This window comes from Ruegeria sp. CDSB117, from assembly GCF_059611005.1.
Window position 1 is genome coordinate 56,170 of record NZ_JBXWOS010000008.1, and the last position, 53,875, is coordinate 110,044.

The following is a 53,875-nucleotide window of genomic DNA, read 5'->3' on the forward strand; positions in this document are numbered from 1 at the left end:
GCAACCGCCCACGCCAAGTTGGGGTCGGATGCTGGCAGATTCGCAGACAATGGTCAGTTTTGCCCCGCATTTGGCTCTGATTCCGGGTCTGGCGATCATTGTCACGGTGCTTGGGTTGAACCTGCTGGGAGATGGGTTGCGCGATTGGCTGGACCCCCGGATCAGGGTGGCGCGCACATGAGTTTACTTGAGATCGAAAACCTGTCGCTGTCCATTCACGGCACGGACATCCTGAAACAGGTCAATCTGTCCATCGCGCCCGGTCAGATCGTGGCCGTGACCGGGGAAAGCGGATCGGGCAAATCGATGACCGCGCTCGCCGTGATGCAGCTTTTGCCGGCTGGGGCCCGATCGGACGGGGCCATTCGCCTGAACGGATCAGATCTGCTGAATTGTAGCGAAGACGAGATGTGCGCCCTGCGCGGTGCTTCAGTCGGTATAGTGTTCCAAGAACCGATGACCGCACTGAACCCGGTCAAGACCATCGGCGATCAGGTGATGGAGACCATTCTGGTTCACAAGGCCATGCCCCGCGCGCAAGCCCGCGACCGTGCTGAAGAGGTTTTGAGCCGCGTGGGCCTGCCGCCAGACCGTTTTCCCTTGTCCCGGTTTCCGCATGAATTGTCCGGAGGTCAACGCCAGCGTGTCGTGATCGCCATGGCCATCGCCCTGCGACCCAAATTGTTGATTGCGGATGAGCCGACAACCGCTTTGGACGTGACGACGCAGGCGCAAATCCTCGAACTTTTGAAGGGGCTGGTGACCGAATACGGCATGGGACTGCTGATGATCACCCACGACCTTGCCGTGGTGGCGGACCTGGCCGATCAAATCGTTGTCTTGCGTTACGGCGAAGTCGTCGAATCCGGAGCCACCAACCACCTGCTGCGACAAATGCAGCACCCATACACCCGCATGCTGTTCGAGGCGTCGGGCCATCAGGTGTCTTTGCCCGAGACCGCCCAATCCCAGCCATTGCTCGAGGTGACAAATGTGGTGCGTGAATATCGTCTGCCCCGCAAACGCCTTTTCGATGCACCGGGGCTTCTCAGAGCTGTGGACCAAGTCAGCTTTACCCTAAATCGCGGAGAGCGTCTGGGTTTAGTCGGTGAGTCTGGCTGCGGAAAATCGACCCTAACCAAGGCTATTTTGGGACTCGAAGAGACCCAAGGCGGCGAAATCAACCTGGACGGCCAACCCGTGTTCTCGGGTCACAAACCGAACCTTGCAGTGCGGCGCAAAATGCAGGTGGTCTTTCAGGACCCCTATGGCAGTTTCAATCCGCGCCACCGTGTCGCCCGTTTGATTACCGAACCGTTCCATCTGCTTGATGTTCCACCTACAGGATCCGAGAGGGAGGGCAGGATCGCTGAAATACTGACGGCTGTGGACCTGGCACCTGATGACATGGGAAAATACATCCATGAGTTCTCAGGTGGCCAGAGGCAGCGCATCGCCATCGCCCGTGCGTTGATCATTCGCCCAGAGTTGATCCTGTTTGATGAGGCGGTTTCCGCCCTTGACGTCTCGGTCCGGGCCCAGATCCTCGATCTGCTGGTGGAATTGTGTGAGGCCTACGATCTGACCTATCTGTTCATCAGCCATGATTTGAGCGTCGTGCGCACCATCACCGACCGCGTTATGGTGATGCGTGCCGGTAAGATCGTGGAGCAGGGTGAGACGGAAAGCGTCTTTTCTGATCCGCAGCACCAATACACGAAAGACCTGATCAATGCCGCGCCCACACTGCCTGATATAAGTAGTAATGTAGCATGAAACCTCTAATAGAGCCGAAATAGGAGTGCCCATGACCAGCCCCCTTTGGTTTGACCCCGCCTTGTGTTTGATCGGCGGCAACTGGGTGGCACCAGCCGCACAAACGACATTGTCTCTGATCAACCCTTCGAACGGGTCCGAGGTCTGTCGGATCGCCAGGGGCGATACGCAAGATGTGGATGCTGCGGTCAGGGCTGCTCAGGCCGCGCTTGACGGAGATTGGGGTCGCATGACGGCCTTGGAGCGCGGGCGTATCCTGACCCGATTAGGACAGTTGGTGACAGATCATGTTGAGGAACTGGCCGTACTTGAAGCTATGGACGTGGGCAAACCGCTTACGCAGGCGCGGGCGGATGCCGTTGCGCTGGCGCGGTATTGTGAATTCTACGGCGGGGCTGCGGACAAGGTGATGGGTGAGACCATTCCGTATCTCGACGGCTATACGGTCTATACCCTGCGGGAGCCGCATGGCGTGACGGGGCATATCGTGCCTTGGAACTATCCTATGCAAATCATCGGACGCTCGGTTGGGGCCGCTCTGGCAATGGGTAATGCCGGCGTCCTGAAACCCGCGGAAGAAGCGTGCCTGACTGCGCTGGCCTTTGCACATCTGGCACAAGAGGCTGGCCTGCCCGCCGGGGCACTTAACGTCGTACCCGGATTAGGGGCCGAAGCGGGGGCTGCCCTGTCAGGTCATCCCGGCGTGCACCATGTCTCGTTCACCGGATCGGTTTCCACAGGGGCGCTGGTGCAGCAGGCAGCGGGACGAAACGTGGTGCCCGTGACGTTGGAGCTTGGGGGGAAATCACCGCAACTGGTGTTTGACGATGCCGACCTGGATGCGGCCCTGCCGTTTTTGGTCAACGCGGGTATTCAGAACGCCGGGCAAACCTGCTCGGCCTCATCCCGCATTCTGGTGCAGCGTGGCGTCTATGATCAGATCAAACAGCGCATGGCTGCGGCCTATGGGGATCTGACGGTTGGCCCAGCGCTGGATGATCTGTGTGTTGGCCCACTGATCTCGGCCCGCCAAAAGGACATCGTGTCCGGCTTTCTGGCCAAGGGTAACGGTGCGGACTTGCCCATCGCAGGTCAAGGGCGGATCGCTGACGGCGCCCCGGCAACGGGCGCTTACGTTTTGCCGACGCTCTTTGCGGACGTTCCGCCTGATCACTGCCTGGCCAAAGACGAAATATTTGGTCCAGTTCAGGTTCTGATCCCGTTCGATACCGAGGAAGACGCGGTGAAGATTGCGAATGGCACCGATTACGGCTTAGTCGCCAGCATCTGGACCTGCGACGGGGCGCGGCAGATGCGTTTGGCGAAAAAACTGCGCTCGGGCCAAGTGTTTATCAACAACTACGGAGCGGGCGGTGGTGTGGAGCTGCCCTTTGGCGGAGTCGGAAAATCCGGTCATGGCCGAGAGAAAGGGTTCGAGGCGCTGTATGGGTTTTCACAACTGAAAACAGTCGCGGCTTACCATGGTTAGAGCCTAAACAATCACTTCTATCGCCTCTTGCGCGCCTACGCCGAACACCCGTTTGTAACGTTCGATCTGATCCCTGGGGCCCATCGCCTTTTCTGGATTGTCCGACAGTTTGACAGTCGGTTGGCCATTGGCGGAAACCGCTTTGCACACCAGCGAAAACGGCGCCAGCGCATCGTTTGGTACAAGCCCGCGAAAATCGTTGGTCAGCAAAGTGCCCCAACCAAAGGACACTTTGGTTCTGTGGGAAAACTGAGTGTGCAAGTCCCGAATTTTGTCGACATCCAGGCCGTCCGAGAAAATAACACGCTTCTCCATCGGGTCTTCTCCACGAGACTGCCACCACTTGATCGCGGTTTCTGCGCCTGTCGCGGGATCGCCACTGTCGATGCGAATGCCGGTCCATCCGGCCAGCCAATCGGGCGCGCGATCCAGAAAGCCCTGCGTGCCATAGGTGTCCGGCAGAATGATGCGCAGATTGCCGTCATGTTCGTCGTGCCAGTCGCTCAGCACGTCATAAGGCGCTTGCGCCAGTTCGGCATCGTCTTTGGCAAGGGCACTGTAGACCATCGGCAGTTCGTGCGCGTTGGTGCCGATGGCCTCAACTTCGCGCCGCATCGCGATCAGACAGTTAGATGTACCAGTAAAGGACGGTCCCAGACCCTCGATCATGGCCTGCACGCACCAGTCCTGCCAAAGAAAGCTGTGTCGACGCCGGGTTCCGAAATCCGCGATCCCAAGCCCGTCAATATCCCGCAGTTGTTCGATCTTCTTCCAAACGCGGGTCATGGCCTGGGCATATAGCACTTGCAGCTCAAACCGCCGCATGTTGTTCAGCACCGCGCGCGAGCGCAGTTCCATCAGAACCGCAAGCGCCGGGATTTCCCACAGCATGACCTCGTGCCATTTGCCCTCAAAGGTCAGCTCGTACTGATCGCCCTTCCGTTCCAGGTGATAGGGCGGCAGGCGCATGTTTTCGAACCATTCCATGAAATCCGAACGGAACATCTGGCGTTTGCCATAGAATGTATTGCCCCGCAGCCACGTGCTTTCGCCCCGGCTGAGGCTAAGCGACCGGATATGATCCAATTGCTCGCGCAGTTCGCCTTCATCGATAAGTTTTGCCAATGGGATGTGATTCGACCGGTTGATCAGGGAAAAAGCCACATCTGTTTGGGGCTTATTTCGAAACACTGACTGGCACATCAGCAGTTTGTAGAAGTCCGTGTCGATCAAAGACCGTACAATCGGGTCAATCTTCCATTTATGATTGTACACGCGTGTCGCAATATCGACCATGGGGAACTCCTGCGATTTCCGTTGTTAGATCAATCAGTGCGTGGAATGGCAAGAGTCGCTGGAATGATGACAATGACAAGGTCAGGTCACATTGCGAGCATATTGTGTGTTCTTTTCACAGTTTAGTGAAAAGAAAGGGATGGTTGAACGAGGTTAATTTGGTGAATGGTTCTCGAGTACGATTTTGACATCGTTGTTAACGAACAAGCGGATGAGGAAACCGGTTCCGAGCATTTGGACCAGTGCGCCACATGCGCGCGATTCCGTCATGTGAAAACGGCTGACGCGCTCAGATCGGCGTCACCTAAGATTCGTTTGATTTTTCAGGAAGCCGGGTTCGATCTGGATTCGACTGACAGCGACATGATGCACGGGTATTACCCTCCACGGGATGTAGCAGAACGCGAGCGGATTTTGCGCGCGTTGTTCACGAATATTCGGGAACTTGGCATCAGTGGCGAATATTGCGGTGAGTTCGATTTTCATCGCTTTTTGGACAATGTCAAAACGGCCAAACCGCGCAACGATCAGCGCCCAAAAGTCGAGAATTGGACGCCGAACCCGCGCTATAAATCACCCGCAACGCCCGAGCGCCGCACATTGCCCGGACGAATTGGCGTTGCATTGGGACTGGCGGTGATATTGTTCGCAGTGCTCAGGTATCTTGCCGAAAAAGGCGCTACGCCTTAGATCAGCGCAACACCGGCGTCACGCATCGCGGCCTTGGCGGCTGCCAATGATCCATCCATGTCGATCGCCCGACATGCGTCCATGCGCACGGTGACATCAAATCCCAAGCGGGCAGCGTCAACAGCTGAAAAATGAACACAGAAATCTGTGGCAAGCCCAACTAGGGTCAGTTTGGTGATCCCGCGTGATTTCAAGTAACCTTCTAAACCGGTCGGTGTCTTTTGGTCGTTCTCAAAAAATGCGGAATAGCTGTCGATACCGCGTCGAAAGCCCTTGCGAATGACAAGATCGGCATGGGTCTTCAGGTCCGGGTGGAATTCCGCACCTTCGGTGCCCTGCACACAGTGATCTGGCCACAAGACTTGAGGCCCGTAATGCATGTCGGTTGTTTCAAATGGGGACTTGCCGTCATGTCCGCTAGCAAAGGACGAATGCCCCTCAGGGTGCCAGTCCTGTGTCAGGATCACGGTGTCAAACTCAGCCATCATAGCGTTTATGTGGGCCACGATCTCGTCACCTCCAGGCACAGCCAGCGCACCACCGGGGCAAAAATCGTTCTGAACGTCAACTACAATCAGGGCATGGGTCATCAGGGTCTCCTCACATTGCCCTATCGGTAGGGGGCTGGGCGGGGGGCGTCAATCCGGTCCCTTGCGACTCTGGCCCAGCGGGTTTAGACCGCGCGCATGTATACGATCGCTGCTCTCTATCACTTCACCCGTTTTTCGGATCACGTGTCCCTGCGCGACCCGCTGCTGGACCTTTGTCGCGCGCAGTCAGTCAAGGGCACCTTGTTGCTGGCTGCCGAAGGGATCAACGGAACCATCGCAGGCCCGCGTGGCGGGATCGATGCGGTGCTGGCCCATATCAAGGCTTTGCCCGGTTGTGCGGATCTTGAGTGGAAAGAGGCCACATCCGATCACCCGCCCTTTGGCAAAATGAAGGTGCGTCTGAAAAAAGAGATCGTGACCATGGGCCAGCCGGACGTCGATCCGTGTGCCCGCGTCGGCAATTATGTCGAGCCTGAAGACTGGAATGATCTGATCCGCTCTGACGACGTGGTCGTGATCGACACTCGCAACGATTACGAAGTGGCGATTGGTACTTTTGAGGGCGCAATAGACCCTGAAACAGCCAGTTTTCGTGATTTCCCGGCCTGGTGGGAAGAAAACAAAGACCGCTTTCACAACAAGCGGGTTGCCATGTTCTGCACCGGCGGCATCCGTTGTGAGAAATCCACCAACTACCTGTTGGGGCAGGGGGTCGAGGATGTGTACCACCTGAAAGGCGGCATCCTGCGGTATCTCGAAGAGATGCCCGCCGAGGACAGCAGCTGGCAGGGTGAGTGCTTTGTTTTCGATAATCGCGTCTCGATCGGACATGGGTTGGTCGAAGGACCACACAACCTGTGCCACGGCTGCCGCCGCCCGATTCTGCCAGAGGATATGAAGCGCGCGGAATACGAGCACGGCGTGTCCTGCCATCGGTGCATCAATGAGACTTCGGATGCGGACAAGACGCGTTTCAGGGAACGTCAGAAACAGATCCTGTTGTCGCGTCAGCGCGGGCAAGAGCATCTGGGCGCTGAATGACAGGCGAATGATTTGGGTTGCGGGTACAGGCCGGAACCCTGATGATCGCGGAAAAACCTAGGTCATCGGAGGTTTTATGCACCGCGAACCTACAACACTGGAAGAGTGGAAATCGACGCTTATCGCAGCGGTCGGACTGGTTATTGCCAGTTTTTTCGCGTGGTATGGTCTGTCGCGCCTAAGTGAGGCGGCCGCAGGCGAAACCATTGGTACTATTGTGTCGGTCTGCCTGGTGGTTTGGGTCGCATCGCAATCCTGGTACTACATGACACAGGTGAAACTGCCGCATCGACGCTTGTTTCTGATGGGTGTGTCCTTCATTCAGGTCGTGCCGTTCTTGTTCGCGGCGGCGTATGGCGCTTTCGGCTACGCCGACAATTGCGTGGTCGGTGCAGATGCTCCAGCCGATTTCCTGTATTTTTCATACGTCACCTTCACCACTGTGGGATATGGCGACATGATCCCAACAGGTTTATGTCGCGGGCTGGCCGTCGCTGAGGCTGTTACCGGCTACATCCTCTTGGGTATGTTTGTTGCTGCTACGGTTGCGCTCTATACCCGCCACCATAAACATTAGACGGCCATCATTTGTTCTGATCAATCCAGCGGGACATCATCTGTTTGTCGCGGAAACACTCGGACGGGATAGGCCTGCGCTTGCTACGGGAAATGCGTTCGGCAAAGGCAACCTGCTTACCGGTTGGATAGTCCGCAAAGGGCGATGGATCGGTTGGCTTGTGCGCCGAAATCCAGGCAGACATCGACTTGCGATCCCGTTGTGCCTCGACCGGGATTTCCAAGGCCGACTGCTGGGCAATTGCACGAGCGTATCGCATTTGCCGGTCTGTGACGGGCAACAGGTGATAGTCGTTTGATGGGCCATCCATGGCCGGGTTGCGGGCGTGGTAAGACATCGGATTGTTCCTCTGACTATGTAGAACATAAATGGAACATTAAGCTTTTTATTCAAGAGGGAGCCGATTCACATCAGCGGGAGTCCGCCGTGAATTGCTTTTATTGACTGGTCAATCAATAAAATATATTGCGAAAGAAAGGACTTCTAAGAAGGAAATCGGCATGAAGTTTCAGCCCAAAGCGAGCCATTTCATCAACGGCGCATATTTTGAAGATACCAACGGCGCCCCTATCGACGTGATCTACCCGGCCACCGGTGAAATCATCGCCCGGCTGCACTCTGCCACGCCGGATATTGTTAATCAGGCTCTAACAAGTGCCAAAAACGCTCAGGCAGAGTGGGCGGCAATGTCCGGGACCGAGCGTGGTCGCATCCTGAGACGGGCATCTGACATCATGCGTGACCGCAATCGCGCGCTTTCGATCCTCGAAACCCACGACACCGGTAAACCCTTGCAGGAAACCCTGGTGGCCGACGCCACATCGGGTGCGGATGCGTTGGAGTATTTTGGGGGGCTGGCTGCGTCATTGACGGGTGAGCATATCCCGCTGGGCGGCGGAGACTTTGTCTACACCATCCGCGAGGCGCTGGGCGTTTGCGTCGGTATCGGCGCATGGAACTACCCGACCCAGATCGCTTGCTGGAAAGGGGCCCCGGCACTGGCCTGTGGCAACACGATGGTCTTCAAACCGTCCGAGACCACGCCCCTGTCGGCGCTGCAGGTGGCCGAGATCTTGATCGAGGCGGGCGCGCCTAAGGGCGTCTATAACGTGGTTCAGGGCTATGGCGATGTTGGCGCATCGCTTGTGACGGATCTGCGCGTGGCCAAGGTTTCGCTAACCGGGTCCGTGCCGACCGGTCGCAAGGTCTATGCCGCGGCCGCCGACGGCATGAAGCATGTGACGATGGAGCTGGGTGGAAAGTCCCCGATGATTGTGTTCGATGACGCGGATATTGAAAACGCGGTGTCCGGTGCGATCCTGGGCAACTTCTATTCCTCGGGTCAGGTCTGTTCGAACGGCACCCGTGTCTTTGTGCAGAAAGGCGTCAAAGAGGCATTCCTCAAGCGACTCTCTGAACGTTTGGCGACTGCAAGAATCGGTGATCCGCTGGATGAGGACGTCAACTTTGGCCCGATGGTCAGTGAAAACCAGATGAACATCGCGCTGAGCTATGTTGAAAAGGGCAAAGCCGAAGGTGCACGTCTGGTATTTGGCGGTGAGCGGATCGACGGTGACGGCTTCTACATGCAGCCCACAGTGTTTGCGGATGTGACGGACGATATGGCCATCGCGCGCGAAGAGATCTTTGGTCCGGTCATGTCTGTGCTGGATTTCGATACCGAAGAAGAGGTGATGGCCCGCGCCAACGACACCGAGTTTGGATTGGCAGCCGGTGTCTTCACCAACGACCTGACCCGCGCGCACCGCATTGTGGCCGGGTTCGAGGCGGGCACCTGCTATATCAACACCTATAATCTGGCTCCAGTCGAGGCCCCGTTCGGTGGGTCCAAAATGTCGGGCGTCGGGCGCGAGAACTCGAAACTGGCGATCAACCACTTCAGCGAGATGAAGACGGTCTATGTTTCGATGAACGACGTCGAAGCGCCTTACTGATCAAAACCGGCCATTCAAGCTCTGTTCCCGACATTTCGCGTCGGGAACAGAGCATAAGCCACATACGACATGTGGCTGACTTCCTCCAAAGGGTGTCGTTTCCGGCATCGTCGGCGGGAGATCAAGTTCATGAAAACGCATGCGCAGGCCGTGGTCATCGGCGGAGGATTGGCAGGCTGTTCTATCCTGTACCATTTGGCCAAGCTTGGTTGGCGGGACGTTGTCCTGCTTGAACGGGATGAACTGACCAGCGGATCAACCTGGCACGCGGCGGCCAATATCCACGGGCTGCACGACAACAACAATATCACCCGCATCCAGCATTACACGATGAACTTGTATAAAGAGCTGGAGCAGGAAACCGGCCAGAGCTGCGGCGTTTTTCAGCCCGGTTCCCTGTATCTGGCTCAGACCGAAGATCGCGAGCACCAATTGCGACTGCAGGAAGCAAAAGCCCGGTTCTATGGCCTGAATTTCTACGAGGTCAGTCGCGAACAGGCGATGGAGCTTCACCCGCTGGCGCGGTTCGACGATATCCGCTGCATTATGTTTGAACCCGAAGGCGGCAACGTGGATCCCTCAGGCGTGCCGCACGCCTATGCCGCCGGCGCACGCGCCATGGGTGCAACGATTGAGCGGTTTTGCCCCGTGTTAGGCACTGATCAGCAGCCAGATGGGTCATGGATCGTGCGTACCGAAAAGGGCGACATCCATACGCAATGGGTTGTGAATGCCGCAGGCCTTTGGGGCCGCGAAGTAGCGGCATTGGCGGGTTTGAACCTGCCGCTGCAACCGACCGAACACCAATATTTCGTAACCGATTCCATTGATGAGGTTGCCAACCTGTGTCGCCGTTTACCGTCGATCGCCGATCGGGACGGTGAGTACTACTTCCGACAGGAAGGCAACGGGCTGCTGATCGGGGCCTATGAAAAGGACATGAAGTTCTGGGCCGAAGAGGGCACGCCGCTGGACTTTGCCCATGATCTGTTCCCCGACGATCTGGACCGGATTATGGAGAACGTGATCCGCGCAACCGAACGTGTGCCCGCGGCGGCGACGGCTGGCGTGAAACGGGTTATCAACGGCCCAATGATCTGGTCCCCGGACAGTTCCGCCCTGTGGGGTCCGGTTCCCGAGCTGAAGAATTATTTCCTCTGCGGTGGTCTGATCCCGGGCTTTTCGCAGTCGGGTGGTTTGGGTTTGCTGGCGGCGCAATGGATGATCGAGGGCGAGCCGCAATACGACATGTTCGCCTGGGATCTCGCCCGGTTTGGCGACTGGGCGGACAAGAAATTCACCAAGGCGCGGGTTGAAGACCAGTATACTCACCGTTTCGCCATCCATTTCCCAAACGAGGAACGCAGCGCTGGCCGCCCGGCCCGCGTGCGCCCGGCGTATGAGATGCAAAAGGACATGGGCTGCGTCTTTGGTCTGAACTGCGGCTGGGAACACCCGCTCTGGTTTGCGGATCAGCCCGGCACCACCGAGACAAACGGGTTCACGCGCCAGAACTGGTGGGAATCGGTCGGGCGAGAGGTCAGAGTGCTGCGCGAGAATGTCGGTGTGATCGACATCTCGAACTTTGCCAACTACGTCATTAAGGGCTCGGGTGCCTATGAGTGGCTGGACCGTTTGGTCGCGAATAGGGTGCCGACCGAGATTGGGCGGTCGTGCCTGACACCGCTGATCTCAGTCCGGGGCGGCGTTGCCGGGGATTTCACCATCACCAAGGTGGCCGAGGACGAATACATGATGATCGGCTCGGGTATGGCCGAGCGCTATCATCAGCGGTTCTTCAACATGGTCGACCTGCCCGACGGCACATCACTCGAAGTGGCAACAGATCGCATCGCGGGTTTCAATGTAGCGGGTCCCAAGTCGCGTGACCTGTTGCAACGACTGACAAATGCCGACCTGTCGAACGAAGCGTTCCGTTTTATGCGCTCACAAACGATCGAGGTGGCGGGCGTCACCTGCCTTGCCATCCGCGTCAGCTTTACCGGCGATTTGGGGTGGGAGTTGCACTGCGCGGAAGTAGATCAAATCAGGCTCTATTCCGCACTTCTTGAGGCTGCGAAGGAGTGCGACGGTGGTCCAGTGGGCGGCCGCGCGTTGGGGTCACTGCGGATCGAGAAGGGCTATGGCTCGTGGGGCCGCGAGTATTCTCAGGAATACTGGCCGCAGGAAGTCGGGCTAGCGGGTCTGATCAAGCTGGATAAGGACTTCCTGCACAAAGACGCCTATCTGCAGATCAAGGACAACGCCGCGCGCGAGGTTCTGTCGATTTTTGAGGTCGAGGCGACGGATGCCGACGCGTCCGGTGGCGAACCTATTTTTACACCAGATGGCGCACCGGTCGGACGTGTGACGTCAGGGGCCTATGGCTATTCAGTCGGCAAATCCCTGGCCATCGGTTATGCAAATCCGGCAGTCGTACAGCCGGGGGACATGGTGGAAATCTTCATCCTCGGCAAACCGCATAAAGCCAGAGTTTTGGCCGAACCGCCCTTTGATCCATCGGGTCTCCGGCTGCGCGATGTCCCATCCAAGGTGATGGAGGCAGCCAAATGACCGGCACGCTTGATCGGGTCACGGATTTTGCCCTGAACCTTTCAGCGCAGGAAATGCCTGACAGCGCGAAAGAGGCCGCCGCCCTGATGATGCTGGACACAATGGGCATCCTGATCGCCTCCGGCCCGATGGAGGCCGGCGTGATCGCACGCGATACTGCCGCGCTGCTCTATGCAAGCACTGATGCGGCATTCAGCGTTCCGATGATGTTTGACGGCCGCCCCGTCAGCATGGCGGGCGCTGCCTACGCAGCAGCCACGCAAACCGACAATTTGGACGGGCATGACGGCTACAACCCGACTAAGGGGCATATCGGTGTCGTCGTCCTGCCTGCGTTGGTTTCACTTGGTGCGCCTTGCCCTGACTTGTCCGGCCCCGAAGCCCTGGCTGCCGTCGTCACAGGATATGAAATTGCGGGACGTGCGGGGCTGTCGCTGCACGCATCGGTCAGCGATTATCACACGTCCGGCGCGTGGAACGCACTGGGTGTGGTGGCCATGGCCGCGCGCATGCGCAAGCATACGCCCGACCAGTTTCGACAAGCATTGGGAATCGCGGAATACCACGGCCCCCGAAGCCAGATGATGCGCGAGATTGCAAATCCGACGATGCTGCATGACGGATCGGGTTGGGGCGCGATGGTTGGTATATCATCTGCGATCCTGGCCGAACGTGGTTTCACGGGCGCCCCGGCCATCACAATCGAAGATGCTGATGTTGCGTCGTTTTGGGATGATTTGGGTCAGTTCTGGCAGGTCGAACACCAATACGTAAAACCCTATCCGATATGTCGCTGGGCCCATGCAGCCATTGACGGCGTTCGGGCAGTGATGATGGAGAATGACCTGGCCCACGACCAGATCCGATCCATCCATATCAACAGTTTTCATGAAGCGGCCTGCCTGTACGCAGGGATGCCTGATACCACGTCTCAGGCCCAGTATTCTCTGCCTTTTGCTGTGGCGGTTCAGGCGATCCATGGTCGGATCGGAGTCGAACATATCTCGGGTGCGGGTCTGTCTGATCCGGCAGTGGCAGAGTTGGTGTCGCGTATTCACGTTCTGGAAGATGCGCGCCACAGTGTACGCTTCCCGCAGGGGCGGTGGGCCGATGTCACCTTGAAATCGACCGATGGGCGTGTGTTCGAATCCGGCGACACTCACGCGCGCGGAGGGCCGGAGGCCCCGCTCAGCAGAGGAGATGTGATCGCCAAGTACACCGAGTTTGCCGCGCCAATTGTCGGTTCAGACCGCGCGGACGCGATCCGCGCGGCCATATTGGGTTGGGTCGAACCTACATCCAGATTGTCGGACCTGATGCCGTTGGTCTTTGATCCGTAAAAGCGGCCGGTGCGGGCTGCGGGCAGACGCTCAGTGGGCACCTATTGAAAGACAAACCGTGAATGCAGGTGGCGCTGACCTGATCCGCTATTGGTCCACCTCCGCAAGCAAATCCAGAATGTGCTGGCGTGTTTTTGCGCTGTCATCCAACAAGCCCTTCGCGTCAGCTAAGGGTTTGTCCTGCATTCGTATTGGCGGCACGGACAGGAGCCGCGTTGTTTGCTGAACTGCGAGGAACTTTGTGTCGCGTTCGGGCTCGACCGTTTCCGGATGATCGGCCAACCAAAAGAACCGATCGGCTTTTTCGTCTGCACCCACAGCCCGCAAAAGCTGACCAGCTGCCACGTAATCGTCCGTCATCTGCAATGCTTGCCCTCGCAAAAGCTGGGCCGCGTCTGATGGATCGTCGGCCAGCTCCAACATCGCTTGATGTGGTCGGCGTTGCAGTAAGGCAGCGCGCGCGCGTAACCGTGCCCTTTCTGCGCGTCGGGCCTTGTCCTGTGGCCGGCTGGCCAACTCCAGCGCCGCGTCCGCAAAACCAAGAGTGACCAAACGCTCGGCCATCGCCACGCTTGTGTCTGTGACTAGCGCCAGTTTCTGCTCGGGTGTCAGGGTAACGACCCGTCTAAGGAATGTCGCGTCGTCGGCGCGTTCGGTCAGGATTTGGGCGACGCGGTTCAACGTTTCGATGGCATTGGCCTGTGTAACTTGGGCGCTCAGCAGATCCATCGCCATGTCGAACTCATGGCTTAAGCTTAACGCAACGATCTGTGTTTGCAGCATGCGCGGCCCGATTTCAGACCGGCGAAACTCCACGACGTAAGAGGCCGCAAGATCAAGTTCTTGCGGAGATATTGCCCCACGTTCCGACCATCGTTTGTCGACCAGTCGCGCAAGCGCAAGCGGTGCCTCCAACTCTGCACTAGACGCGGCGATGATCTCGTTCAACAGAGCTTCTGACTTCGGGCCGTCGCCTTCGGCAGCCGCGACCTTGGCCTTGGCTTGGGACGTATCGGCGCTGTCCTCAGTCGCAACGCGGCCGACCGCGCGCAACACGCGCCTTGCTGGTTCAAGTTTCCCAGCATCTGTCAGAATTTCCGCCAATGTCGGCCCAACATGACGGCGCAGATGGGCGGGCAAGCGCGCAAAAGACTGTTCGATCGATTGCAAATGGGCCTCTTCCTGCAGCACTCCTTCGATCAAAAGAGCCCAAAGCGCGGCGTCGCTTTCACACCGCTGAAGACTGGTAAACGGGTTCGGATGGGACGGCTGTGCGCCATCAATGTACCGGGCTATGGCGGCAACCCGATCTGTGTCCGGCGCATGCCGCCCAAGCAATTCAAGCGTCCGAAGAGCCTCTGCGCCGAACCCGAAATAGGCGTATAGCTGCGCCAGCTTCAGCGTTTCATCTTTGTCGAGATGATCGAATTCTTTGAACAAAGCGGCGCGCAACGAAGCCACCTGTTCCGGAAAGGGAGTTGCCCCAGACCAACGGTCAAACCCAAGCTCAGCGCTTGAAATGCAGGGTGGGCGTTGCTCAAGCTGTGGCAGGGATGGCCCCAAAAGTTCATTCAAGCCGTCCAGAACGGATGTCACATGAATATTGGCATTAAGGTTTGAGGGACTAAAGGGATCGTTCTTGGGAACCGACATCCGTGGTCCGACTGGAGCAAGCCTCAAATCAACGACTTCCCGGTCAGAACCGCGCAGTAGCAGGGTAGAGAGCTGTTCTTCAAATCGTTTTGTGTTCAGGCTTAGCAGTGGCAATTCGAGACTCTGCAGATTTCGCGCAACCAACGGGTCTTTCTCTTTGGACGCTTTGGGCAAAACAGGCGACGGTACATCAGTGCTGATTGTGGGTGGCGCCGAGCCTGGTGCAATATCCACCACGATCATCGTGCCCTTGAACAGAAAGGCATTGGCAACACAGTCGCAGCCAAATTGCATATCAAGCGCCGCGCCGGGTTCGGACTGAGAGATCGCGGCCAAGCGGTTTTGCGTCAGACGCCGGAACACGGCTGCTGTGTCGAAGTTTACCTTTTCCAGTTGGACACTCAGACGGGCACCATTTTTCTTGTGCGACAGCATCCATTTAGTGCCCGGTGGAACCTGTGCGACCAGCCGCGTATACCCATCATGTTCGCCCGAGCGTACCTGCACATTTTGTGCTTGAACCTGCGCTGCCGCGGCGGTTAGCGCCAAAGCAAGAAAAACTGTCCGGATCATGCCGCTGCCCGTTTGAGTTCCTTCAACGCATCTTCCAGCTCAGAAAATCCGGGTCGGTTATGTGTCGGCGTGTTCTGGCGGCCAACTTCAATGCACATGGCTGCGTTATGGTTGTGCAGGTTGGCGACCAGAACCTCTTTGATCAGCTGATAAAAATGGTTGTCCTCTTCGACCACCGCTTTCAGCTTGCCCGCGAACGGGCCAACCAGCCCATAGGCCAGAAACACGCCCAGGAATGTCCCGACCAAAGCGCCACCGATCAGTTTACCCAGCACTTCGGGTGGCTGGTCGATAGACCCCATCGTCTTGATTACGCCCAAAACGGCGGCCACGATCCCAAGTGCGGGCAAACCATCGGCGACGGTTTGCAGCGCGTGGCTGGAATGCATGGCGTGGTGAAAATTGGTCTCCATCCGTTTTTCCAGCACTTCTTCAACTTGATGTGGATCGTCGTAATTCATCGACGCGGATCGCATGGTGTCGCAGATCAGATCGACAGCTTCCTTGTCCTTTTGAATCTTCGGATAGGCCGAGAACAGGGTCGAGTTCTCGGGGTCTTCGATGTGCTGTTCCACTTCGACCGGATTGGCCTTGGCGATGCGGATCAGAGAAAACAAAAGGCACAACAGATCGCGGTAGTCTTCGGGTTTCCATTTCGGGCCTTTGAAAACTTTACCCATGTCCTTGATCGTATGTTTGACCGCGCTCAAGTCGTTGCTGATCATGAATGCGCCAACAGCCGCGCCGCCGATCATCATCATCTCGAAAGGGAGCGATTTCATAATGATCGTCATCTTGCCCCCGGCGGCAAGATAACCGCCAAACACCATGGCGAAAATGACAACGATTCCGATGATTCCGATCATGAGCGGTCTCCTGCAATGTCAGATGCGGGGGTAAAGTACATGTGCGCTACTCCTGCGGAGCCGCAGCATTGCGACCGGCCATGATCACACTGATCGTATAGGCGGCTTCGGGGCTGAGACCGGCCAGAACACCTGCTGCTGCGTCAGGCGGCATCCGCGACAGAAAGCCAGCCGCAAAGCCGGGGTCCATGGTTTCGAACAGGGCGGCTGCGTCCTTGGGCTTCATGCTCTGATACACATCCGTCAGGCGCGTCAGATCGGTCTCGGCGGCTTTTTCGGCAAAGGCCAGTGTCTGTCGCAGCGACTCTTCTGCCTCCTGCAAGGCAGCCAGGCGCGTTTCAATCGCCTGATCCGCGATATCCAGCGCCTTTTCTTTGTCTTGCAAAGCGGCCTCTCGTTTTTTGAGCGCGTCTTCGCGGCGTAGTAATTCAGTCAACAATTCTTGTGCACCGGGCTGTTCGGCTTGGCTGCTCCTCGCCAGCGATGGGGCGGGATCGGATCCTTTAGCCAGCGCGGGGCCGGCCTCGAATCCTATTCTGATCGCGGCGGAACCGATCATAAGCATCGCGATCACCGCAAGAACGCCGCCTTTGGGGCGATTTTCCGCCCGCTTCCGCCTCATGTCGCGGCCTCGCTGCGGCTGTGACGTAGGAACATCAAGCCACCCGGACGTTTGACCTGAGTTTCGGCCGGCGCGTCTTCTTCAATGACGGGCACTGAAGTGGCTTGGGACTGTTCTTCGGAAGCAACCGGCTCAGGCTCTGGTGTAGGGATCTCGGTCGCCTCATCATCGTCCGGCACTACGTCATGCATCGAGGCCATCATCAACTCAAGCCGCTGCGCCACTGTTTCGGCGCGCTCGGTCAGTTCCTTAAGAACGACGCCAGACTGATCCGAGGCTTCCCGCGCGGCCTCCAGTGACTTTTTCAACTCTTCCGCTTGCGAAGACAGCACGGCCACCGCACCACCGACGCCTTTTTCAAGGTCGGTAAAGCGTTTCAACCGCCTGGACAGGACGAAACAATAAAGACCCGCACCCAAGGCACCCGCCACCAGCAAAATATCTGCAATCAGCTCCAACTTCGCCTCCTAGTTCAGTACGAATTCCATGACGAGAACATCGCGCACACGGCCTTCACCGACGACGATTTCGATACGCCGCAACAGGTGTCCGCGGATGCGCATGAGCGCGAGCGAATCCTCAAGATCCATTACCTCAATCGCGCGTAGATATCCGTTCAGCACGTCCATGATTCGCGGTTTCATCTTTTCCACATCCGCCATGTACGGCGCGTTCACCTCGAGCTGGGCATGAAACTTCAGATGTCGCGAATCGCTTGTGTTTACCGAAACGACGACTGGGGCAAGGTCAACGAAACCGACCTTTGGCAGAGCCTTGGCAGGCTTGCTTTCCTCTGCGTCCTCGGCGGTTTGTAAAACGGGTTTTCCTCCTATCGGCAACAGGCCCGAGGTGGTCAGGAAATACCCGCCCGCAGCACCGGTTATCGCCAGAATCGCGCCTATTATCATTCCCTTTTTCCCAGATTTTTCCGGGACTTCTGCCTGTTCTGCAGTCGCGTCGGTCATGACGTCCTCATTCCTACAATCTGCAATCGTCATAACCCGACAGGGACTAACCGATTGTTAAGGGCAATCGTCCAAACAAGGGATGCGTCGCACAGAATGTCGGCGAGTCGGAGGTGATCGTGCAGCAGATCGGAACTGTCTGGACAAGTTTGGACAGGCGTAAACAAATCATTGTCGCGGGTGCAGTCGTGCTGATGTTTCTGGGGATCCTGGCGATGTCGCGTCTGGTGACAACACCGTCGATGACCCTGCTTTACGCCGGTTTAGAAAGCGGCGCTGCAGGGGATATTGTCCGTTCATTGGATCAGCGCGGTGTGCAGTATGAGATTCGCGGTGGTTCAATCTATGTGCCGGGATCACAACGGGATGAATTGCGCCTGACCCTGGCCAGCGAAGGCCTGCCTGCAACGGGAAACCGGGGCTACGAGCTGCTAGATTCGCTCAGCGGGTTTGGCACAACATCGCAGATGTTTGACGCCGCATATTGGCGCGCCAAAGAAGGAGAGTTGGCCAGAACCATTGTCGGCAGCCCCCATATCAGCCAGGCACGTGTGCATATTGCCAACGGTTCAGCCAATCCGTTCCAGCGCAGTGTTGCACCAACCGCATCGATCTATCTGGTCGCGTCGGGCACGGACATCACGTCGGATCAGGCAAAGGCGATCCGGTTTCTTGTGTCGTCCGCAGTCAGCGGACTGGCGCCCGAGAACGTCACCGTCATCGATTCGAATGGCGCAGTGATCGGGGCACAGGACAACCCGGTGTCCGCAGATACCGCTGACGATAAATCGCGCCAGCTGCGCGAGCGGGTTCTGCGTCTGGTCGAAGCCCGGGTCGGAGCTGGAAATGCTGTCGTCGAGGTGAGTGTCGATACGGTTACCAAGACAGAATCAATCCGCGAGCGGCGTTTCGATCCCAATGGACGTGTGGCCATCAGCACCGATGTCGAAGAGCGTTCGGACAGTGCCCGCAACCAATCCGGGGATGTGACGGTTGCATCGAACCTGCCGGACGGTGATGGCGCGGGCGGGGACGAATCCAATTCGAATGCAACCCAGATCCGAGAACGGGTCAACTACGAGGTTTCCGAAACCGAGCTAGAGGTTCACAACGGTCCAGGCGCGATCAAGCGACTGACGGTTGCTGTTTTGGTAAACGGAACGCGATCCGAGGACGCAAACGGCAGTGAAACATTCACGCCGATGCCGCAGGCCGAGATGGATGCACTGCAAGAGCTTGTGGCCTCGGCAGTGGGCTATGATGCCGAGCGGGGCGACGTTATTACACTGAAATCGCTGGATCTGCCGGCGGTCGAGCCGCAGGGCAGTCTGGCAACTGCTTCGCTGTGGCAGAAGGTGCATTTCGACGCGATGTCGCTGATTCAGATGGCCGTGTTGGCGCTGGTTTCTCTGGTACTTGGGGTGTTTGTCATCCGCCCCATACTGACCCAACCCGTAACTGCTCCGGCGCTGTTGCCCGCAGGTACAGCCCAGGAACCTGACGCATACCTGACCGGCGAAATTGCGACGGATGAGGGCGGCCAATTCACCACCTTGCCGGGGCAGGCGCCCACTGGGAACGTTCCGGCGCTTGCGACCGATGCCGGGGCAGACCCGGTGGATCGGCTCAGGGCGATGATCGGCGACAAGCAGGAAGAAACGGTCGAAATCCTGCGCAGCTGGCTGGAAGAAGGTGAGGAGCGTGTGTGATGTCGATTGCCCATCTTCTTGAAGATTTCACTTTACAGGCCGGCGGCGGACAGCTGCACGTACTGGATGAGGACGCGTTAGAGGAACAAAGGCTGGCCTCGTTCGAGCAAGGCTATAGCGCCGGGTGGGAAGACGCGGTCCAGGCGCAAGAGCAGAGCCGGGGGCAGGTTTCGCCCGGATTGGCCAAATCGCTCGAAGATATGTCTTTTACCTACCATGAAGCGGTTACCCGGATGGCCCTGTCGCTGGAACCAATGTTTCAGAGCCTGACACAGCTGGTTTTGCCTGAAATGCTGGACCGAGGGTTTGCCGTTAGACTTGTCGATCAGCTCACAGATATGGCGCGCGGGCAGATCGGACAGCCCATGCAAATCTTCGTACCCTCAGGTCGTGTGAACGAGGTGGAGGACCTAATCCCCGCCGAGCTTTCATCACCTGTGCAGGTGATCGAAGACCCGACGCTTGAGGTAGGGCAGGCGCGGCTCAAGGTCGGGGTTTCCCAGCGCGAGGTGGATTGCAGCGGCTTGCTTGCTGCGGTCGATCAAGCCTTTCAGGCGTATGTTTTTCAGGCAAAAGAGGCAGTGACCAATGAGTGATCCGCAAACCCCGAAATCCGAGAAGCCTAACCCGTTCGTGGCCGTTCCGATTGAAGTCACCGTATCGGTTGGCCGGGCGCGCCCTTTGATCCGTGATCTGCTGAACATGGGGGAAAACGCCGTGCTGATGCTGGACAAACGCATCGAGGATCCGGTTGACCTGTATGTCGGTGATCAGCTTGTCGCGCGCGGTCTGCTAGAGGAGATGGAGGGCGAGCAGGCCGGTCAGCTGGCCGTGCGACTGACTGAAATCGCGGATCTGCAAAACGGTATCGGCTGATGCGCCGATTTCTAATTCTGGCGGTCGCGTTTGCGGTTTTGACCCCGTCTTTGACCACGGCGCAGGAGTTGTCTGTCTCGCTGGGCGAGGGCGGTTCGATATCTGCGCGAACGATTCAGTTGATCCTGTTAATCACCGTGCTCAGCCTGGCTCCGGGATTGGCGATCATGATCACCTGTTTTCCGTTTCTGATCACTGTTTTGGCGATCCTGCGCCAGGGTATCGGGTTGCAGCAATCTCCTCCCAATATGCTGATTGTCAGTCTGGCTTTGTTTCTGACTTATTTCATCATGGAGCCGGTCTTTTCCGAAGCCTGGACAACAGGAATTCGGCCGTTGGTCGATGAAACGATGGAGGTCGAGCCTGCATTAGAGCGTGCATTACAGCCGTTTCGCGGTTTCATGGCTGCGCGATTGGACCCCGATACGTTTCACGCCATGGCCGCCTTGCGCCCCGGTGGTGATGCCACAACGCTGTCGCCCGACGCGCCGCTGTCCATCCTGATGCCGTCCTTCATGCTGTCCGAAATTGCGCGCGCTTTTCAGATCGGGTTTCTGGTCTTTCTGCCATTTCTGATTATCGACCTTGTGGTTGCGGCGGTACTGATGTCGATGGGGATGATGATGGTTCCGCCAGCCACAGTGTCTTTGCCGTTCAAACTGGCGTTTTTCGTCATCGCCGACGGTTGGTCCTTGATCGCCAGCGCGCTTGTGCGCAGCTATACTACCTAGTTTTTTACTGCCGGGCGATTTGCAGGCAGGCGCGCAGGCCGCAGTCGCCGGCCTCAAAGCGCATTTCTCCACCATGCTGTTCGGCCACGGTGGCGGCGATTGTCAGGCCCAAACCATAGCCGTCAGAAGATCCGGTGTTGGACCCACGACGAAACGGAGCCATGAGGTTTTCGATGTCCTCTACGGACAGATCGGTGCCCTTATCTTCGACCGTGATCGTCGCGGTGGTCGCATCGGTCGCCAACTGCACTTCTGCGTGTCGACCATATTTCAACGCGTTGTCGATCAAATTGGTCAGCGCACGCCTAAGCGATATGGGCCGCGCCATGACCAGAACGCGGCGTGTTTCGGTCAGCTGCCCGTGTCCGCGCCGGGACATGAACACCGATGTAACCCCATCGACCGCGACGGGGTCGGTCTTTTTCAGCGTCACGGGCAGGTCCATGTCCTGATAATCGGCGACCAGAGCCTCGACCAAAGAGGTCAGAGAAATCTGGCGCGGTTCCTCAACATCCAGTTCGGATCGCGTATAGGTCAGGACACTTTCGATCATGCCCGTCATCTGATCCACATCCGCCTCGAGCTTTTCGCGCAGTTCATCGTCGGGGATCAGAGCGGCACGCAGGCGCACGCGGGTCGCAGGGGTACCCAGATCGTGGCTAACACCGGACAAGACCGTCGCCCGCTTTTCAAGCTGCGCGCGCTCGGCCTCAAGATGGGCGTTCACCGCCGAGACGATATCGCGCAGTTCATCCGGGCCATCCGCCTCATAGCTTTCCGGCCCCCCAAGGCGCTGCCGTTCGCGCAACGCGCGGGCAAACCGGGTGAAGGTATCTGAGACGTTACTGACTGCTGACAAGATGACCGCCATTGCGACGATCCCCATAAGAATTGCGGGCAGACGCAAATCCATTGGAGCTGCCTGACAGCCCCAGATCTTAGTCCCGTCGACCTGATGCCAGGCCTCGCGTCCAAATTTTGCAATCAGGATCGGCTCACTGCAATATGTCGCCAGCAACCGGGTCAAGTTTCCCATCTTTTCAGGCCCGGTTTGATCACTGCCTGACACAATGTCCGACACCGGATAAACCAACCGGTCGGACAGAATCGCCACGGTTAACTCACGCCCGCTCAGCGGTGAGGAACTGTCGGTTAGGATCGAAAGATTGGTGACGAAGCGGCGGTTTGAAAATCCGGGCAACCGCTGAAACTCGCCATTTTCGGCAAGGGCCGTATCTTGGGGCGGCAAGGGCGTTATCGACAACCCCTCGGAGGGGGCCATGCCTGTTCGCAATTCTTCGTAGACGGTGAACCCTGCCACGAAAGATTGCAGCAGGTAGTCGTTCCAGGCGCGTGCCGAAGCGAACCATAACCCTGCAGACAGCAAACCGGCGGCAAAGGCCGAAAGGGTCCAAAGCCACCCCAGATTGCGCAGGCGCAGCGTCATTCTTCGACCGAAATGTCGGCGGCAAAGATATAGCCGACCCCGCGTTCCGTGCGCAGCATTTGCGGATCTTTAGGGTTGGTTTCGATCTTGGATCGCAAGCGACCGACCAGCATGTCGATGGCGCGGCCCTGCGCTTCGGACTTGTCACTGTCCCCTGTTACATCCAGCGCTGCGACGATTTCATCGCGGGTCAGCGGTATGTGCGGATTGGCCAAAAGCACCTTGAGCAGGGCGGTTTCCCTTTGTGACAACGCGACCAAATAGCCTTCGGGCGAATGTAAATCATCACGCTTGCCATCATAGACCCAGCCGTCAAATCGGAAAGTGCGCGTTCGGCGTCGATAGGCCAGCGAAGACGAGCGCCGAGCGCGTTGCATCACTGCCCGGACGCGGGCAAGCATCAGTTGCGGGTTGAACGGTTTGGCAATGTAGTCGTCTGCCCCAACTTCGTATCCGGCCATACGCTGATGGTCGGCAGACAGGGCCGAGACCAGAATGATTGGCACATCCTGTTCGCGCCGCAGCCGCGCACAGATGTCGATGCCGTTTTCGTCGCCCAGCATGACATCCAGCAGGATCAGGTCTATCCGCCCGTTGGACAGGTGCGCGCGAATTTCCTGTTCAGAACTGGCGGGCAGCGCGATGAAGCCGTTTTGCTGCAGTAATTGCGTCATCATCGACCGCATCTCTGGGTCGTCATCCACCACCAGCAGTCGCGGAATGCTCACTCTGTCTTTACCTCCCGATCTTCTGCGTCTGTCGATGTCCATTGTAACGAATGGAAACAGATTCAATGTCAACGTAACACGCTGTAACAGAAGTGGTGAAAATTTGGTCTGTTTCCGTGCTTTACTGTGCATTCCAAGTTGTCAGACGGTGATCTGACCTCAGTAATAGCGCCATCGCTGCTTTGGCAGTCACTGAGTTCTCAGGGAGGAGACAAAAAATGAAGCGTTTTGCATTTGCCACCGTTTCGACTTTGGCCGTTGTGGCCGGATCGTCCGTTGTGGCCGAGCCGCAGGCAGAAGTTCTGCACTGGTGGACCTCGGGTGGTGAGGCCAAATCGGTTGCCGTTCTGCAGGAAGAGTTCGCCTCGAACGGCGGTACTTGGACTGACATGCCCGTTGCGGGTGGTGGCGGTGATGCAGCCATGACCGCGCTGCGGGCCCGTGTTCTGGCCGGTAACGCACCGACTGCCGTTCAGCTGAAAGGCCCTGCTATTCAGGAATGGTACGAAGAAGGCGTTCTGGCCGATATCTCGTCTGTCGCCGAAGCCGAAGGCTGGGCCGAGGTGCTGCCTGCGTCCATCGCGGGTCATATGCAGTGCGAGGGCACGTGGTGCGCCGCACCGGTGAACGTGCACCGCGTGGACTGGATCTGGGCCAACGCCGACGTTCTGGCGGCAAATGGCATCGAAATGCCGACCACCTGGGACGAATTCAACGCTGCCGCTGACAAGCTGCAGGCCGCTGGTGTAATCCCGCTGGCCCATGGTGGTCAGGCGTGGCAGGACGCGACCGTGTTTGAAACGGTGGTCCTGGGCATCGGCGGACCCGAGTTCTTCCAGAAAGCACTGGTTGATCTGGATCCCGAAGCGCTGACCTCGGATACGATGGTGCAGGTCTTTGACCAGATGCGCACACTGCGTGGTTATGTGGACGAGAACTTCTCGGGCCGCGACTGGAACCTGGCGACTGCAATGGTCATGAACGGCGAAGCGGCGTTCCAGATCATGGGTGACTGGGCCAAGGGTGAATTCCTGGCAGCTGGCAAGAAGCCTGGCGAAGACTTCCTGTGCGCCTCGACCCCCGGCGACGGATATCTTTATAACGTAGACAGCTTCGCCATGTTTGACGTGGAAGGAGACGACAAGAAAGCCGGTCAGGACCTGCTGGCCAAGCTGATCGTCGCGCCGAACTTCCAGAAAGTGTTCAACCTGAACAAAGGCTCGATCCCTGCACGGACCGATGTTGGACTGGAAGACTTCGACATCTGCGCCAACCTGTCGGCAGAAGACATGGGTACGACCTCGGCAGGTGGTTCGCTGCTGCCGTCTTACGCCCATGGCATGGCGCTGCGCGGGTCGCAGTCTGGAGCGATCACGGATGTTGTGACCGCACATTTCAACTCGGATATGTCCTCGGCTGACGCGGTTCAGCAACTGGCGGACGCAGTGGCCAACAGCTACTGATCCAAAACGCTCTGCCCCCTATACTGAGGGGCAGAGCACTTTTCCCCGGAGGAAAAAATGTCCGAATGGCTGGAAAACCACCTGCCCAAGGTGGTGCTGGCACCGTCGTTCATCGCCGTATTGATTTTTGTCTACGGATTTATCGGATGGACCGCATGGGTGTCGCTGACCCGATCGAAACTACTGCCGAAATACGAGATCCATGGCTTCATTCAGTATGAACGCCTGTTCGATTCCCCTCGCTGGGATACGGCAATCAACAACCTGTATATCTTTGGCGCGCTGTTCATCGTGATCGCGATGGTGCTGGGGCTGTTGCTGGCCATCCTGCTGGATCAGAAGATCCGCGTCGAAGGGGTCATTCGCACCATCTACCTGTACCCGATGGCACTGTCGATGATCGTGACCGGCACCGCATGGAAGTGGATCCTGAACCCAGGATTAGGCATTGAATCCATGGTGCAGGGCTGGGGCTTTCCGAATTTCGAATTCGATTGGCTGGTGAACCCCGATTACGCCATCTACACGATTGTGATTGCCGCGATCTGGCAGAGCTCGGGCTTTGTCATGGCGCTGTTTCTGGCCGGGCTTCGTTCGGTGGATGGTGAAATCATCAAAGCCGCACAAGTCGATGGTATCCCCACATGGCGCATCTATACGGCGATCATCATACCGTCGATGGCACCGATCTTCCTGTCGGCCTTCATCGTTCTGGCCCACCTTGCGATCAAAAGCTTTGACCTTGTCATCGCGCTGACAGGCGGCGGTCCGGGTTACGCCACCGATCTGCCAGCCACATATATGTATGCCATGGCGTTTTCGCGCGGCGATATTGGTCAGGCGGCGTCTTCCGCAATGATCATGATGCTGGTCGTCTTTGCCATCGTGGTTCCATATCTTTATTCAGAGCTGAGGGCGAAAAATGACTGATCTGTCGATGCCCCAAACCCAAACCCGCTCGCAGAGCGCCACCGGCAAGATTGCCCTTCGTTGGCTGCTTTATGTCCTGCTGGGCCTGTTCGCGCTGTATTACCTGATGCCGCTGTTCGTGATGTTGACGACATCACTGAAAAGCCTTGAGGAAATCCGCACCGGGTCCCTGATCTCGCTGCCGCGCGAAGTCAGCTTTGATGCTTGGAAAACCGCATGGTCCGGGGCTTGTACCGGTATCCAATGTGAAGGTCTGCGGCCTTTTTTCTGGAACTCTGTCCTGATCGCGGTGCCTGCGGTGTTTTTGTCGACCCTGATAGGTGCGCTGAACGGCTATGTCGTGGCGCAGTGGCGGTTCAAAGGCGCGAACATCATCTTCTCGCTGATGCTGTTTGGCTGCTTCATCCCGTTCCAGGTGGTGCTGCTGCCGATGGCGCGCCTGCTAGGCATGATGGGAATCGCCGGAACCATTCCGGGCCTGATCTTTGTCCACGTGATCTATGGCCTTGGCTTCACCACCCTGTTCTTCCGCAACTACTATGTCACCATTCCGGCCGAGCTGACCAAAGCCGCCCGGGTCGATGGGGCAGGCTTTCTGCGGATTTTCTGGTCGATCTTCCTACCGCTGTCGCTGCCCATCATCGTTGTGACCGTAATCTGGCAGTTCACGCAGATCTGGAACGACTTCCTGTTCGGTGTGTCGTTCAGCCAGGCGGGCACGCAGCCCGTGACTGTGGCGCTCAACAACATCGTAAACTCCACCACCGGCGTCAAAGAGTACAACGTCGACATGGCCGCCGCGATCATCGCGGGGCTGCCGACGCTGCTCGTCTATGTCGTTGCCGGTAAGTATTTCATCCGCGGCCTGACCGCTGGCTCTGTGAAGGGATAACCCATGGCTCCCATCCTTGATATCAACAAACTCTACAAGAATTACGGCGCAACCGAAATTCTGAAGGACATCAACATCTCGATCGAACCGGGTGATTTCTTGGTGCTGGTCGGCCCCTCGGGCTGTGGTAAATCCACCTTGCTGAACTGCATTGCGGGGTTGGAGGAAATCACCGACGGGACACTGGCGATTGGCGGCAAAGACATGACCCATGTCAGCCCCAAGGACCGCGACATCGCGATGGTGTTCCAATCCTACGCTTTGTATCCGACGATGAGCGTGGCCAAGAACATCACCTTCGGCATGAAGGTGCGCGGGGTCGATCAGGCGACGCAGGAGGCCAAACTAAACGATGTGGCCTCGCTGTTGCAAATCGAGCCGCTGCTGAACCGTCGTCCCAGCCAGCTATCCGGTGGTCAGCGTCAGCGTGTGGCGATGGGCCGGGCGCTGGTGCGCGATCCCAAGCTGTTCCTGTTTGATGAACCGCTGTCGAACCTCGATGCCAAGCTTCGGGTTGAGATGCGGACCGAGATCAAGAAGCTGCACCAGACATTGGACGCTTCCATCGTCTACGTGACCCACGATCAGATTGAGGCGATGACGCTGGCCACCAAGATCGTGGTCTTGAAGGGCGGTATCGTGCAGCAGATCGGCAGCCCGGCCGAGATTTATAACAACCCGGCCAATCTGTTTGTCGCTGATTTCATGGGCTCGCCGGCAATGAATCTGATCCCTGCGCAGGTCACCAAAATCGGGTCGGGTACACAAATCGTCATCTCGCGCGATGCCGGGGAAACGCTGGTTCTGAACGATGCGCGCGATCTGGCGTTGCCCGAGGATGTGATCCTGGGCCTGCGCCCAGAGGATATCGCCGAGGCAGGATTCCGGGCTGGTGATGGCGTGCAGGAAGCCGCGTGCATGGTTGATATGGTCGAACCGGCAGGGGCCGACACCTATGTGGTCTCGGAACTGGGCGGCAAGCAGGTCACTGCGCGTCTGCACGCGGAAACCAGTGCGCAGGCGGGCAAAATGCTGAACTTGGCCTTCGATATGAGCAAAGTATCTTACTTCGCCAAGGAAACCGGCGAGCGCCTGAATTGAACTAAAAAACGCCGCGCGAACCCTATCGCGCGGCGTTTTTCTTTTACTTAACCGGGTTGGCTGACCTTGGTTTAGCCCATGTCCTTGATCAGACGGTTCAGGTCGCCGCCACGGGCGTCCAGCATTGCGCCAATTTCGGTCCGTTCGGTCAGCAGCATATTCACGCCTTCGATGAACATGTTGAAGAATTTGTCGCGGCCCGATTTGTCCGAAACTAGGAATGTCACCTCGAACGGGGATGAGCCCTGCAGCTTAACCGAGGTGCGTACCTCGTAACCGGCCTTGATTTTCCGGGCCTTCCGGACGGTGACTTGCCCACCAATGAATTCGCGGAAACGCCGGCCATACTTGTTCGAGATATAGCCCTGAAACGCTTTGGTGAACTGCTTCAACTGCGACGGGCTGGCCGAACGGGCGTCCGCACCCAGCACATAACGCGCCATGATCGGCACATCGGCATATTGCACAAAGACCTTTTCGAAATCGCGGATCATCGCCTTTTCGGATTTGCCCGAGGCGATAATGCGGTTGATGTCATCCACGACACTGACGACCAGAGCCTTGGCGCTGGCTTCAGTCTGGGCAAAGGCGGAAAAAGGCAGGGCGGTCAGTGCCAGACCGGCAAGGCCAGTGGCGACAAAACCGCGTCGGTTCATATGGTTACTCGGCATAGGGGTCCTCATAGGGGTCCTCGTATGGGTCTAAGTAGGGATCTCTGACAGGGTCGGTCCCATTGTCTGCATAAGGGTCGTCGTAAAGACCCAGATAGGTTTCTTCGTCGTCTCTCGCCAGTTCGAAGCGGCGATTTTGTAGGTAAATGGTCCGCGCCTGCGCATAACTGTCAGCGCTTTCATACAGGATCGAGTCGACCGTGTCCGAAAAACGCCCCCGATCGCCCATCCGGCGCACGACCTCGGCGTAGACACCGATATTGTCGACCGGACGGACCGGAGAGAAGTTGATCGGGTTCGAGAACAGGTTGACGATAACACCAATCGAGTCCCGCTGCGTTGACGGGCCATAGAGCGGCAGCTCGACATAAGCGCCCTCGCCAAAACCCCAGACGTGCAGCGTTTCACCGAAATCGGTATCCACAGGCGGAAGGTTCAGTTCGTCGGCAGGGGCTGACAACCCCAGGCCACCAACGGTCGTGTTGATCACAAACTGCAGCAATGCGTTGCCTGACTGCTTAAGGTTGCCTTGCAGCAGGTAGTCCACGGCTTGGCCCGGCATCGTCAGGTTTTCGGCAAAATGGTTGAAACTGGTCACCATCGGGTCGGGCACGATCTTTACGTACCCTTTCGAGGCGGGACGAAACAGAAACCGGTCGACGCCAAGGTTGAACTTGTGGATGCCCCGGTTGTTGCGTTCATACGGATCAAATGCTTCACCCTGCTGAACACCCTCCGGAGGGCGTGTGGTGCAGGCGCTGAGAACTGCCAATACGGACACAACGATTAGGGGTTTTAGGCTGATTCTGCTCAACACGATCTTTGCCACTCCAAAACGTTCGGACAGTCCGTGCCCGAACACTTAATCAATACTCTTTTTGGCCGTTGTGCCCGGCCTACCCAAAGTCACATAGGCGTTTCGCCACCAATATGAAACAGATAGCGTTTAACCTGCCGAATAGGTCAACGTAAAGTGACACAGGTTCAACAGTTCAGAATAAGAAAAGTTACGCCCACAACCGGTGCAGGTCACATCGCCGTTTTCGCACTTTTCGATCCTTGCCTTCCCGGTTAGCTTCGCCCCGACTCAAATTTGGGAGGAGACCTCATGAGCATCGCGGCGAAACTGGAAAGCTTGGGTGTCAACCTACCGGACGCTCCTGCGCCGGCGGCCAACTACGTGCCCTTCGTGCGCGTGGGCAATATCGTCTATGTCTCGGGGCAGATCTCGAAGGCGGATGATCTGATCACAGGCAAGCTGGGCGACAACATGGAAGTCGAAGCAGGCGCTGTTGCGGCCAAGGTATGTGCGATCAACCTTCTGGCGCAGGTCAAAGCGGCCTGCGGTGGCGATATCGAAAAATTGGTACGCGTCATCAAGCTGACCGGGTTTGTGAACTCGACGGCAGATTTTACCGCGCAGCCGCAAGTCATCAACGGTGCGTCAGACTTTCTGGTCGAAGCGCTGGGTGATGCAGGTCGCCATTCGCGTTCGGCCGTCAGTGCGGCGGCACTGCCCTTGGGCGTCGCGGTTGAGATTGAAGGTATCTTTGAAGTTCAATGACGCCCGCACTGCCTGACGTATTCCTTCAAGTCCCGCTGGCGCATCGTGCGCTGCACGACAAACAGGACAACCGCCCGGAAAACAGCCGGGCGGCCATTCGCGCCGCCGTGGACGCCGGGTATGGGATTGAGATTGATCTGCAACGGACCTCGGACAACCGGGCTATGGTGTTTCATGACTATGACATGACCCGCCTGACCGGACAGCCCGGCCCGATCCAGCTGATCACGTCGGTTCAGGCATCAGGCACCACGCTGTTGCACGCGGACGATGGCATCCCGACGCTGGATGAGGTTCTGCAAATCGTGTCAGGCAAAGTACCGCTGCTGATCGAATTCAAAGATCAGGACGGCGCGATGGGCACATCAGTGGGCCCGCTGGAACAAGACGCCGTGCGTGCATTGTCAGGTTACGATGGGCCGGTGGCGTTGATGTCGTTCAACCCCAACTCGGTCGCTGAACTGGCGCGGCTGGCACCGCATCTGCCGCGTGGCATCGTGACGGGGTCGTACCAGCCCAAGGTCGAGCTTTTACCTCAGAGTGTTTGTGACCACCTGCGCGACATTCCGGATTTCGACCGTGTCGGGGCCAGTTTTATCAGCCATGAGGTCGAAGATCTTGACCGCCCCCGCGTGGCCGAACTGAAGGCACGCGGTGTACCGATCCTGTGCTGGACTGTGCGGTCGCCTGAACAAGAGGCAGAGGCCCGCGAAGTTGCGGACAATGTGACCTTCGAAGGGTATCTAGCTGTACAACCGGGTTGAACCAGCCCTGCGACGTCACAGATAAAGATAAGAGGCGGAGGGCAAATGGATCAGGCACAGATCGAGGTTCGGGTGCTGGGCTCGCTGTCGCAGATATCTGCGGCGGAATGGGACAGCTGCGCCTGTCCCGAGGTTGCCGATGGCGGCCGTCCGCTTGATCCGTTCACCACCCACCGGTTTCTGCTTGCGCTTGAACACAGCGGCTCGGTCGGGCGCGGAACGGGCTGGCAACCGCAATACCTGACGGCCTATCTGGACGGGATGCTGATCGCGGCGGCGCCGATGTATGCCAAATCCCACAGTCAGGGCGAATACATCTTCGACCACAACTGGGCGCATGCCTATGAAGGTGCCGGGGGTCGTTATTATCCCAAGCTGCAGATCGCCGTGCCGTTCACACCCGCAACAGGTCGGCGTTTTCTGGTGCGCCCCGGCTATGAATCGGTTGGCATGTCTGCGCTGGTGCAGGGGGCGGTGCAATTGGCTGCAGACAATCAGGTGTCTTCAGTCCACGCGACGTTCTGCACCGATGCCGAGGCGCTGGCGGGCGAACAGATGGGGCTTATGCTGCGTCAGTCGCAGCAGTTTCACTGGCTGAATGACGAATACCAAGATTTCGACGGATTTCTTGCGGCATTATCGTCGCGCAAGCGCAAGAACATTCGCAAAGAACGCGCGCAGGCCATCGATTTTGGCGGCGAAATCCGCACTCTGACCGGGGATGACCTGCGCCCCGAACACTGGGATGCCTTCTGGCAGTTTTATCAGGACACTGGGTCCCGTAAATGGGGCGTGCCTTATCTGACCCGCCAATTCTTTGATATCGCACATGAAACTATGGCGGACGACATGGCCTTGGTGCTGGCTGAACGGGACGGATACCCCATCGCCGGGGCTTTGAATTTCATCGGCCGCGAAACGCTTTTTGGCCGGTATTGGGGCTGCACTGAACATCACGCCTGCCTGCATTTCGAACTGTGCTATTATAGGGCGATCGACTTTGCCATTGCGGAAGGTCTGGCGCGGGTCGAAGCAGGCGCGCAGGGTGAACATAAGCTGGCGCGCGGTTACTTGCCCACGCGCACGCATAGCTTGCATTGGGTCAACGACCCGGGCTTTGCCGATGCGATCAAGAAATATCTGGACGCCGAGGCCCACGCAGTGGGAGAAGAGATCGAGATTCTGACGGATTATGGTCCGTTCAGAAAATCGAATCCGGAGGAACAGCAATGACGGAACTATTGTCGACCGAAACTCGCGGCCCTCTTCTTGATCCGCTGTTCGACAACGGCTGGACCATGGTCACCGACCGGGATGCTATCACCAAGACCTTCATTTTCGAGGATTTTGTCCACGCATTTGGCTGGATGACCCAGGTGGCGATCTTTGCCGAGAAGTGGAACCACCACCCTGAATGGTCAAACGTGTACCGCACGGTCGAGGTGGTCCTGTCCACACATGATGTCGGTGGGTTATCGTCGCTGGACGCCAAATTGGCGCGAAAAATGGACAGCCTCGTTTAACGGTCTCCTCTGGATCCCATGCCGCCGGCCAGAGAAGCTATTTCACCCAGACGACGGAAATCGGCGGGTGTGACCGTGCCGTTGCTGACGTTGATGTCTCGTGGAATACCGGTTGTCCGATTCCCAACCGATCGAACGCTTCGCGCCGCCGGATTGATGTCCAAACAACGCGTATCATAGCACGTCAGGCCTGATGTGCTGATCTGGATCTGGGGCTGTCCGTTCGGTCCGGTCACCACGGGGGCCTGCGGCGCATCACAGGCGGCAAGAAACCCCAAAATGCCGAGGGCTATCCACTTTTCCATACCACGCTCCTATCGTTCAGCCCGGTCGTGCGATCAATCCAACTGGGCGTTTCCGTCCTGATCGGCGGCCAGGAAATCATCGCCCATCTGCTGGTCATACTCTGATCGTGAGATAAAGTTGTCGTTGTTGCGGTCAACGTTTTGAAACTGTTTTATGTCCAGAAACGGCTTGGCCTCTTCCAGACCCAGCGTTCCGTTCTTGTCTTCGTCCATGGCCTGAAAGGCATAATCCGAAAAGGCGTTAAACTCGTCCTTGGACAGGAAGCCATCGTTGTTGGAGTCAATGGCGTTCAGTTCCTTTTCGTGCAGTCCAGCCACTGTTTCCGCCAAGGTTGCACTGGCCAACAGAATGACCGCTGTCGTCAAAAAAGCTGTTTTTATCATCATTCTCTCCTCAGCACGCGTAACGCTGGCCCGAGACACCGCCCGCGACGGCCCCAGCCGCGGTCAGGATGTCCTTGCCGGACCCACCGCCGAATTGATTGCCAATCGCCCCGCCGATCAGTGCGCCGCCTAGTGTGCCGCCGAGGCACGCAATCTCATGCTGTCGCGCCTGCTGTTGCTGAGGTGTCGGGGCTGGGCCGCAGGCGGCCAGTGCACCTGCCGAACCCAGAATGACTGTGATGATTTTGAGCTTCATCAAAAAAACTCCCTGAATGAATGGGGCAAGTATCGACCCATCAGGAAGTTGCATCAAGTGAAATAGGGTTAACGTGGCCCCGGTTGTACCGGGGCCCGAGTGACCTAGATGGCCTCAAGCAGACCTTCGCCCGCGGAAATCTCGCAGGCACCGGGATTTTCCTCGAGGTTCAGCGCAACGACCTTGCCGTCTTCGACCAACATCGCATAGCGCTTTGAGCGCGCAAGCAGACCAACTGGCGGGGCGTCGAAATCCATGCCAATGGCCTTGGTAAATTCGGATGCGGCGTCGGCCAGCATGGTCAGGCCTGCGCCTGTCGCGCCAGTCGCTTCGCCCCACGCGCTCATTACAAAGGGGTCATTGACCGAGACGCAGATGATTTCGTCCACGCCTTTGGCGTCGAACTGTTCCTTGGTTCGCATAAAGCTGGGCACGTGGGCCGAGTGGCAGGTCGGCGTGAATGCACCGGGCACAGCAAAGATCACAATTTTGCGGCCTTTGGTCTTGTCTGAAATCCGAACCTCTTCGGGCCCTTCTGCCCCCATTTGAGTCAACGTTGCGTCGGGAAGCGTATCACCGGTTGAAATCATCTTGTTCCTCCTGTCGATTGGATTTGCAGAGTCGGCCTCAGCCGCAATATAGGTGAGCCAGAGAATGAAACCACGGGAATTTGACAGGGCAGGACGAAGATGAGCCATATTGTTGTGATCGGAGCCGGGCAGGCGGGATCATCTCTTGTTGCAAGACTGCGCAAGGACGGGTTTGAAGGCGATATCACGCTGATCGGTGCCGAGCAGCATCTGCCATATCAGCGCCCCCCACTGTCCAAAGCTTATCTGCTGGGTGAGATGGAGCTTGAACGCCTGTTCCTGCGCCCCGAAAGTTTCTACGCCGAAAACAACATCACCCTGCGTCTGGGTCAGCGCGTGACCGCGATCGACCCCAAGGCCAAGACTGTGACCCTGAGTGACGAGGTGATTTCATATGACGAACTGGCCCTGACCACCGGTTCTGACCCGCGTTACCTGCCTGCGGCCATTGGAGGTGACCTTGAAGGCGTTCATGTCGTGCGCGACCTGACCCATATCGACGAGATGGAGCCCCGCGTGAAAGAGGGTGCCCGCGCCCTGATCGTTGGTGGTGGCTATATCGGGCTTGAAGCGGCCGCCGTCTGCGCCAAGCGTGGGGTCAAGGTCACTCTGGTCGAGATGGCAGAACGGATTTTGCAACGTGTCGCGGCACCGGAAACCAGCGATTACTTCCGTGCTCTGCATTCTGAATACGGTGCTGACATCCGTGAAGGCGTCGGGCTGGATCGTCTGGTCGGCGAAGACGGCAAGGTCACCGGGGCCGTCCTGACCGATGGCACCAAGCTTGAGGTTGATTTCGTCGTGGTTGGCGTGGGCATCGCACCCTCGACCCAATTGGCCGAGATGGCCGGGTTGGAGCTGGACAACGGCATCAAAACGGATGCCCATGGCCGCACCTCTGATCCGGCTATCTGGGCGGCGGGCGATTGCGCGTCGTTCCCGCATTTCGGTGGTCGTATTCGGCTGGAAAGTGTACCGAATGCCATCGATCAGGCCGAGATTGTTGCTCAGAACATGCTGGGTGCCGCCAAAGACTATGTGGCGACGCCGTGGTTCTGGTCGGACCAGTATGACGTCAAACTACAGATCGCAGGTCTGAACACCGGCTATGACCGCGTGGTGACCCGCAAGGGCGACGGGCAGACGGTGTCCTTCTGGTACTATAAAGGCGATCAGTTGATCGCGGTCGACGCGATGAATGACCCACGTGCCTACATGGTGGGCAAACGCCTGATCGATGCAGGCAAAACGGCCGACCCGGCCGTCGTGGCCGACCCAGACGCGGACCTGAAACCGCTGCTCAAAGCGTGAGGATCATCGCCGGAGAGTTCCGGGGCCGCGCCTTGGCCTCGGTCGGCAAAGGCGATGCCGGGGCGCATCTGCGTCCCACCACGGATCGCGTGCGTGAAAGCCTGTTCAATGTACTGAGCCATCAGATCGACTTTGATGGGCTGCGTGTTCTGGACCTTTTCGCCGGCACCGGAGCACTGGGGCTTGAGGCGCTGTCGCGCGGCGCGGCGCATGTGACTTTCGTGGATGACGGGCGCGTGGCGCAGGGGCTGATCCGTAAGAACGTTGATCTGACCCACAGCAAGGACCGTACCGATCTGATCCGTCGCGACGCGACGCGATTGGGCGACAATCCGGGCGCGCCTTGTGATCTTATTTTTCTTGACCCGCCCTACGGCAAAAGCCTTGGGCAAAAGGCGCTTGCGACGGCTACTCAAGGGGGGTGGTTGGCAAAAGACGCCTTAATCGTCTGGGAAGAAAACGCCCCCATGGCCGCGCCCGAAGGGTTTGACCTGCACAATGCGCGTAAATATGGCGACACGCATATCTCACTGATGTGGCGGACAGGGGCCTGACATGCACGATCTGGTCATCTTCGATTGCGATGGTGTGTTGGTCGACAGTGAGCCCCTGTCCAATCAGGTGATGGTCGCGAACTTTGCCCGACATGGACTATCCTTGACAGCGGAGGAGTGCCACAGGATTTTCACCGGCAGGACCATGCCGGAAGTGCAGGATATCGCGCGCGATTTGGGGGCTGACCTGCCCGAGAACTGGATTATGGAATTCGATGCCGAAACCGACGCCCGACTGCGTCAGGGTGTTCCTTTGGTTCCGGGTGTAGCGGAATTGCTGACGCTCTTGGATGCGCGCGGAATTCCTTTCTGCGTAGCGTCCAATGGCGGGCCTGACAAAATGCGAGTCACGCTGGGGCAGAATGGCCTTTGGGATCGCTTCAAGGATGTGATGTTTTCAGCCTACACTTTGGGCGTCGGTAAACCTGACCCCACCATGTTCCTTACAGCAGCGCGTCAATTTGAGGCCACCGCGCCAGTTGTAATTGAAGACAGTGCCAGCGGCGTCACCGCAGCAATCCGTGCCAATATGCGCTGCCTGGGCTATGTGCCTGATGGAAAAGGTGCATTTCTGACGGACCTCGAAGCAGAGGTTTTCACCGACATGGCCGAGGTTCCAGCCCTTTTGGGAATTTGATCCGACCGTGATAAGTTCGGCTTATGGACCGCGCTTTGAACCCACCGCTCTGGACCCCTTCAGACGATGCTGAAACCCACACCGGACCCGCGCCCAAGCATTTGCGCGCGCCTGTGTTCATCCACGACGCGATTACGCCGTGGGGCACGGAGACATTGCTGTTGAAACTGCTGCGCGAGCGGGCCGCCGATCAGGACGAATAGGTCGGATGGAATTTATTGCCCGGTGACAGGGTAAAGATATCGACACCATCAGCGGTCACACCCACCGAGTGTTCGAACTGCGCTGACAGTGACTTGTCGCGGGTCACAGCGGTCCAGTCGTCGGCCAGTGTTTTCGTCTCAGGACGGCCAAGGTTCACCATCGGTTCGATGGTGAAGAACATGCCCTCTTCCAGAACCGCGCCAGTGCCCGGACGGCCATAGTGCAGCACGTTTGGCGGCGCGTGGAACACCCGGCCCAGACCGTGGCCACAGAAATCGCGCACGACGCTCATCCGATGCGCCTCGACATAGGCCTGAATCGCGTGGCCGATATCGCCGAAGGTGTTGCCCGGCTTGACCGCCTCGATGCCTTTGAACAGGGCATCATGTGTCACTTGGATCAGACGTTCAGCCTTGCGGGGCAGTTTGCCCGCGACATACATGCGCGAAGTATCGCCGAACCAGCCGTCCACAATGACCGTGACGTCGATGTTCAGAATGTCGCCATCCTTCAGCTTCTTGTCACCTGGAATGCCGTGGCAAACCACGTGATTCACGCTGATACAGCTGGCATGCTGATAGCCCTTGTAGCCAATTGTCGCCGATGTCGCGCCCGCATCCTCGACCATCTGCGTGATGAGCCCGTCAATCACACCAGTTGTCTGGCCTGGAAACACATGTTCTGCAATATCGTCGAGTATCCGCGCGGCCAAAGCCCCTGCCGCATGCATACCGGCAAAGTCACCCTGTTCATAAATGCGGATGCCGTCCTTGGTCAGGCGGCCACGATGTTCTTTCATCGACGCTAAGCTCCAAATGTTGCGCGCAGCCTGCCTTTTACGCTGCTTGTGCAGAAAGTTCCAGAGGGTGTGCGTTTGCGGGTGTTAGATGACGCTGAATGCCCCCGGATCAAGGCTGCAAAGTCTATCAAATTCGCTCAAAATCATAATTTCAGATAGAATGTTGTTTTTTCCCAGTGAGATCGTTTTGGAGGATCGAGATGTCCAGCAATTCTGCCAGTTTTATCGGTGAAATTCCACACCATTACGATCAGGGTCTGGGACCGAACATTTTTGTAGACTATGCCGACAGGTTAACCGGGCTGTGTGGCGGCCTTGAAACGGGTCGCGTTCTGGAGCTTGCCGCAGGAACGGGAATTGTCAGCCGTAAGCTGCGCGACGCGTTAAACCCGTCTGTTTCGCTGACGGTTACGGACCTTAATCCGCCCATGTTGGAGATTGCAAAAGCCAAGTTCTCCGGCAGTGAGAATGTCGAGTTTGTCCAAGCGAACGCAATGGAACTGCCATTCGAAGACAACAGTTTTGACCTGATCGTTTGCCAGTTCGGCGTGATGTTCTTTCCGGACAAAACCACGTCATATCGCGAAGCTGCCCGTGTTCTGAAGCCAGGCGGCCGGTACGTGTTCAACGTCTGGAGCGATATGTCCAAAAACCCGTTTTCCGAGACAGCCCACAAAGCAGCGATGACGTTCTTTCCCGAAAACCCACCAGGATTCTACAAGGTCCCGTTCCACTATGGCGACCCCGACATCGTACACACGGACCTTGCGGCCGCAGGTTGGCGGACCGTTACGCACGAAACCATCAGGCTGAACAAACCAATCGCCGACCTTGAGAAATTTGCGACAGCCCTGGTGTATGGAAATCCGTTGATTGACGAAATCAGAGCGCGCGGAGGCGTCGATCCGGATGCGGTTGTGGCCGAAATGCTGTCGGCGCTGCGGTCCAGATTTGAGGCCAGTGATATGGTGATGCCCCTTTCGGCAACCCAGTTCGAATGCCGAAACAAGGGGTGAATCGGACCTGACGGGGGCAAGTGATATTACCCGGGCAGGTTAAAGTCCCCGAACCGTGTGGTATCCACCCAAACACCTTCGGGCGAAATTTGCGTACCATACACCAATCGTTCGACACCGTTCGCTTGTGCCGTCTCAAATGCCGCCGCATAGGCCGGGTCTATATCCGCCGCCAAACCAAACCGGTCGCAATCCGTGCGCTGCACCAGATACAGCATGATCGCGCGATGTCCTTGGGTCACCATGGCCGTCAGCTCTCCTAGATGTTTGGTACCGCGTGCGGTGACGCTGTCGGGGAACTCTGCCAAACATGGTTCACGGGACAGAGTCACGCTTTTGACCTCGACATAGGCGTCGGGCAGGCCAGGTTGCGTCAGCAGAAAATCAATACGGCTGTTTTCGCCGTACTTCACCTCGGGACGGACGTTTTTATAGGCTGCAAGCTCAGGTATTTCACCGGCCTGAAGGGCCGCGCGCAGGGCTTTGTTGGGTACTGAGGTGTCAACACCGGTAAAATGCCCGTTCTCATGATCGACCAGACGCCAGCCGTATTTCAGTTTTTTCTTCGGGTCATCGTTGGGCTCCAGCCAGATCTTCTCACCCGGTTCGGCCAAACCCAGCATGGAACCCGGATTGGCGCAATGTGCGGTTACTTCGCGCCCGTCCTCCAACTGGCAATCGGCCAGAAAGCGTTTGTAGCGTCGGATAAGGCGGGCGGGGATCAATGGGGTGGCAAACTTCATGCCACCCGGCTTACCGCGCCCCCGCCCGCATGGGAAGTGTCAGACGAGGCCCGCCATTACGCCACCATCAACATCCCAGACTGCCCCAGTGACCCAACCCGCATCATCGGACAGAAGATGGGTGACGGTACGCGCCACATCCTCGGGCCGACCGACGCGGCCGATCGGGTGGAAAGCGTCGAAAGCATCAGTCAAGGTGGCCTCGATCTGTTCCGGGTCGATGAAGGCACCATAGATGGGGGTCACCACCACAGCTGGAGAAACCGCATTCACTCGGATGTTATGTTCCGCCAGTTCCATTGCCAGATGCTGCGTCAGGGAATGAAGTCCGGCTTTGGCCATCGAATAGGCCGAGGACGGTGTGGCGCGAACTGCCTGCTTTGCCCACATAGAGCCTATGTTGACGATATTTCCGCCTCCGTTGGCTATCATGTTTTCGACCACGGCCTGCGTGATGAAAAAGGTCGCGCGGTTCAGGTCCAGATAGCTGTCGTAATCCTCGGCCGTGTGTTCCATGAACGGTTTTGGCGCGAATGTCCCGGCTGCATTCACCAATCCCTGAATGTGACGCGTGTCCGATTTGATCTGGTTGATCAGCCTTTCGACGTCCGCCGGGTCACGCAGGTTCGCGCGGTATATGTCCGCTTTGTCGCCAAGTTCCGCTTTCGCCGCGTCCAACTTGCTAGCGGATGACCCGACAAGGGTCACGTGCCCGCCGCTTGCTATGATTTGGCGCGCTGTGGCCAGACCCATTCCGCTGGATCCGCCGACGATAAGTGTTGTTGTCTGTGTCATGATCAGATTCCCTATCTACTGATAGGTAGATATATTGAGTTTGAATTTTGAAATACAACCCCCTATCTAGTGATAGGTAAATTTTAGATTGATGTGCAGATGCCCAAAACAGAAAAACCCCTGTCAGAAACTGCCAGCCGAATTTTAGATGTGGCCGAGCGTATGGCGCGGCAAGGCGGGTATTATGCCTTCAGTTTTCGCGACATCGCGTCTGAAATCGGCATCAAATCGGCCAGCATTCACTACCATTTTCCCACCAAGGAAGCTTTGGGCGAGGCGCTGGTGACCCGGTACACTGATCGGTTTCTGGGGGCGTTGGGACGGTTGGACGAAGCCACGCCGTTGGAATCTCTTGAACAATATGTGGCGGCATATCGACAAGCATTGATCGAACAGGACCTGATGTGCCTGTGCGGTATGTTCGGTGCTGAAATTGCAAGGTTGCCAGACCCGGTCGCCAGACGGACTCGCGAGTTTTTCGAGCGTAATCTCGTATGGCTGGAAACAGTATTCCGGGCCGCAGGGGCCGCGAATCCCGAAGCCCGAGCAGGGGAAACAATAGCCCGCCTAGAAGGGGCGATGATTCTGGCGCGGTCAATGAACGATATGGACCTGTTCCAAAGCGTCACTGCGGATTTGCCTGCCCAAGCGCTGCGGGACTGACAAACGGGCCTTGCGAGGCACGACAGGAACGATATCTTGCGGCCTGTGCCATATCAGGAAAGGACAGGTCATGCCGAACCCAACCGCAGCAATGCTTGTGATCGGGGATGAAATCCTGTCGGGACGCACACGGGATGCGAACATGCATTACCTTGCGCAGGAACTGACCAAACAGGGCATCGATCTTAAAGAGGTTCGTATGGTCAGCGATGACGCCACTGCCATTGAACAAGCCGTTCGAGCGCTGTCGGACTGCTTTGATCATGTTTTCACCAGCGGCGGAATAGGCCCGACCCATGACGATATCACGGCCGACTGCATTGCCCGCGCCTTTGATGCATCGATTGATGTGCGCGCCGACGCCCGAGCGCTGTTGGAGCGGCACTATGAGAATTCGGGGTTGGAACTGAACGCCGCGCGCCTGCGGATGACACGTATTCCGGATGGGGCGACATTAATCGATAATCCTGTTTCGACCGCGCCAGGCTTCACGCTTGGGAATGTGCATGTGATGGCGGGTATCCCCACAATCTTTCAGGCCATGGTCGCCAGCGTTCTGCCCAAGCTGACCGGCGGCGATCCCCTGTTGTCGCAAACGCTGCGGATCAACCGGGGTGAAGGTGATATCGCCTCGATCCTTTCCGCTTTGGCTGAGGATTACCCTGATCTCGCCATCGGCAGCTACCCGTTTCAGGTAAACGGTGTATTCGGCTCTAACGTGGTGGTTCGGGGCACAAACGGGTCACAGGTCGATGCGGCCACGACCCGGTTGGCGAAAGAGTTGGAGCTTTGAGCCCGAACTGGGCCGAGGTTGTCGACGGTACATGGCCGGCGGCTCGATTCGAGACAATTGGCCCTTTTCGCCTGCGGCAGGGGCTGGGTGGTGGCTCGCGCGTTTCCGCGGCCAGCGCTCTGGCATCGGCGACCGACGCGGATATCAAAGCCGCTGAAGGGGCGATGCGCGCGATGGGTCAGCGGCCCATATTCTGCCTGCGACCGGGCGACGAACGGCTGGATCAGCAGCTTGCGGATCGTGGCTATGACATTCTTGATCCCGTCAACATCTACCAATGCCCGGTCGACCACCTGACCGATACGCCCATCCCTCGGGTCACCGTCTTTCCCATCTGGAGTCCGCTGGCGATCATGAACGAGATCTGGGCGCAGGGCGGGATCGGGCCAGAGCGGCTGGCCATCATGGACCGCGCCGACGGGCCTAAAACGGGGATATTCCTACGTCATTCCGATCACCCGGCGGGGACCGGTTTTGTCGCCATTCACGACGACGTCGCCATGGTTCATGCGCTGGAAATCTTACCGGCCTATCGCCGTCAGGGCTTGGGAAAGTGGGCCATGCGCGCAGCTGCAATCTGGGCACAGAAGAACGGCGCAAAAACGCTAAGTGTGATCTGCACTAAGGCCAATGACGGGGCAAATGGTCTTTACCATGCGCTCGGGATGGAGATCACCGGAGAATACCATTACCGTCAGCTTGTCCAAGGAGAGTGACCACCGTGACCGACCAAACCCTGCCCACCGCGCTGGATCTGCCGATGGTGGACCCGCTGCCGCCTGAGACGCAGAAGTACTTTGATATCTGTGTCGAAAAACTGGGCTTTGTGCCCAATGTTCTGAAGGCTTATGCGTTCGACATCGACAAGCTGAACGCGTTTACGGCGAATTATAACGACCTGATGTTGGGTGACAGCGGATTGTCAAAACTGGAACGCGAAATGATTGCGGTGGTCGTGTCCGCGATCAACAAATGCTTTTACTGTCTGGTGGCCCATGGTGCAGCTGTTCGGCAATTGTCGGGCAATCCGCGATTGGGCGAGATGCTGGTTATGAACTACCGCGTGGCCCTTCTGGACGATCGTCAACGCGCCATGCTGGATTTTGCTGCCAAGATGACGACCGCCAGTACCGAGATCGAAGAACCTGATCGTCAACGTCTGCGCGATGTTGGGTTCAGCGATCGCGACATTTGGGACATTGCCAATGTGACCGGCTTTTTCAACATGTCGAACCGGGTGGCTAGCGCAACAGCGATGGCCCCGAACGACGAATACCATACGCAGGCCCGATGATACGAACCGCAGCCCTTTTTCTGATGATGATGGCCAGTCAGGGTCTTGCACAGAACCTGACGTTGCCCTCTGGAGCACGGCTGGTCAGCGACCGGACAAGTGAATTGGACAGCTATGAGCTGCCAATTGGCCCTTTCGTTGACGGTGCAGTGCCCGCAAGAGAGGTTGAAGGAAAGGTCGAGCGGTTAACCTGGCGGTTGCAATCGGGCTCTAGCACCACGCTGCAATTACTGGCGCCGCTGCGGGATCAGATCGCCGCGCAGGGGTACGAGATCCTGCTTGAGTGTCAGGCCAAAACGTGTGGCGGGTTCGATTTTCGATTTGGCACCGAAGTCGTGCCTACACCGGACATGTATGTGGCCATTCAGGACTATCGCTTTTTGTCCGCCATTCGGGGGGGCAATGTGGTCAGCCTGCTGGTCAGCCGCAATCCGCCTGACGGGTATGTGCAGATGATCCGCGTCACACCGGTGGGTGCAGAGGCTCCGCCGCCGCTTGTGATCGACGAGCCAGTCACGTCGTCCAGCGACCTGTTGGCCGAATTGGAGCAAAACGGCCATGCAATATTGGAAGATCTTCATTTCCGTACCGGAGAAATGACGTTGGGCGAAGGGCCTTTTGCGTCGCTGAAATTGGTTGCGGAGTTTCTGGACAAAAACCCAAACATCCGGCTGGCACTTGTGGGTCACACCGATGACACGGGCGCGCTGGATGCCAATATCTCGGTCAGTACCGGCCGTGCGCAGGCCGTGCGTGCCCGGTTGATCGAGGCGCATGGGATCGCGGCAGACCGGGTCGAAGCGCGCGGGATCGGCTATCTGGCCCCGCTCACCTCGAATGCCACGCCGGAAGGCCGCGACTTGAATCGCCGGGTCGAGGCGGTCTTGCTGATCAACTAAAGCCCGCGGTGCAGATCAAATCATAATCTTCAAAAAAAAAGGGCCCACGCAATTGGCGCGGGCCGTACAGTTTACCGAGGTAAATTCACCAGTCCATCGGGCCTTTTTCGTGAAACGCATCGACGAGAAAATCTATGAATGCCCGCACCTTGGGCTGCGTAAATCGCCCGGGCGGGTAAACGGCGTAGACGCCCTGAACCTCGTCCGGAAGCGACGGCATAGCGTCCAGTACAGCACCGGATTTCAGCGCATCTGCGTACAGATAGCTGGGCAAATATGCGATCCCCAGACCAGAGATGGCGGCGTTCAACAGGGATTGCCCATCGTTCACGCTCAGCCACCCTGCGGTGCGAACCTGTCTTTTTTCACCCGAAGGCGCGGTCAGCTTCCATACATTGCCAGAGGACTGGCTGGAGTAATGCAGTAGCTTGTGTTCATTCAGTTCGTCAATTTTCTGCGGCCGGCCGAATTTCTCGACATAGCTGGGTGCTGCGACCATCCGCTTGACGGTTTCAGTCAGTTTGCGTGCGCGCAGGGTGCTGTCTTCCAGCTCACCAATCCGGACGGCTACATCGAACCCTTCAGAAATCAGCTCGACGTAGCGGTTGTTCAGCACCATGTTCACAGTGATATCAGGATAGGCCGCCAGAAAATCCGACAGAACCGGAGACAGGTGATTGACGCCGAAATCTGTTGCAACGCTGATCCGAAGCAGACCCGAGGGGGCGGATTGCATCGAAGTCACAAGCGCATCAGCTTCGCCCGCGTCATTCAGAACACGCCGTGCGCGGTCATAATATGCCAGGCCAATTTCGGTCGGCGACACGCGCCGGGTCGTGCGGTTCAGCAGCCGTGCGCCCAGACGGGCCTCGAGGCTCGAAACATGCTTTGATACGGCCGATTTGGAGATGCCCATTTTCTTGGCCGCATCGGTGAAGCCACCTTGGTCCACCACATTGGCAAAGGCTTCCATTTCGGTCAGTCGGTCCATTCTCGTTCCCCAAGTCTTAGTCCTTTGAGCCAACCTGACGTCCAATCTGGGCGGAAACAGGGCGGACATGGGATAATATCAGGGTTTCAAATCGGATCGTTTGCATATGGGAAACGCGGAAACGATGGTTTCCGAGATGGCCACAATGCCTGTAAGCCAAGGGTTTTGGGTGATTTCGGCCGGATATGCTAGGATGACAATGGCAAATTTGTGACCACGGAGGAGATCATGAAAGCCATTTATACCGTCGCAGTCATATGTCTGTCCGCGACCTTCGCATGGGCTGGTGGCGAGACGCCGTCGAACCCGGACGCACGGGTCTATTTTGTAAACCTGTCAGATGGCGACACGGTTTCATCGCCGGTGACCGTGGTCTTTGGGTTAAGCGGGATGGGCGTGGCCCCCGCCGGAACCGAGGCGGAAAACACCGGGCACCACCATTTGCTGATCGACCGCCCGCCGATTGGTGAGGGTGAGGACGGTGCGGATGAGCTCGCCTATGGTCTGCCTTCAGACGACAATCATTTGCATTTCGGTGGTGGTCAGACTGAAGTGACGCTGGAGCTCGCGTCGGGTGATCACACGCTGCAACTGGTTCTGGGGGATGCAGGGCATGTTCCGCACGCAACCCCGATTGTGTCCCAGGTGATCACGATTTCGGTCGAGTAATCGAGGTGCCTTCACGGCACAGGAGGCTATGCCACGTCAGGCAATAGGAAAATACGGCGCGCCAGCGCCGAATTTAGCCGTTCTTGTGGATACCATTGGCTGAGGGCTGTCTTGGCCATCAAATCGGGGTTTTCCGCAATGAACGCCTCGAAAGCGCTGGTTTTCGAACTGGCAAGACGCTCTGCGATCAGGCTCATGAACGCGTAGGTGATCGTCAGGTTGAACTTATCCGGGGTGCCAGCCTTGGCTGCAAGTGTTCGGATTCCTTTGGCGTAGATCGCTGCAGCATCGATGAAATCATACTTGCGCAGCAGATCGTATGCGACCTGTACATGTTCGGCATGTCCGAATGTCGTGTTGTCGATGGCATGTGCTTCAAAGGCGTTGGAGATGTCGGTGCTCATTCTCCGTTCTCCTTGAAGCGGTGGCTGTCATTGGCTGTCCAGTCGAGGTCGTAGACACTTTTGAGTTGTTTGATCTTCTCCAGCGTTTCCTCGGAAAACGCTGGCTTGTTCTCAAAGCTATGCAGGGCAATCCCCTCGATCAGATCGCCAAGGGTCATGTCCAGCGACTCTGCCAGCCCCTTGAGGACTTTCAGCAGGCGCTTTTCGATTCGAATTCCCGTCTGGGTGCGCTCTTTTTTCTGGCTCATTGCGTACATATGTATATTGATACCAAGAGAGTCAAGCGGCACAAAAAAGCCGCCTCTTTCGAGACGGCTTCCTTCAGTTCAATTGAGGTGTTGCTTTAGAACGTTGCCGCCAGTCGCGTACCTTGATTGATCGCCCGTTTGGCGTCCAGCTCTGCCGCCACATCGGCCCCGCCGATCACGTGCGGAGTGATGCCGCGTTCGATCAGCGCATCTGCGAGGCTGCGCTCGGACACCTGACCGGAACACAGAACGATTGTGTCCGCCGCGATCACGGTCGGATCAGCACGTTCTTCGCCAAAGCTGACATGCAGGCCGTCCTCATCGATACGCTCGTAGTTCACGCCGCCCACAAAGTTGACGTCCTTCATCTTGAGCGTAGCGCGGTGAATCCACCCGGTTGTCTTGCCCAGACCCTTGCCATGTGCTTGCTTCTTACGCTGCAGCAAGGTGACATCACGCGCAGGTGCCGCAGGCTGAGGGCCTTCTGGTGCCAGGCCCGAGCGATGCTCGGCCGGATCGGTCACGCCCCACTCCTTCATCCAAGCGGGCAGGTCTGTGGTGATGCTGTGGCCGTCTTCCAACAGGAACTCGGATACATCAAACCCGATGCCGCCTGCGCCGATTACGGCGACAGACTTGCCGACCTCGGTCTTCTCGCGCAGCACGTCGATATAGGTGATGACATTGTCCCGATCCTGGCCCGGGATTTTCGGATCGCGCGGAATGACACCAGTAGCGATAACCACTTCGTCAAAGTCGGTCAGGTCGTCAGCGCTGACTTCGCGGTTCAGCTCTACCTTCACACCCAGATCGGTCATCATGGTGCGGTACCAATCGACTAGTCCCCAGAACTCTTCTTTGCCCGGAACCTGCTTGGCCATGTTCAATTGGCCGCCAACCTCCGAGGCGCGATCGAACAGGGTTACGTCGTGTCCGCGCTGCGCTGCAGTCATTGCGGTGGATAATCCCGCGGGGCCGGCGCCGACAATGGCAATCGTCTTTGGCGCTTCAGCTGTGGTGATTTCCAATTCGGTCTCATGGCAGGCGCGTGGGTTCACAAGGCACGAGGTCAGCTTGCCGCTGAAGGTGTGGTCCAGACAGGCCTGGTTGCAGGCGATGCACGGCGCAATCTGTGCTGCGTTACCTGCAATTGCCTTGTTGACGAAATCCGCATCGGCGAGCATCGGACGGGCCAGAGACACCATGTCGGCGCAACCCGTCGACAGGACCTCTTCGGCGACCTCGGGTGTGTTGATCCGGTTCGAGGTGATGACCGGGATCGATACCTTGCCCATCAGCTTTTTTGTCACCCAGGCAAAGGCCGCGCGCGGAACGCTGGTGGCAATGGTCGGAATGCGTGCTTCGTGCCAGCCGATGCCGGTGTTGATGATCGTGGCACCGGCTTTCTCGATACGCTGGGCCAGTTCAACGACCTCTTCATGGGTCGAGCCATTGGGGATGAGGTCAATCATCGACAGGCGGTAGATGATAATGAAATCGGTGCCCACGGCCTCGCGCGTGCGGCGCACGACCTCGATCGGCAGACGCATGCGGTTCTCATATGATCCGCCCCAGCGGTCGGTGCGCTTGTTGGTGTGGGTCACCAGGAACTGGTTGAGGAAATACCCCTCGGAGCCCATGATCTCGACCCCATCGTAACCCGCTTTTTGGGCCAGAACAGCGGCGTTCACGATGTCGGCAATCTGTTTTTCAATACCCTCTTCATCCAGCTCATTCGGCGGGAAGGGCGAGATCGGAGACTTTACCGGGCTGGGGGCCACACATTTCGGACCGTATGCATAGCGCCCTGCGTGAAGGATCTGCATCGCGATCTTGCCGCCGGCCTCATGCACACGCTGGGTAACGATGGAGTGGTTCGCGACCTCTTTGTCATTGGTCATCATTGACGCGCCGGGCAGCACCGATCCTTCAAGGTTCGGGCCAATCCCGCCTGTCACCATCAATGCGACACCGCCACGGGCGCGGTCGGCATAGAACTCGGCCACACGGTTCCAATCGCCGGTTTCCTCAAGCCCTGTGTGCATCGACCCCATCAGGACGCGGTTCTTCAAAGTGGTAAAGCCCAGATCCAGCGGGGCCAGCATATTTGGGTACGCAGTCATGGCGAACTCTCCCTCCCGATTTGTCGACGCTAGATTGACCTTCGCGTCAACGTTGTCACGCGAAACCTAACGTCACACCCTTTGCCTTCACTCCGCTGCTTGCTACAGAACCTGCAAAGCATGTTTACGAGGCTGCACATGACCCCCGAAGAGATCGCCAAACTGCCCTATCGCCCTTGCGTGGGGCTTATGCTGATGAATGCCGAGGGCAGGATTTTCGTCGGTCAGCGTAATGATCGCCACAAGGAGGCATGGCAAATGCCTCAGGGCGGCGTGGACAAGGGCGAAGATCCACGGGATGCAGCCCTCCGTGAGCTGTGGGAAGAAACCGGCGTGACCTCGGACCTGGTCGAGATCGTGGCTGAGACGGACGGCTGGCTGCCTTATGATCTGCCCCACGATATCGTGCCCAAAATCTGGAAAGGCCGCTATCGCGGGCAAGAGCAGAAATGGTACCTTCTGCGATTTACCGGCCAGGACGACCAGATCGACATCCACACCAAGCATCCGGAATTCACCCGATGGAAATGGCAGGAGCCAGGCAAGCTGATCGACGAGATCGTGCCGTTCAAACGTGAGGTTTACCAGCAGGTGGTTGCCGCCTTTGCGGATCACCTGTCATAAAACAGCATGCGCATTGAAGACATCTGGCCCAAGTACCGCGCACGCCTGAAGGCGTTTCTGCATTCGCGTGTGTCCAACACCGCGGATGTGGAAGACCTGTTGCAAGAGATCTCGGTCAAGGTTTTTACTGGTCTGCCCAACCTGAAAGACCCTGCCAAACTGCAGCCGTGGTTGTTTCAAACGGCCGACCGCACAATCATCGACCATTACCGAAAATTCGGCCGTGCCGAGGCGCACCCGGATGATCTTTGGTACCACCGCGATGATCCGGAAACGCGTCAGGACCTTGAGGGGTGCGTCGAACCTTTCATTCGCGGGTTGCCGCAGGAAACCGCGGACATGCTGATAGCGATCGACATCAATGGCATGTCCCAACAGGATTATGCACAGGCGCAAGGACTGGCGTATTCAACGCTCAAGTCCCGGGTTCAAAAGGGCCGGGCAGAGCTGCGAAAAGCGTTCGAGGATTGCTGCAATATCTCGATGGATGTGCGGGGCAATATCTCGGACGTTCAAGAAAAACCGAAATCCTGCAAAAAATGTTGATCTGATCGTCGTCTTTTTGGCGCGGGCTTCGTCTGACAGATGAAACCAGCAAAAGGAAAGACAAATGATCCGTATCATCAGTTTCAAAATCTGCCCCTTCGTTCAGCGCGTCACGGCGCTGTTGGAAGCCAAGCATGTGCCTTATCAGATCGACTACATCAGCCTCAGCGACAAGCCGGACTGGGTTTCTGGACTTATCGCCGACAGGTCAGGTGCCAGTTCTGGTGACCGAAGGCGGCACGGCACTGTTTGAGTCGGACGCGATTGCCGAATACCTCGACGAAGTGACCGCGCCGCTGCAGCCCGACCTGACACCGGAACAGCGCGCCCTGAGCTGCGCGTGGAGCTATCAGGCCAGCAAGCATTATCTGGTTCAGTGCAGCGCAATGCAAAGCGCGGATCAGGCGATCTTTGCGGATCGGACGACCAAGCTGAACGCCTCGTTCGCAAAGGCGGAAAAGCAGCTTGGGGACGGCCCGTTCTTTACGGGTGAGGCGCTGGGCAATGTCGATATGGCTTGGTTGCCGTTGCTTCACCGGGCTGCAATCGTGGCCGATCACAGCGGGCACGATATGTTGGCTGACTATCCTAAGGTGAAGGCGTGGCAACAGGCTTTGATGGCGACCGGCATCCCGCAGAAAACCGTTTCCGAGGATTTTGTCACCCGGTTCACCGATTTCTATCTCGCAGAGCAGACGTGGTTGGGGCGGGGTGCGAACCTGAACGAAGCGCCTGCAACCGCTCAGGTGAAACAATCCGGCGGGTGCTGCGGCTAGTTCAATCACCATCCCGCACGTTGGCGTGAGGGGGCGTGGCCGCATCTGATCGACCTGTCTAGCTTGACGGGTATGAAGGACACGGCCCCAACTCTCTCTTCTGTAAAACCTGCCGGACGCAAGTTTACTGGCACCGACCGTCGCGCGCCTTTGCGCGGCGGTCTGCAAGGGTGCGGGGAATATGGCGCAGGGCAGACGGCAGGCCGGTTCTACCCCATCGCCTGCGTCGCGCTTGAGGTCACGCAACGCTGCAATCTTGATTGCACACTGTGTTACCTCTCGGACCGGGCCGAGATGACCTATGACCCACCGTTGTCGGTATTGTTTGCGCGTCTTGCCACAATCCACAGCCATTATGGCCCCGGAGTTTCAGTCCAGCTGACGGGGGGTGATCCGACCCTGCGCAAGGTCGAAGACCTTGAGGCGCTGTGCCGCGAGATTCGCCGCCTAAACATGCGATCCTGCCTGATGACAAACGGCATTCGCGCCAGCAGGGCGTTTCTGACGCGGCTTGCTGCAGCCGGGTTGGACGATGTGGCGTTTCACGTGGACATGACGCAGGAACGCAAGGGGTTCAACAGCGAGGCTGAGCTGAACGCTGTGCGCCGCGCCTATATCCGGCACACGCGTGGGCTGGGCCTGCGGGTGTTGTTCAACACAACCGTTTTCGGCGGCAACTTCGATGAATTGCCTGCGCTGGCGCGGTTCATGCGAGACTGCCCCGAGGTCTCCTTTGTCTCGTTCCAGATGCAGGCCGATACCGGGCGCGGAGTGCTGCGCGAACGGCCCGACGCGATCACGCAGGAAAGCGTGATGGCCGCGGTTGAGGCCGGATATGGAACGCCTCTGCATTTCGACACGGCCGCCGTGGGCCATGCAAAATGCAATCGCTATGCAAGTGTTGTCACCGCTGGCGGGCGCGCGGTTTCGCTTTTGTCCGCCAAGCGCCTGACGCACAAAGTGATCGCTGCGCTCAGCCGCGTCGATCAGTCGGCAGACGGCCATATCGACACCCGCGACAGCATCTGGCGCATGGTGAGGCGCAACCCGCTGTTGGCGCTGCGGGCCGGGCTACATCTGTTGGGTTGTGTGCTGCGGTTGGGTCGAGGGTTGTTGCAGGGTCCCGTCCGTCGGCAGTCAGTGTTTATCCACAATTTTATGGCCGCCGACGCGCTGGAAGAGGATCGCTGTGCGTCCTGCGTATTTATGGTTGCCACGGCAAATGGGCCGCTGTCCATGTGCGCCCACAACGCGCAGCGCGACATGCATTTGGCTGCGCCGGATCGGATCGACGGGCTGTCCGGCCTAAGCTGGTGGAACGCCGCGACCCCCCGCCTGTCCAGCGGCCCCGATCTGCCGGACTTGAGCGATCCCGCTTTGGCCCCGCTCAAGCGGCTCAAGGGGCAAATGCGTGCACTGCGCCGGAGCCAAAAGGACGCGTCATGAGGAACCTTCTGATACTCTTGTTCCTTTCCTTTCTGACTGCCTGTGCCAGCGTCGAACGACTGGCCTTGCCATCGCCCAAGGCGCTGCCGGGTCAGACCCTGACTAGATTTGCGTCCCCACCGGGCGAAAAGGTCGATCACCGCGATTGGACAGCTTTCCTGCACCGCTATGTCGTGACTGACGGGCAGGGCGTGAACCGTGTAACTTACGGGCAGGTGACAAAGGCAGATCGGGCGCGCCTGGACGAGTATCTGGTCGATCTGCAAGCCATTGACCCTGCGCGGCTGACACGCGATCAGCAACTGGCGTATTGGATCAACTTGTACAATGCGCTGACGGTGGATGTGGTCCTCGACAATTACCCCGTCGCCTCGATCCGCGATATCAAAGACGGTCCGCTGTCGATTGGCCCGTGGAACCGGACTTTGGCGCAGGTGGCGGGGCAGGAGCTGACGCTGAACGATATCGAACACCGCATTATCCGGCCAACATTCGATGAACCGCGCATCCACTACGCACTGAACTGTGCCGCCGTAGGATGCTCCAATCTGATGGACCGGGCATGGCAGGCCGAGACGCTGGAGCGCGATTTTGCGGTCGCCGAACGCGCTTATGTCAACGACCCGCGCGGTGTCCGGTTTGATGATCGCGGCAGGCTGATCCTGTCAAAGATCTACATCTGGTTCCGCGAGGATTTTGGAGCAAACGAAAAGGCTGTTCTGGCCTATATTGAGACCGCGGCAGAACCGGAACTGCGCGCCCGCCTGCAGCAGACGCCGCGCGTCAAAGCATATCAGTATGACTGGGCTTTGAACGACGCGGCGGTTGGATACTAGTCAGCAGGTTACAGCAACCCTTCGGCGCGCAGCAGTTCTTGCATATTTGCCTCGGGGCGCGGGCCGATATGGCTGATGACCTCGCGGGCGCAGACATTGCCGATTTTAGCACAGGCCTCATAGTCGCGACCCGTGGCCATGCCAAACAGGAAACCAGCCGCAAACTGATCGCCCGCACCGGTTGCGTCCACGGGAACGACTTTCTCGACCGGCACGTCGACGCGTTGCCCGTCGCTTAGGACAGTCACGCCGTCGCCGGAGCGGGTGCATACAACAAGCGGGCAGATCGCGGCGGTTTTGGCTAGCGCCTCTTCCAGATCGTCGGTTTCGAACAGCGACTTGATCTCGGCCTCGTTGCCGATGACGAAATCCAACTCGTTCTCGATCAGCAGCAGGAAATCGACCCGGTGACGTTCCACGCAGAACGGGTCCGAAATAGCGATGCCCGCCTGGCCGCCACCTCTGTGGCACGCGCGTGCGGCCTCAAGAAACGCGGCCTTGCCCTTTTCCTTGTCGAACAAATAGCCCTCAAGGAACATGATCTGGCTGTTCCCGGCTACGGCATCTGACACGTCTTGCGACGACAGCTCTGAGGAAATCCCCAGATAGGTGTTCATCGACCGCTCACCGTCGGGCGAGACAAAGATCATCGAGCGCGACGTTGGCAGTTCGCCGCCCGGTACCGGAGGATTCACGAAATCAACGCCGTCCTCGTTCATCGCATCCGCATAGAACCGGCCCAGAGCGTCATCATGAACCCGCCCGATAAACGCTGAATCCAGCCCCAGCGCACCTGCGCCAGCGATCGTGTTGGCAACCGAACCACCCGGCGTCTGAACCCGGCCTTCCATCGAGGCATAGAGGACTTCGCCACGCTCCTGCTCGATCAGTTGCATGATGCCTTTTTCGATGCCCATCAGCTCCAGGAAACTGTCGTCGGCTTGGGAAATCACGTCCACAACAGCGTTTCCGATGCCGGTCAGTTGGTAGGTTTTCATAAGTTCTTGTCCTCAAATTCGCAGAGATCGCGGATGATGCAGGTGCCGCACATGGGTTTGCGCGCCTTGCAGTGATAGCGGCCATGCAGGATCAGCCAGTGATGCGCATGCAGCTGAAAGTCGGTTGGGATATTGTCTTCGATGGCGCGTTCGACGGCGTCCACATTCTTGCCGGGGCAAATGCCGGTGCGATTTCCAACACGGAAGATATGCGTGTCCACAGCCTGCGCCGGATACCGCCACCACATGTTCAACACCACATTGGCGGTCTTGCGGCCCACACCCGGCAGCGATTGCAGGGCTGCGCGGGAATTGGGAACCTCGCCGCCATAATCGTCGACCAGAATACGGCTGAGTTTAATGACGTTCTTCGCCTTTTGCCGAAACAGGCCAATGGTCTTGATGTGTTCAATCAGACCTTCTTCGCCCAGATCCAGCATCTTTTGCGGTGCGTCGGCGATCTTGAACAAGGCGCGTGTCGCCTTGTTCACACCGACATCGGTGGCCTGAGCAGACAGGGCCACGGCGACCACCAGAGTATAGACGTTGACATGCTCAAGCTCGCCCTTGGGTTCGGGGTCGGCTTCCTGAAAGCGCGTAAAGA

At 57.8% G+C, this 53,875-nt stretch carries 63 protein-coding genes (2 of these 63 running past the window's edge); 38 read left to right on the forward strand and 25 right to left on the reverse strand.

From position 1 onward, the window contains the following. The 3 genes in view from AC2FJC_RS10795 to AC2FJC_RS10805 are tightly spaced (at most 31 nt apart) and all read left to right on the forward strand, a layout consistent with a single transcriptional unit that may run on beyond the window. Positions 1-181, forward strand: partial view of an ABC transporter permease gene (locus tag AC2FJC_RS10795; RefSeq protein ID WP_496739501.1) — the 3' end only. The gene continues 635 nt to the left of window position 1, outside the view; 181 of the gene's 816 nt are visible here — the last part of the coding sequence; the start codon falls outside the window, past its left edge; its stop codon occupies positions 179-181. Then, positions 178-1,776: an ABC transporter ATP-binding protein gene (locus tag AC2FJC_RS10800; RefSeq protein ID WP_496739502.1), complete on the forward strand. Its 1,599-nt coding sequence runs from the start codon at positions 178-180 to the stop codon at positions 1,774-1,776. Before AC2FJC_RS10795 ends, AC2FJC_RS10800 begins: the two co-directional genes overlap by 4 nt. Before the next feature lie 31 nt (positions 1,777-1,807). After that, entirely contained in the window at positions 1,808-3,265 is a 1,458-nt protein-coding gene (locus AC2FJC_RS10805) for an aldehyde dehydrogenase family protein (RefSeq protein WP_496739503.1), read from the forward strand. A gap of 3 nt (positions 3,266-3,268) precedes the next feature. Here AC2FJC_RS10805 and pncB read toward each other — a convergent pair whose 3' ends face one another. Continuing rightward, complete coding sequence (pncB, locus tag AC2FJC_RS10810) at positions 3,269-4,561, reverse strand: nicotinate phosphoribosyltransferase (RefSeq protein WP_496739504.1); 1,293 nt, start codon at positions 4,559-4,561, stop codon at positions 3,269-3,271. A 165-nt stretch (positions 4,562-4,726) separates the two neighbouring features. Between pncB and AC2FJC_RS10815 the strand changes: the two genes are divergently transcribed. Beyond that, positions 4,727-5,251, forward strand: a complete 525-nt coding sequence (locus tag AC2FJC_RS10815; protein ID WP_496739505.1) for a hypothetical protein — start codon at positions 4,727-4,729, stop codon at positions 5,249-5,251. Here AC2FJC_RS10815 and pncA read toward each other — a convergent pair. Next, on the reverse strand, positions 5,248-5,841 hold the full coding sequence (gene pncA, locus AC2FJC_RS10820) for a bifunctional nicotinamidase/pyrazinamidase (RefSeq protein ID WP_496726424.1): 594 nt from the start codon (positions 5,839-5,841) through the stop codon (positions 5,248-5,250). The genes AC2FJC_RS10815 and pncA overlap by 4 nt on opposite strands. 96 nt (positions 5,842-5,937) lie before the next feature. On the opposite strand from pncA, the gene trhO reads away from it, so the two are divergent. Both trhO and AC2FJC_RS10830 read left to right on the forward strand, forming a co-directional pair. Further along, positions 5,938-6,843 carry an oxygen-dependent tRNA uridine(34) hydroxylase TrhO gene (trhO, locus tag AC2FJC_RS10825; RefSeq protein ID WP_496739506.1) on the forward strand — a complete coding sequence of 302 codons (906 nt, stop codon included), beginning with the start codon at positions 5,938-5,940 and terminating at the stop codon, positions 6,841-6,843. A 76-nt stretch (positions 6,844-6,919) separates the two neighbouring features. Continuing rightward, positions 6,920-7,420, forward strand: coding sequence for a potassium channel family protein (locus AC2FJC_RS10830; RefSeq protein WP_058275022.1), 501 nt, complete (start codon positions 6,920-6,922; stop codon positions 7,418-7,420). A 7-nt stretch (positions 7,421-7,427) separates the two neighbouring features. Here the strand turns inward: AC2FJC_RS10830 and AC2FJC_RS10835 are convergent, their stop codons facing one another. Further along, the gene (locus tag AC2FJC_RS10835) at positions 7,428-7,757 is read right to left on the reverse strand and encodes a hypothetical protein (RefSeq protein ID WP_282170153.1); all 330 of its coding nucleotides are present in this window, start codon (positions 7,755-7,757) and stop codon (positions 7,428-7,430) included. Positions 7,758-7,920: 163 nt separating this feature from the next. Here AC2FJC_RS10835 and betB point away from each other — a divergent pair, with 163 nt between their 5' ends. From betB to AC2FJC_RS10850, 3 genes are all read left to right on the forward strand, one after another. Continuing rightward, on the forward strand, positions 7,921-9,375 hold the full coding sequence (gene betB, locus AC2FJC_RS10840) for a betaine-aldehyde dehydrogenase (RefSeq protein WP_496739507.1): 1,455 nt from the start codon (positions 7,921-7,923) through the stop codon (positions 9,373-9,375). A gap of 129 nt (positions 9,376-9,504) precedes the next feature. After that, the gene (locus AC2FJC_RS10845; RefSeq protein WP_496739508.1) at positions 9,505-11,949 is read left to right on the forward strand and encodes a GcvT family protein; all 2,445 of its coding nucleotides are present in this window, start codon (positions 9,505-9,507) and stop codon (positions 11,947-11,949) included. Continuing rightward, positions 11,946-13,289 carry an MmgE/PrpD family protein gene (locus AC2FJC_RS10850; protein WP_496739509.1) on the forward strand — a complete coding sequence of 448 codons (1,344 nt, stop codon included), beginning with the start codon at positions 11,946-11,948 and terminating at the stop codon, positions 13,287-13,289. Before AC2FJC_RS10845 ends, AC2FJC_RS10850 begins: the two co-directional genes overlap by 4 nt. An 87-nt stretch (positions 13,290-13,376) precedes the next feature. Here the strand turns inward: AC2FJC_RS10850 and AC2FJC_RS10855 are convergent, their stop codons facing one another. The 5 genes from AC2FJC_RS10855 to AC2FJC_RS10875 are packed head-to-tail and all read right to left on the reverse strand — an operon-like array spanning position 13,377 to position 17,968. Continuing rightward, a complete protein-coding gene (locus AC2FJC_RS10855; RefSeq protein WP_496739510.1) occupies positions 13,377-15,515 on the reverse strand; it encodes a hypothetical protein in 2,139 nt (712 codons plus the stop codon). Beyond that, on the reverse strand, positions 15,512-16,381 hold the full coding sequence (gene motA / locus AC2FJC_RS10860) for a flagellar motor stator protein MotA (RefSeq protein WP_496739511.1): 870 nt from the start codon (positions 16,379-16,381) through the stop codon (positions 15,512-15,514). The genes AC2FJC_RS10855 and motA overlap by 4 nt, the downstream gene beginning before the upstream one ends. 46 nt (positions 16,382-16,427) lie before the next feature. Next, positions 16,428-17,003, reverse strand: coding sequence for a MotE family protein (locus AC2FJC_RS10865; protein WP_496739512.1), 576 nt, complete (start codon positions 17,001-17,003; stop codon positions 16,428-16,430). Beyond that, positions 17,000-17,461, reverse strand: a complete 462-nt coding sequence (locus AC2FJC_RS10870; protein ID WP_496739513.1) for a hypothetical protein — start codon at positions 17,459-17,461, stop codon at positions 17,000-17,002. Before AC2FJC_RS10870 ends, AC2FJC_RS10865 begins: the two co-directional genes overlap by 4 nt. Before the next feature lie 9 nt (positions 17,462-17,470). After that, positions 17,471-17,968, reverse strand: coding sequence for a flagellar basal body-associated FliL family protein (locus AC2FJC_RS10875; RefSeq protein ID WP_496739514.1), 498 nt, complete (start codon positions 17,966-17,968; stop codon positions 17,471-17,473). 119 nt (positions 17,969-18,087) lie between these two features. Here AC2FJC_RS10875 and fliF point away from each other — a divergent pair, with 119 nt between their 5' ends. The 4 genes from fliF to fliP are packed head-to-tail and all read left to right on the forward strand — an operon-like array spanning position 18,088 to position 21,284. Continuing rightward, positions 18,088-19,677: a flagellar basal-body MS-ring/collar protein FliF gene (gene fliF / locus AC2FJC_RS10880; RefSeq protein WP_496739515.1), complete on the forward strand. Its 1,590-nt coding sequence runs from the start codon at positions 18,088-18,090 to the stop codon at positions 19,675-19,677. Continuing rightward, positions 19,677-20,273: a FliH/SctL family protein gene (locus tag AC2FJC_RS10885; RefSeq protein WP_496739516.1), complete on the forward strand. Its 597-nt coding sequence runs from the start codon at positions 19,677-19,679 to the stop codon at positions 20,271-20,273. The genes fliF and AC2FJC_RS10885 overlap by 1 nt, the downstream gene beginning before the upstream one ends. Then, positions 20,266-20,553, forward strand: coding sequence for a FliM/FliN family flagellar motor switch protein (locus AC2FJC_RS10890; RefSeq protein ID WP_496739517.1), 288 nt, complete (start codon positions 20,266-20,268; stop codon positions 20,551-20,553). The genes AC2FJC_RS10885 and AC2FJC_RS10890 overlap by 8 nt, the downstream gene beginning before the upstream one ends. Then, positions 20,553-21,284: a flagellar type III secretion system pore protein FliP gene (fliP, locus tag AC2FJC_RS10895; RefSeq protein WP_496739518.1), complete on the forward strand. Its 732-nt coding sequence runs from the start codon at positions 20,553-20,555 to the stop codon at positions 21,282-21,284. The genes AC2FJC_RS10890 and fliP overlap by 1 nt, the downstream gene beginning before the upstream one ends. A 4-nt stretch (positions 21,285-21,288) precedes the next feature. Here fliP and AC2FJC_RS10900 read toward each other — a convergent pair whose 3' ends face one another. Both AC2FJC_RS10900 and AC2FJC_RS10905 read right to left on the reverse strand, forming a co-directional pair. After that, positions 21,289-22,731, reverse strand: a complete 1,443-nt coding sequence (locus tag AC2FJC_RS10900) for a sensor histidine kinase (RefSeq protein ID WP_496739519.1) — start codon at positions 22,729-22,731, stop codon at positions 21,289-21,291. Further along, positions 22,728-23,459 carry a response regulator transcription factor gene (locus tag AC2FJC_RS10905; RefSeq protein WP_496739520.1) on the reverse strand — a complete coding sequence of 244 codons (732 nt, stop codon included), beginning with the start codon at positions 23,457-23,459 and terminating at the stop codon, positions 22,728-22,730. The genes AC2FJC_RS10900 and AC2FJC_RS10905 overlap by 4 nt, the downstream gene beginning before the upstream one ends. Positions 23,460-23,677: 218 nt before the next feature. Here AC2FJC_RS10905 and AC2FJC_RS10910 point away from each other — a divergent pair, with 218 nt between their 5' ends. The 4 genes from AC2FJC_RS10910 to AC2FJC_RS10925 are packed head-to-tail and all read left to right on the forward strand — an operon-like array spanning position 23,678 to position 27,845. Then, on the forward strand, positions 23,678-24,922 hold the full coding sequence (locus AC2FJC_RS10910; RefSeq protein WP_496726407.1) for an ABC transporter substrate-binding protein: 1,245 nt from the start codon (positions 23,678-23,680) through the stop codon (positions 24,920-24,922). Between the two features lie 57 nt (positions 24,923-24,979). Beyond that, positions 24,980-25,852 (forward strand): carbohydrate ABC transporter permease, encoded by an 873-nt coding sequence (locus tag AC2FJC_RS10915; RefSeq protein ID WP_058275014.1) that lies wholly within the window; start codon positions 24,980-24,982, stop codon positions 25,850-25,852. Continuing rightward, positions 25,845-26,744 (forward strand): carbohydrate ABC transporter permease, encoded by a 900-nt coding sequence (locus AC2FJC_RS10920; RefSeq protein ID WP_496739521.1) that lies wholly within the window; start codon positions 25,845-25,847, stop codon positions 26,742-26,744. The genes AC2FJC_RS10915 and AC2FJC_RS10920 overlap by 8 nt, the downstream gene beginning before the upstream one ends. A 3-nt stretch (positions 26,745-26,747) precedes the next feature. Continuing rightward, positions 26,748-27,845 (forward strand): ABC transporter ATP-binding protein, encoded by a 1,098-nt coding sequence (locus AC2FJC_RS10925; protein ID WP_496739523.1) that lies wholly within the window; start codon positions 26,748-26,750, stop codon positions 27,843-27,845. A gap of 71 nt (positions 27,846-27,916) precedes the next feature. On the opposite strand, the gene AC2FJC_RS10930 is transcribed toward AC2FJC_RS10925, so the two are convergent. Both AC2FJC_RS10930 and AC2FJC_RS10935 read right to left on the reverse strand, forming a co-directional pair. Further along, complete coding sequence (locus tag AC2FJC_RS10930; protein WP_496739524.1) at positions 27,917-28,516, reverse strand: MlaC/ttg2D family ABC transporter substrate-binding protein; 600 nt, start codon at positions 28,514-28,516, stop codon at positions 27,917-27,919. Beyond that, complete coding sequence (locus AC2FJC_RS10935) at positions 28,506-29,333, reverse strand: MlaA family lipoprotein (protein ID WP_082649379.1); 828 nt, start codon at positions 29,331-29,333, stop codon at positions 28,506-28,508. Before AC2FJC_RS10935 ends, AC2FJC_RS10930 begins: the two co-directional genes overlap by 11 nt. A gap of 291 nt (positions 29,334-29,624) precedes the next feature. On the opposite strand from AC2FJC_RS10935, the gene AC2FJC_RS10940 reads away from it, so the two are divergent. The 4 genes from AC2FJC_RS10940 to AC2FJC_RS10955 are packed head-to-tail and all read left to right on the forward strand — an operon-like array spanning position 29,625 to position 32,367. Then, positions 29,625-30,080 (forward strand): RidA family protein, encoded by a 456-nt coding sequence (locus tag AC2FJC_RS10940; protein ID WP_496739525.1) that lies wholly within the window; start codon positions 29,625-29,627, stop codon positions 30,078-30,080. Beyond that, positions 30,077-30,844, forward strand: a complete 768-nt coding sequence (locus AC2FJC_RS10945; protein ID WP_496726404.1) for a glycerophosphodiester phosphodiesterase family protein — start codon at positions 30,077-30,079, stop codon at positions 30,842-30,844. The genes AC2FJC_RS10940 and AC2FJC_RS10945 overlap by 4 nt, the downstream gene beginning before the upstream one ends. A 45-nt stretch (positions 30,845-30,889) precedes the next feature. Continuing rightward, positions 30,890-32,077: a GNAT family N-acetyltransferase gene (locus AC2FJC_RS10950; RefSeq protein WP_496739526.1), complete on the forward strand. Its 1,188-nt coding sequence runs from the start codon at positions 30,890-30,892 to the stop codon at positions 32,075-32,077. After that, positions 32,074-32,367 (forward strand): 4a-hydroxytetrahydrobiopterin dehydratase, encoded by a 294-nt coding sequence (locus AC2FJC_RS10955; RefSeq protein ID WP_170411625.1) that lies wholly within the window; start codon positions 32,074-32,076, stop codon positions 32,365-32,367. The genes AC2FJC_RS10950 and AC2FJC_RS10955 overlap by 4 nt, the downstream gene beginning before the upstream one ends. Here the strand turns inward: AC2FJC_RS10955 and AC2FJC_RS10960 are convergent. From AC2FJC_RS10960 to AC2FJC_RS10975, 4 genes are all read right to left on the reverse strand, one after another. Further along, positions 32,364-32,672: a hypothetical protein gene (locus AC2FJC_RS10960; RefSeq protein ID WP_496739527.1), complete on the reverse strand. Its 309-nt coding sequence runs from the start codon at positions 32,670-32,672 to the stop codon at positions 32,364-32,366. The two genes, AC2FJC_RS10955 and AC2FJC_RS10960, sit on opposite strands and share 4 nt — an antisense overlap. Positions 32,673-32,705: 33 nt before the next feature. Next, complete coding sequence (locus AC2FJC_RS10965) at positions 32,706-33,056, reverse strand: EF-hand domain-containing protein (RefSeq protein WP_496739528.1); 351 nt, start codon at positions 33,054-33,056, stop codon at positions 32,706-32,708. Positions 33,057-33,066: 10 nt separating this feature from the next. Next, the gene (locus AC2FJC_RS10970) at positions 33,067-33,312 is read right to left on the reverse strand and encodes a glycine zipper 2TM domain-containing protein (protein ID WP_496726400.1); all 246 of its coding nucleotides are present in this window, start codon (positions 33,310-33,312) and stop codon (positions 33,067-33,069) included. Positions 33,313-33,416: 104 nt separating this feature from the next. After that, a complete protein-coding gene (locus AC2FJC_RS10975; protein ID WP_496739529.1) occupies positions 33,417-33,902 on the reverse strand; it encodes a peroxiredoxin in 486 nt (161 codons plus the stop codon). Positions 33,903-34,001: 99 nt separating this feature from the next. Between AC2FJC_RS10975 and AC2FJC_RS10980 the strand changes: the two genes are divergently transcribed. The 4 genes from AC2FJC_RS10980 to AC2FJC_RS10995 are packed head-to-tail and all read left to right on the forward strand — an operon-like array spanning position 34,002 to position 36,607. Next, positions 34,002-35,213, forward strand: coding sequence for an NAD(P)/FAD-dependent oxidoreductase (locus AC2FJC_RS10980; RefSeq protein WP_496739530.1), 1,212 nt, complete (start codon positions 34,002-34,004; stop codon positions 35,211-35,213). After that, positions 35,210-35,767 carry a 16S rRNA (guanine(966)-N(2))-methyltransferase RsmD gene (rsmD, locus tag AC2FJC_RS10985; RefSeq protein WP_496739531.1) on the forward strand — a complete coding sequence of 186 codons (558 nt, stop codon included), beginning with the start codon at positions 35,210-35,212 and terminating at the stop codon, positions 35,765-35,767. The genes AC2FJC_RS10980 and rsmD overlap by 4 nt, the downstream gene beginning before the upstream one ends. Before the next feature lies 1 nt (position 35,768). Further along, entirely contained in the window at positions 35,769-36,404 is a 636-nt protein-coding gene (locus AC2FJC_RS10990; RefSeq protein WP_496739532.1) for an HAD family hydrolase, read from the forward strand. A 35-nt stretch (positions 36,405-36,439) separates the two neighbouring features. After that, positions 36,440-36,607 carry a hypothetical protein gene (locus tag AC2FJC_RS10995; protein ID WP_496739533.1) on the forward strand — a complete coding sequence of 56 codons (168 nt, stop codon included), beginning with the start codon at positions 36,440-36,442 and terminating at the stop codon, positions 36,605-36,607. Here AC2FJC_RS10995 and map read toward each other — a convergent pair. Further along, entirely contained in the window at positions 36,595-37,407 is an 813-nt protein-coding gene (gene map / locus AC2FJC_RS11000) for a type I methionyl aminopeptidase (RefSeq protein ID WP_496739534.1), read from the reverse strand. The two genes, AC2FJC_RS10995 and map, sit on opposite strands and share 13 nt — an antisense overlap. A 200-nt stretch (positions 37,408-37,607) precedes the next feature. Between map and AC2FJC_RS11005 the strand changes: the two genes are divergently transcribed. Then, positions 37,608-38,423 carry a class I SAM-dependent methyltransferase gene (locus AC2FJC_RS11005; RefSeq protein ID WP_496739535.1) on the forward strand — a complete coding sequence of 272 codons (816 nt, stop codon included), beginning with the start codon at positions 37,608-37,610 and terminating at the stop codon, positions 38,421-38,423. A 26-nt stretch (positions 38,424-38,449) separates the two neighbouring features. Here AC2FJC_RS11005 and sfsA read toward each other — a convergent pair whose 3' ends face one another. Further along, the gene (sfsA, locus tag AC2FJC_RS11010; protein WP_496739536.1) at positions 38,450-39,166 is read right to left on the reverse strand and encodes a DNA/RNA nuclease SfsA; all 717 of its coding nucleotides are present in this window, start codon (positions 39,164-39,166) and stop codon (positions 38,450-38,452) included. Between the two features lie 39 nt (positions 39,167-39,205). Then, positions 39,206-39,961 (reverse strand): SDR family NAD(P)-dependent oxidoreductase, encoded by a 756-nt coding sequence (locus AC2FJC_RS11015; protein WP_496739537.1) that lies wholly within the window; start codon positions 39,959-39,961, stop codon positions 39,206-39,208. A gap of 99 nt (positions 39,962-40,060) precedes the next feature. On the opposite strand from AC2FJC_RS11015, the gene AC2FJC_RS11020 reads away from it, so the two are divergent. The 5 genes from AC2FJC_RS11020 (at position 40,061) to AC2FJC_RS11040 (ending at position 43,610) form a co-directional block, all read left to right on the forward strand. After that, the gene (locus tag AC2FJC_RS11020; protein WP_496739538.1) at positions 40,061-40,624 is read left to right on the forward strand and encodes a TetR/AcrR family transcriptional regulator; all 564 of its coding nucleotides are present in this window, start codon (positions 40,061-40,063) and stop codon (positions 40,622-40,624) included. Positions 40,625-40,694: 70 nt separating this feature from the next. Beyond that, complete coding sequence (locus AC2FJC_RS11025) at positions 40,695-41,417, forward strand: competence/damage-inducible protein A (protein ID WP_496739539.1); 723 nt, start codon at positions 40,695-40,697, stop codon at positions 41,415-41,417. Beyond that, positions 41,414-42,133: a GNAT family N-acetyltransferase gene (locus AC2FJC_RS11030; protein ID WP_496739540.1), complete on the forward strand. Its 720-nt coding sequence runs from the start codon at positions 41,414-41,416 to the stop codon at positions 42,131-42,133. The genes AC2FJC_RS11025 and AC2FJC_RS11030 overlap by 4 nt, the downstream gene beginning before the upstream one ends. Positions 42,134-42,138: 5 nt before the next feature. Next, entirely contained in the window at positions 42,139-42,711 is a 573-nt protein-coding gene (locus AC2FJC_RS11035; protein ID WP_496739541.1) for a peroxidase-related enzyme, read from the forward strand. After that, positions 42,708-43,610: an OmpA family protein gene (locus AC2FJC_RS11040; protein ID WP_496739542.1), complete on the forward strand. Its 903-nt coding sequence runs from the start codon at positions 42,708-42,710 to the stop codon at positions 43,608-43,610. Before AC2FJC_RS11035 ends, AC2FJC_RS11040 begins: the two co-directional genes overlap by 4 nt. Positions 43,611-43,695: 85 nt before the next feature. On the opposite strand, the gene AC2FJC_RS11045 is transcribed toward AC2FJC_RS11040, so the two are convergent. Beyond that, complete coding sequence (locus tag AC2FJC_RS11045) at positions 43,696-44,601, reverse strand: LysR family transcriptional regulator (RefSeq protein ID WP_496726385.1); 906 nt, start codon at positions 44,599-44,601, stop codon at positions 43,696-43,698. Between the two features lie 228 nt (positions 44,602-44,829). On the opposite strand from AC2FJC_RS11045, the gene AC2FJC_RS11050 reads away from it, so the two are divergent. Next, complete coding sequence (locus tag AC2FJC_RS11050; protein ID WP_496739543.1) at positions 44,830-45,270, forward strand: DUF4399 domain-containing protein; 441 nt, start codon at positions 44,830-44,832, stop codon at positions 45,268-45,270. Between the two features lie 26 nt (positions 45,271-45,296). Here the strand turns inward: AC2FJC_RS11050 and AC2FJC_RS11055 are convergent, their stop codons facing one another. The 3 genes from AC2FJC_RS11055 to AC2FJC_RS11065 all read right to left on the reverse strand — a co-directional run bounded on the left by AC2FJC_RS11055 (position 45,297) and on the right by AC2FJC_RS11065 (position 48,045). Continuing rightward, a complete protein-coding gene (locus AC2FJC_RS11055; RefSeq protein ID WP_496739545.1) occupies positions 45,297-45,674 on the reverse strand; it encodes a hypothetical protein in 378 nt (125 codons plus the stop codon). After that, the gene (locus AC2FJC_RS11060; protein WP_496739546.1) at positions 45,671-45,922 is read right to left on the reverse strand and encodes a hypothetical protein; all 252 of its coding nucleotides are present in this window, start codon (positions 45,920-45,922) and stop codon (positions 45,671-45,673) included. The genes AC2FJC_RS11055 and AC2FJC_RS11060 overlap by 4 nt, the downstream gene beginning before the upstream one ends. 95 nt (positions 45,923-46,017) lie before the next feature. Beyond that, positions 46,018-48,045, reverse strand: coding sequence for a 2,4-dienoyl-CoA reductase FMN-binding domain-containing protein (locus AC2FJC_RS11065; RefSeq protein ID WP_496739547.1), 2,028 nt, complete (start codon positions 48,043-48,045; stop codon positions 46,018-46,020). A 138-nt stretch (positions 48,046-48,183) separates the two neighbouring features. On the opposite strand from AC2FJC_RS11065, the gene AC2FJC_RS11070 reads away from it, so the two are divergent. The 6 genes from AC2FJC_RS11070 (at position 48,184) to AC2FJC_RS11095 (ending at position 52,273) form a co-directional block, all read left to right on the forward strand. Beyond that, positions 48,184-48,669, forward strand: coding sequence for an RNA pyrophosphohydrolase (locus AC2FJC_RS11070; RefSeq protein ID WP_496739548.1), 486 nt, complete (start codon positions 48,184-48,186; stop codon positions 48,667-48,669). A 6-nt stretch (positions 48,670-48,675) separates the two neighbouring features. After that, positions 48,676-49,215 carry an RNA polymerase sigma factor SigZ gene (sigZ, locus tag AC2FJC_RS11075; RefSeq protein WP_496739549.1) on the forward strand — a complete coding sequence of 180 codons (540 nt, stop codon included), beginning with the start codon at positions 48,676-48,678 and terminating at the stop codon, positions 49,213-49,215. 64 nt (positions 49,216-49,279) lie between these two features. Further along, entirely contained in the window at positions 49,280-49,468 is a 189-nt protein-coding gene (locus AC2FJC_RS11080; RefSeq protein ID WP_496739550.1) for a glutathione S-transferase N-terminal domain-containing protein, read from the forward strand. After that, complete coding sequence (locus AC2FJC_RS11085) at positions 49,428-49,991, forward strand: glutathione S-transferase family protein (RefSeq protein ID WP_496739551.1); 564 nt, start codon at positions 49,428-49,430, stop codon at positions 49,989-49,991. Before AC2FJC_RS11080 ends, AC2FJC_RS11085 begins: the two co-directional genes overlap by 41 nt. 72 nt (positions 49,992-50,063) lie before the next feature. Beyond that, positions 50,064-51,437, forward strand: coding sequence for a radical SAM protein (locus AC2FJC_RS11090; protein WP_496739552.1), 1,374 nt, complete (start codon positions 50,064-50,066; stop codon positions 51,435-51,437). Beyond that, positions 51,434-52,273 carry a DUF547 domain-containing protein gene (locus AC2FJC_RS11095; RefSeq protein ID WP_496739553.1) on the forward strand — a complete coding sequence of 280 codons (840 nt, stop codon included), beginning with the start codon at positions 51,434-51,436 and terminating at the stop codon, positions 52,271-52,273. The genes AC2FJC_RS11090 and AC2FJC_RS11095 overlap by 4 nt, the downstream gene beginning before the upstream one ends. 8 nt (positions 52,274-52,281) lie before the next feature. Here the strand turns inward: AC2FJC_RS11095 and AC2FJC_RS11100 are convergent, their stop codons facing one another. Together AC2FJC_RS11100 and nth are read right to left on the reverse strand one after the other, a co-directional pair. After that, entirely contained in the window at positions 52,282-53,271 is a 990-nt protein-coding gene (locus AC2FJC_RS11100; protein WP_496739554.1) for an adenosine kinase, read from the reverse strand. After that, on the reverse strand, positions 53,268-53,875 hold the 3' portion of the coding sequence (gene nth / locus AC2FJC_RS11105; RefSeq protein ID WP_496739555.1) for an endonuclease III. Its footprint extends 37 nt past the window's final position; 608 of the gene's 645 nt are visible here — the last part of the coding sequence; the start codon falls outside the window, past its right edge; its stop codon occupies positions 53,268-53,270. The genes AC2FJC_RS11100 and nth overlap by 4 nt, the downstream gene beginning before the upstream one ends.

Bases quoted from the DNA above. Each gene is read 5' to 3' on its own strand.
- AC2FJC_RS11045 (WP_496726385.1), bottom strand. From the start codon at position 44,601: ATGGACCGACTGACCGAAATGGAAGCCTTTGCCAATGTGGTGGACCAA.
- AC2FJC_RS10910 (WP_496726407.1), top strand. From the start codon at position 23,678: ATGAAGCGTTTTGCATTTGCCACCGTTTCGACTTTGGCCGTTGTGGCC.
- AC2FJC_RS11055 (WP_496739545.1), bottom strand. From the start codon at position 45,674: ATGAGCACCGACATCTCCAACGCCTTTGAAGCACATGCCATCGACAAC.
- AC2FJC_RS10930 (WP_496739524.1), bottom strand. From the start codon at position 28,516: ATGCCGAGTAACCATATGAACCGACGCGGTTTTGTCGCCACTGGCCTT.
- AC2FJC_RS11065 (WP_496739547.1), bottom strand. From the start codon at position 48,045: ATGACTGCGTACCCAAATATGCTGGCCCCGCTGGATCTGGGCTTTACC.
- AC2FJC_RS10885 (WP_496739516.1), top strand. From the start codon at position 19,677: ATGTCGATTGCCCATCTTCTTGAAGATTTCACTTTACAGGCCGGCGGC.
- AC2FJC_RS10845 (WP_496739508.1), top strand. From the start codon at position 9,505: ATGAAAACGCATGCGCAGGCCGTGGTCATCGGCGGAGGATTGGCAGGC.
- AC2FJC_RS10965 (WP_496739528.1), bottom strand. From the start codon at position 33,056: ATGATAAAAACAGCTTTTTTGACGACAGCGGTCATTCTGTTGGCCAGT.
- AC2FJC_RS11060 (WP_496739546.1), bottom strand. From the start codon at position 45,922: ATGAGCCAGAAAAAAGAGCGCACCCAGACGGGAATTCGAATCGAAAAG.
- AC2FJC_RS11100 (WP_496739554.1), bottom strand. From the start codon at position 53,271: ATGAAAACCTACCAACTGACCGGCATCGGAAACGCTGTTGTGGACGTG.
- map (WP_496739534.1), bottom strand. From the start codon at position 37,407: ATGAAAGAACATCGTGGCCGCCTGACCAAGGACGGCATCCGCATTTAT.
- AC2FJC_RS10805 (WP_496739503.1), top strand. From the start codon at position 1,808: ATGACCAGCCCCCTTTGGTTTGACCCCGCCTTGTGTTTGATCGGCGGC.
- AC2FJC_RS10920 (WP_496739521.1), top strand. From the start codon at position 25,845: ATGACTGATCTGTCGATGCCCCAAACCCAAACCCGCTCGCAGAGCGCC.
- AC2FJC_RS10835 (WP_282170153.1), bottom strand. From the start codon at position 7,757: ATGTCTTACCACGCCCGCAACCCGGCCATGGATGGCCCATCAAACGAC.
- fliP (WP_496739518.1), top strand. From the start codon at position 20,553: ATGCGCCGATTTCTAATTCTGGCGGTCGCGTTTGCGGTTTTGACCCCG.
- AC2FJC_RS11080 (WP_496739550.1), top strand. From the start codon at position 49,280: ATGATCCGTATCATCAGTTTCAAAATCTGCCCCTTCGTTCAGCGCGTC.
- AC2FJC_RS10900 (WP_496739519.1), bottom strand. From the start codon at position 22,731: ATGACGCTGCGCCTGCGCAATCTGGGGTGGCTTTGGACCCTTTCGGCC.
- AC2FJC_RS10815 (WP_496739505.1), top strand. From the start codon at position 4,727: ATGGTTCTCGAGTACGATTTTGACATCGTTGTTAACGAACAAGCGGAT.
- pncA (WP_496726424.1), bottom strand. From the start codon at position 5,841: ATGACCCATGCCCTGATTGTAGTTGACGTTCAGAACGATTTTTGCCCC.
- AC2FJC_RS10955 (WP_170411625.1), top strand. From the start codon at position 32,074: ATGACGGAACTATTGTCGACCGAAACTCGCGGCCCTCTTCTTGATCCG.
- AC2FJC_RS11095 (WP_496739553.1), top strand. From the start codon at position 51,434: ATGAGGAACCTTCTGATACTCTTGTTCCTTTCCTTTCTGACTGCCTGT.
- AC2FJC_RS11020 (WP_496739538.1), top strand. From the start codon at position 40,061: ATGCCCAAAACAGAAAAACCCCTGTCAGAAACTGCCAGCCGAATTTTA.
- pncB (WP_496739504.1), bottom strand. From the start codon at position 4,561: ATGGTCGATATTGCGACACGCGTGTACAATCATAAATGGAAGATTGAC.
- AC2FJC_RS10950 (WP_496739526.1), top strand. From the start codon at position 30,890: ATGGATCAGGCACAGATCGAGGTTCGGGTGCTGGGCTCGCTGTCGCAG.
- AC2FJC_RS10915 (WP_058275014.1), top strand. From the start codon at position 24,980: ATGTCCGAATGGCTGGAAAACCACCTGCCCAAGGTGGTGCTGGCACCG.
- AC2FJC_RS11015 (WP_496739537.1), bottom strand. From the start codon at position 39,961: ATGACACAGACAACAACACTTATCGTCGGCGGATCCAGCGGAATGGGT.
- betB (WP_496739507.1), top strand. From the start codon at position 7,921: ATGAAGTTTCAGCCCAAAGCGAGCCATTTCATCAACGGCGCATATTTT.
- AC2FJC_RS10990 (WP_496739532.1), top strand. From the start codon at position 35,769: ATGCACGATCTGGTCATCTTCGATTGCGATGGTGTGTTGGTCGACAGT.
- AC2FJC_RS11050 (WP_496739543.1), top strand. From the start codon at position 44,830: ATGAAAGCCATTTATACCGTCGCAGTCATATGTCTGTCCGCGACCTTC.
- AC2FJC_RS11040 (WP_496739542.1), top strand. From the start codon at position 42,708: ATGATACGAACCGCAGCCCTTTTTCTGATGATGATGGCCAGTCAGGGT.
- AC2FJC_RS11005 (WP_496739535.1), top strand. From the start codon at position 37,608: ATGTCCAGCAATTCTGCCAGTTTTATCGGTGAAATTCCACACCATTAC.
- AC2FJC_RS10850 (WP_496739509.1), top strand. From the start codon at position 11,946: ATGACCGGCACGCTTGATCGGGTCACGGATTTTGCCCTGAACCTTTCA.
- AC2FJC_RS10945 (WP_496726404.1), top strand. From the start codon at position 30,077: ATGACGCCCGCACTGCCTGACGTATTCCTTCAAGTCCCGCTGGCGCAT.
- sfsA (WP_496739536.1), bottom strand. From the start codon at position 39,166: ATGAAGTTTGCCACCCCATTGATCCCCGCCCGCCTTATCCGACGCTAC.
- AC2FJC_RS10855 (WP_496739510.1), bottom strand. From the start codon at position 15,515: ATGATCCGGACAGTTTTTCTTGCTTTGGCGCTAACCGCCGCGGCAGCG.
- AC2FJC_RS10960 (WP_496739527.1), bottom strand. From the start codon at position 32,672: ATGGAAAAGTGGATAGCCCTCGGCATTTTGGGGTTTCTTGCCGCCTGT.
- AC2FJC_RS10890 (WP_496739517.1), top strand. From the start codon at position 20,266: ATGAGTGATCCGCAAACCCCGAAATCCGAGAAGCCTAACCCGTTCGTG.
- AC2FJC_RS10940 (WP_496739525.1), top strand. From the start codon at position 29,625: ATGAGCATCGCGGCGAAACTGGAAAGCTTGGGTGTCAACCTACCGGAC.
- AC2FJC_RS10980 (WP_496739530.1), top strand. From the start codon at position 34,002: ATGAGCCATATTGTTGTGATCGGAGCCGGGCAGGCGGGATCATCTCTT.
- AC2FJC_RS11025 (WP_496739539.1), top strand. From the start codon at position 40,695: ATGCCGAACCCAACCGCAGCAATGCTTGTGATCGGGGATGAAATCCTG.
- AC2FJC_RS10970 (WP_496726400.1), bottom strand. From the start codon at position 33,312: ATGAAGCTCAAAATCATCACAGTCATTCTGGGTTCGGCAGGTGCACTG.
- sigZ (WP_496739549.1), top strand. From the start codon at position 48,676: ATGCGCATTGAAGACATCTGGCCCAAGTACCGCGCACGCCTGAAGGCG.
- motA (WP_496739511.1), bottom strand. From the start codon at position 16,381: ATGATCGGAATCATCGGAATCGTTGTCATTTTCGCCATGGTGTTTGGC.
- trhO (WP_496739506.1), top strand. From the start codon at position 5,938: ATGTATACGATCGCTGCTCTCTATCACTTCACCCGTTTTTCGGATCAC.
- AC2FJC_RS10800 (WP_496739502.1), top strand. From the start codon at position 178: ATGAGTTTACTTGAGATCGAAAACCTGTCGCTGTCCATTCACGGCACG.
- AC2FJC_RS10875 (WP_496739514.1), bottom strand. From the start codon at position 17,968: ATGACCGACGCGACTGCAGAACAGGCAGAAGTCCCGGAAAAATCTGGG.
- AC2FJC_RS10975 (WP_496739529.1), bottom strand. From the start codon at position 33,902: ATGATTTCAACCGGTGATACGCTTCCCGACGCAACGTTGACTCAAATG.
- AC2FJC_RS11090 (WP_496739552.1), top strand. From the start codon at position 50,064: ATGAAGGACACGGCCCCAACTCTCTCTTCTGTAAAACCTGCCGGACGC.
- AC2FJC_RS10925 (WP_496739523.1), top strand. From the start codon at position 26,748: ATGGCTCCCATCCTTGATATCAACAAACTCTACAAGAATTACGGCGCA.
- AC2FJC_RS11070 (WP_496739548.1), top strand. From the start codon at position 48,184: ATGACCCCCGAAGAGATCGCCAAACTGCCCTATCGCCCTTGCGTGGGG.
- AC2FJC_RS10830 (WP_058275022.1), top strand. From the start codon at position 6,920: ATGCACCGCGAACCTACAACACTGGAAGAGTGGAAATCGACGCTTATC.
- AC2FJC_RS10865 (WP_496739512.1), bottom strand. From the start codon at position 17,003: ATGAGGCGGAAGCGGGCGGAAAATCGCCCCAAAGGCGGCGTTCTTGCG.